This window comes from Algoriphagus formosus, assembly GCF_002807035.1.
Lineage (GTDB): Bacteria > Bacteroidota > Bacteroidia > Cytophagales > Cyclobacteriaceae > Algoriphagus > Algoriphagus formosus.
In genome coordinates this window covers 403700-461370 of sequence record NZ_NIUC01000001.1, presented here as the reverse complement: position 1 = coordinate 461370, position 57671 = coordinate 403700, and the positions used below count along the sequence as shown (strand labels likewise).

General features: G+C 40.5%; 47 protein-coding genes, 2 tRNA genes and 1 riboswitch (2 of these 50 running past the window's edge). Of the genes, 35 read left to right on the top strand and 14 right to left on the bottom strand.

Going from position 1 to position 57671, the window contains the following annotated elements; genetic code table 11:
• From CDH51_RS02095 to CDH51_RS02060, 8 genes are all read left to right on the top strand, one after another.
• A protein-coding gene (locus CDH51_RS02095; protein ID WP_100627032.1) for a GNAT family N-acetyltransferase crosses the window boundary here: on the top strand, window positions 1–225 show its end. 231 nt of this gene lie to the left of the window's left edge; 225 of the gene's 456 nt are visible here — the last part of the coding sequence; its start codon lies beyond the left edge, outside the window; its stop codon occupies window positions 223–225.
• 139 nt (window positions 226–364) lie between these two features.
• Entirely contained in the window at window positions 365–949 is a 585-nt protein-coding gene (locus CDH51_RS02090; protein ID WP_100627031.1) for a hypothetical protein, read from the top strand.
• A gap of 685 nt (window positions 950–1634) precedes the next feature.
• On the top strand, window positions 1635–2366 hold the full coding sequence (locus tag CDH51_RS02085) for a LytR/AlgR family response regulator transcription factor (RefSeq protein WP_100627030.1): 732 nt from the start codon (window positions 1635–1637) through the stop codon (window positions 2364–2366).
• On the top strand, window positions 2359–5343 hold the full coding sequence (locus tag CDH51_RS02080; RefSeq protein WP_100627029.1) for a sensor histidine kinase: 2985 nt from the start codon (window positions 2359–2361) through the stop codon (window positions 5341–5343). The genes CDH51_RS02085 and CDH51_RS02080 overlap by 8 nt, the downstream gene beginning before the upstream one ends.
• A gap of 100 nt (window positions 5344–5443) precedes the next feature.
• Window positions 5444–5881 (top strand): hypothetical protein, encoded by a 438-nt coding sequence (locus tag CDH51_RS02075; RefSeq protein WP_100627028.1) that lies wholly within the window; start codon window positions 5444–5446, stop codon window positions 5879–5881.
• On the top strand, window positions 5856–7295 hold the full coding sequence (locus CDH51_RS02070) for a tetratricopeptide repeat protein (protein WP_100627027.1): 1440 nt from the start codon (window positions 5856–5858) through the stop codon (window positions 7293–7295). Before CDH51_RS02075 ends, CDH51_RS02070 begins: the two co-directional genes overlap by 26 nt.
• The gene (locus CDH51_RS02065; protein WP_157807022.1) at window positions 7292–8122 is read left to right on the top strand and encodes a hypothetical protein; all 831 of its coding nucleotides are present in this window, start codon (window positions 7292–7294) and stop codon (window positions 8120–8122) included. Before CDH51_RS02070 ends, CDH51_RS02065 begins: the two co-directional genes overlap by 4 nt.
• A complete protein-coding gene (locus tag CDH51_RS02060; RefSeq protein ID WP_100627025.1) occupies window positions 8119–8550 on the top strand; it encodes a hypothetical protein in 432 nt (143 codons plus the stop codon). The genes CDH51_RS02065 and CDH51_RS02060 overlap by 4 nt, the downstream gene beginning before the upstream one ends.
• Window positions 8551–9281: 731 nt before the next feature.
• Here the strand turns inward: CDH51_RS02060 and CDH51_RS02050 are convergent.
• Window positions 9282–9893 (bottom strand): hypothetical protein, encoded by a 612-nt coding sequence (locus CDH51_RS02050; RefSeq protein WP_100627022.1) that lies wholly within the window; start codon window positions 9891–9893, stop codon window positions 9282–9284.
• Window positions 9894–10890: 997 nt separating this feature from the next.
• Here CDH51_RS02050 and CDH51_RS02045 point away from each other — a divergent pair.
• Window positions 10891–12102 carry a hypothetical protein gene (locus CDH51_RS02045; protein WP_100627021.1) on the top strand — a complete coding sequence of 404 codons (1212 nt, stop codon included), beginning with the start codon at window positions 10891–10893 and terminating at the stop codon, window positions 12100–12102.
• 574 nt (window positions 12103–12676) lie between these two features.
• On the opposite strand, the gene CDH51_RS02040 is transcribed toward CDH51_RS02045, so the two are convergent.
• Window positions 12677–13840, bottom strand: a complete 1164-nt coding sequence (locus tag CDH51_RS02040) for a hypothetical protein (RefSeq protein WP_100627020.1) — start codon at window positions 13838–13840, stop codon at window positions 12677–12679.
• 267 nt (window positions 13841–14107) lie between these two features.
• Window positions 14108–14704: a DUF4136 domain-containing protein gene (locus CDH51_RS02035; protein WP_100627019.1), complete on the bottom strand. Its 597-nt coding sequence runs from the start codon at window positions 14702–14704 to the stop codon at window positions 14108–14110.
• A gap of 243 nt (window positions 14705–14947) precedes the next feature.
• Between CDH51_RS02035 and CDH51_RS02030 the strand changes: the two genes are divergently transcribed.
• The gene (locus CDH51_RS02030; RefSeq protein ID WP_232724725.1) at window positions 14948–15457 is read left to right on the top strand and encodes a very short patch repair endonuclease; all 510 of its coding nucleotides are present in this window, start codon (window positions 14948–14950) and stop codon (window positions 15455–15457) included.
• 301 nt (window positions 15458–15758) lie between these two features.
• Here the strand turns inward: CDH51_RS02030 and CDH51_RS20010 are convergent, their stop codons facing one another.
• The 3 genes from CDH51_RS20010 to CDH51_RS02020 are packed head-to-tail and all read right to left on the bottom strand — an operon-like array spanning window position 15759 to window position 17227.
• A complete protein-coding gene (locus CDH51_RS20010) occupies window positions 15759–15902 on the bottom strand; it encodes a hypothetical protein (protein ID WP_157807021.1) in 144 nt (47 codons plus the stop codon).
• Window positions 15899–16171 carry a hypothetical protein gene (locus CDH51_RS02025; protein WP_100627018.1) on the bottom strand — a complete coding sequence of 91 codons (273 nt, stop codon included), beginning with the start codon at window positions 16169–16171 and terminating at the stop codon, window positions 15899–15901. Before CDH51_RS02025 ends, CDH51_RS20010 begins: the two co-directional genes overlap by 4 nt.
• Before the next feature lie 18 nt (window positions 16172–16189).
• Window positions 16190–17227: a hypothetical protein gene (locus CDH51_RS02020; RefSeq protein ID WP_100627017.1), complete on the bottom strand. Its 1038-nt coding sequence runs from the start codon at window positions 17225–17227 to the stop codon at window positions 16190–16192.
• A gap of 86 nt (window positions 17228–17313) precedes the next feature.
• Between CDH51_RS02020 and CDH51_RS02015 the strand changes: the two genes are divergently transcribed.
• Entirely contained in the window at window positions 17314–17520 is a 207-nt protein-coding gene (locus tag CDH51_RS02015) for a helix-turn-helix domain-containing protein (protein ID WP_100627015.1), read from the top strand.
• 14 nt (window positions 17521–17534) lie between these two features.
• Here CDH51_RS02015 and CDH51_RS02010 read toward each other — a convergent pair whose 3' ends face one another.
• The 4 genes from CDH51_RS02010 to smc all read right to left on the bottom strand — a co-directional run bounded on the left by CDH51_RS02010 (window position 17535) and on the right by smc (window position 24549).
• A complete protein-coding gene (locus CDH51_RS02010; RefSeq protein WP_100627014.1) occupies window positions 17535–18614 on the bottom strand; it encodes an HpaII family restriction endonuclease in 1080 nt (359 codons plus the stop codon).
• Complete coding sequence (locus tag CDH51_RS02005) at window positions 18611–19669, bottom strand: EVE domain-containing protein (protein WP_100627013.1); 1059 nt, start codon at window positions 19667–19669, stop codon at window positions 18611–18613. Before CDH51_RS02005 ends, CDH51_RS02010 begins: the two co-directional genes overlap by 4 nt.
• Before the next feature lie 3 nt (window positions 19670–19672).
• On the bottom strand, window positions 19673–20938 hold the full coding sequence (locus CDH51_RS02000) for a DNA cytosine methyltransferase (protein WP_100627012.1): 1266 nt from the start codon (window positions 20936–20938) through the stop codon (window positions 19673–19675).
• Between the two features lie 71 nt (window positions 20939–21009).
• Window positions 21010–24549, bottom strand: a complete 3540-nt coding sequence (gene smc / locus CDH51_RS01995; RefSeq protein WP_100627011.1) for a chromosome segregation protein SMC — start codon at window positions 24547–24549, stop codon at window positions 21010–21012.
• A 533-nt stretch (window positions 24550–25082) separates the two neighbouring features.
• Between smc and CDH51_RS01990 the strand changes: the two genes are divergently transcribed.
• From CDH51_RS01990 to CDH51_RS01965, 6 genes are all read left to right on the top strand, one after another.
• The gene (locus tag CDH51_RS01990; protein ID WP_100627010.1) at window positions 25083–29369 is read left to right on the top strand and encodes a PAS domain S-box protein; all 4287 of its coding nucleotides are present in this window, start codon (window positions 25083–25085) and stop codon (window positions 29367–29369) included.
• A gap of 54 nt (window positions 29370–29423) precedes the next feature.
• Entirely contained in the window at window positions 29424–30740 is a 1317-nt protein-coding gene (locus tag CDH51_RS01985) for a hypothetical protein (protein WP_198514246.1), read from the top strand.
• A gap of 75 nt (window positions 30741–30815) precedes the next feature.
• A riboswitch (SAM riboswitch) is annotated at window positions 30816–30915 on the top strand.
• A 65-nt stretch (window positions 30916–30980) separates the two neighbouring features.
• On the top strand, window positions 30981–32036 hold the full coding sequence (locus tag CDH51_RS01980) for a homocysteine S-methyltransferase family protein (protein WP_100627009.1): 1056 nt from the start codon (window positions 30981–30983) through the stop codon (window positions 32034–32036).
• Window positions 32029–34731, top strand: coding sequence for a methionine synthase (gene metH / locus CDH51_RS01975; protein ID WP_100627008.1), 2703 nt, complete (start codon window positions 32029–32031; stop codon window positions 34729–34731). Before CDH51_RS01980 ends, metH begins: the two co-directional genes overlap by 8 nt.
• Window positions 34728–35681, top strand: coding sequence for a methylenetetrahydrofolate reductase [NAD(P)H] (metF, locus tag CDH51_RS01970; protein WP_100627007.1), 954 nt, complete (start codon window positions 34728–34730; stop codon window positions 35679–35681). The genes metH and metF overlap by 4 nt, the downstream gene beginning before the upstream one ends.
• A gap of 58 nt (window positions 35682–35739) precedes the next feature.
• Window positions 35740–36477, top strand: a complete 738-nt coding sequence (locus tag CDH51_RS01965) for an energy transducer TonB (RefSeq protein ID WP_100627006.1) — start codon at window positions 35740–35742, stop codon at window positions 36475–36477.
• A 66-nt stretch (window positions 36478–36543) separates the two neighbouring features.
• On the opposite strand, the gene serA is transcribed toward CDH51_RS01965, so the two are convergent.
• Window positions 36544–38436, bottom strand: a complete 1893-nt coding sequence (gene serA, locus CDH51_RS01960; RefSeq protein ID WP_100627005.1) for a phosphoglycerate dehydrogenase — start codon at window positions 38434–38436, stop codon at window positions 36544–36546.
• A gap of 217 nt (window positions 38437–38653) precedes the next feature.
• Here serA and CDH51_RS01955 point away from each other — a divergent pair, with 217 nt between their 5' ends.
• The 3 genes from CDH51_RS01955 (at window position 38654) to CDH51_RS01945 (ending at window position 39892) form a co-directional block, all read left to right on the top strand.
• Window positions 38654–39223: a DUF4920 domain-containing protein gene (locus tag CDH51_RS01955; protein WP_100627782.1), complete on the top strand. Its 570-nt coding sequence runs from the start codon at window positions 38654–38656 to the stop codon at window positions 39221–39223.
• Window positions 39223–39426, top strand: coding sequence for a hypothetical protein (locus tag CDH51_RS01950; protein ID WP_100627004.1), 204 nt, complete (start codon window positions 39223–39225; stop codon window positions 39424–39426). The genes CDH51_RS01955 and CDH51_RS01950 overlap by 1 nt, the downstream gene beginning before the upstream one ends.
• 88 nt (window positions 39427–39514) lie before the next feature.
• Entirely contained in the window at window positions 39515–39892 is a 378-nt protein-coding gene (locus tag CDH51_RS01945; protein WP_100627003.1) for a DUF983 domain-containing protein, read from the top strand.
• On the opposite strand, the gene CDH51_RS01940 is transcribed toward CDH51_RS01945, so the two are convergent.
• On the bottom strand, window positions 39887–41413 hold the full coding sequence (locus CDH51_RS01940; protein WP_100627002.1) for a BCCT family transporter: 1527 nt from the start codon (window positions 41411–41413) through the stop codon (window positions 39887–39889). The genes CDH51_RS01945 and CDH51_RS01940 overlap by 6 nt on opposite strands.
• Before the next feature lie 86 nt (window positions 41414–41499).
• Between CDH51_RS01940 and CDH51_RS01935 the strand changes: the two genes are divergently transcribed.
• The 11 genes from CDH51_RS01935 (at window position 41500) to CDH51_RS01885 (ending at window position 51777) form a co-directional block, all read left to right on the top strand.
• Entirely contained in the window at window positions 41500–41880 is a 381-nt protein-coding gene (locus tag CDH51_RS01935) for a hypothetical protein (RefSeq protein ID WP_100627001.1), read from the top strand.
• A 103-nt stretch (window positions 41881–41983) separates the two neighbouring features.
• Window positions 41984–42664, top strand: coding sequence for a TetR/AcrR family transcriptional regulator (locus CDH51_RS01930; RefSeq protein WP_026945667.1), 681 nt, complete (start codon window positions 41984–41986; stop codon window positions 42662–42664).
• Window positions 42654–44357, top strand: coding sequence for a peptidase domain-containing ABC transporter (locus CDH51_RS01925; protein ID WP_100627000.1), 1704 nt, complete (start codon window positions 42654–42656; stop codon window positions 44355–44357). The genes CDH51_RS01930 and CDH51_RS01925 overlap by 11 nt, the downstream gene beginning before the upstream one ends.
• 2 nt (window positions 44358–44359) lie before the next feature.
• A complete protein-coding gene (locus tag CDH51_RS01920; protein WP_100626999.1) occupies window positions 44360–45712 on the top strand; it encodes an HlyD family secretion protein in 1353 nt (450 codons plus the stop codon).
• Entirely contained in the window at window positions 45712–47100 is a 1389-nt protein-coding gene (locus CDH51_RS01915) for a TolC family protein (protein ID WP_100626998.1), read from the top strand. The genes CDH51_RS01920 and CDH51_RS01915 overlap by 1 nt, the downstream gene beginning before the upstream one ends.
• Window positions 47101–47113: 13 nt before the next feature.
• A complete protein-coding gene (locus CDH51_RS01910) occupies window positions 47114–47398 on the top strand; it encodes a DUF1330 domain-containing protein (protein ID WP_100626997.1) in 285 nt (94 codons plus the stop codon).
• A 125-nt stretch (window positions 47399–47523) separates the two neighbouring features.
• Complete coding sequence (locus CDH51_RS01905) at window positions 47524–48171, top strand: hypothetical protein (protein ID WP_133391554.1); 648 nt, start codon at window positions 47524–47526, stop codon at window positions 48169–48171.
• A gap of 134 nt (window positions 48172–48305) precedes the next feature.
• Complete coding sequence (locus tag CDH51_RS01900) at window positions 48306–49298, top strand: sugar kinase (RefSeq protein WP_100626995.1); 993 nt, start codon at window positions 48306–48308, stop codon at window positions 49296–49298.
• On the top strand, window positions 49299–49967 hold the full coding sequence (locus tag CDH51_RS01895; RefSeq protein ID WP_100626994.1) for a beta/alpha barrel domain-containing protein: 669 nt from the start codon (window positions 49299–49301) through the stop codon (window positions 49965–49967).
• A gap of 347 nt (window positions 49968–50314) precedes the next feature.
• Window positions 50315–50926 (top strand): TIGR04282 family arsenosugar biosynthesis glycosyltransferase, encoded by a 612-nt coding sequence (locus tag CDH51_RS01890; RefSeq protein ID WP_100626993.1) that lies wholly within the window; start codon window positions 50315–50317, stop codon window positions 50924–50926.
• Window positions 50927–51084: 158 nt separating this feature from the next.
• Window positions 51085–51777, top strand: coding sequence for a TIGR04283 family arsenosugar biosynthesis glycosyltransferase (locus CDH51_RS01885; RefSeq protein ID WP_100626992.1), 693 nt, complete (start codon window positions 51085–51087; stop codon window positions 51775–51777).
• A 39-nt stretch (window positions 51778–51816) separates the two neighbouring features.
• Here the strand turns inward: CDH51_RS01885 and gap are convergent, their stop codons facing one another.
• A complete protein-coding gene (gene gap, locus CDH51_RS01880; protein ID WP_100626991.1) occupies window positions 51817–52824 on the bottom strand; it encodes a type I glyceraldehyde-3-phosphate dehydrogenase in 1008 nt (335 codons plus the stop codon).
• A 194-nt stretch (window positions 52825–53018) separates the two neighbouring features.
• On the opposite strand from gap, the gene CDH51_RS01875 reads away from it, so the two are divergent.
• The 4 genes from CDH51_RS01875 (at window position 53019) to CDH51_RS01860 (ending at window position 57615) form a co-directional block, all read left to right on the top strand.
• Window positions 53019–53090 (top strand) — tRNA-Glu (locus CDH51_RS01875).
• A gap of 34 nt (window positions 53091–53124) precedes the next feature.
• A tRNA-Glu gene (locus tag CDH51_RS01870) sits at window positions 53125–53196 on the top strand.
• Window positions 53197–53359: 163 nt separating this feature from the next.
• A complete protein-coding gene (locus CDH51_RS01865) occupies window positions 53360–56770 on the top strand; it encodes a HEAT repeat domain-containing protein (RefSeq protein WP_100626990.1) in 3411 nt (1136 codons plus the stop codon).
• Entirely contained in the window at window positions 56767–57615 is an 849-nt protein-coding gene (locus CDH51_RS01860) for a PIG-L deacetylase family protein (RefSeq protein WP_100626989.1), read from the top strand. The genes CDH51_RS01865 and CDH51_RS01860 overlap by 4 nt, the downstream gene beginning before the upstream one ends.
• A gap of 51 nt (window positions 57616–57666) precedes the next feature.
• Here CDH51_RS01860 and CDH51_RS01855 read toward each other — a convergent pair whose 3' ends face one another.
• Window positions 57667–57671, bottom strand: the 3' end of a protein-coding gene (locus CDH51_RS01855; protein ID WP_100626988.1) for a TonB-dependent receptor. The gene runs 2962 nt beyond the window's last position; 5 of the gene's 2967 nt are visible here — the last part of the coding sequence; its start codon lies off the right edge, out of view; its stop codon occupies window positions 57667–57669.

The following is a 57671-nucleotide window of genomic DNA, read 5'->3' as shown; positions in this document are numbered from 1 at the left end:
CGGGTAGTTTCTGCTCCGGCTTACCGAGGAAAAGGCCTTGGTAAAAAAGTGATGGAGGAAGCTATCGCTGCCTGTGAAAAGCTCTTTGGCCCTGTCCCCATCCGTTTGGGTGCTCAAACTTATGCCTTGAAGTTTTACCAATCATTAGGTTTCCGAGAGGAAGGTGAGGTTTACGATGAGGATGGGATTGAGCATATCGAGATGGTTTATCAGTTTGCTCCGTGAGAACTCTCATTTGCGAAAGTTTCAAGATTTGTTCAAGGGATACTCTATGCTTCAGGCTCCGTGTTCAACAATGAAAATTCCAGATTTTCATTTTTAATTTTCACGGCGTATTTTCAGAAGTACTTTTGACCGAGAAAATATGATATTTCCTACCTCCTCTAAAAAAGAGTCTACTGACTCGCAACTTACCATTTCCGAATTTCTTCCTTTGGGCTATCTCTATATTTTGATTTTGGGGATTTTGGCTGAGTCACTTTATTATGGACTGATCGGAATCAATTTTCTTAGTTATGCCAGTATTTTGGACGTGCTGCTAGGGCCGATTGCTATTTTGACAGATAAGCCTATCCTTTTGGTTTTTTTAGTCGTAATTGGTTCGGTTTTCTACTATTTGATGGTTGTAAAAGGAAGGAAAAACGCCAAAAACTCCGAACCCAAAAAAGAAGGAATAAACGGTTTGACGGCTTATGGACTCGTTATGGCTGTAATGGTTTTGGCAGCTTTCGTAGGCTATGGATTGGGGAAGGGAATGAAAGAGCGGTCCAATATTGCTGAAAACAAAATTGAGCATAACGTTACTTTACATTTCTTGAATGGAGACAAGAAGGAGGTAAGAAAACTCGGTAATACCAGCACTTTTATTTTTCATATTCAAAAGGATCAAAAGTCCATCAGCATTTCACCCATTTCCAATAATATCAAAGAGATCGAGCAGAGGAAGTGATTGGTAATTTTGTTTAAATGCGAGTGAAGACACTCACGACGGCGTTGAAAAGTGAAAGGAAATACGCCTTCGGCGAAATATAGTCGGCTTCGCCTCCTGAGATATACCTCACTTCGTCCGGCGAAATACTGGTTTTACCGTCACTGCGATCCCGAGAATCGGGAGGCAGGCAGTCTCGTAAATGAAAAGATATACGCCTTCGGCGAAATACAGTCGGCTTCGCCTCCTGAAATATACCTCACTCCGTTCGGTGAAATACTAGTTTTACCGTCACTGCGATCCCGAGAATCGGGAGAAGCCCGCCTCCCGGAGGGCAGGCAGTCTCAAGGAAGAGAAGGGTAAATTATGAGATTGCTTCGGGCCATTAACAGTTCCAGATTGTTTTTGGATTAGGGTGTGGCCCTCGCAATGACGGGGTTAATGCTAGTTTCCTAGGCGGTGATTGGTAATTTTGTTTAAATGCGAGTGAAGATACTCACCTCTGCGGTAACCGTCACTGCGAGTGAAGCGAAGCAGTCTTATATAAATGAAAAACTCAATACGTGAGTGAAGACACTCACGTCGGCGTTGTGATTTGACAATCAAACAAAATTTACCCTCACATTTTCCTAAGCTTCACTCACTTGTACATTGGTGAGGAAATCACCTATTTTTTTTGCATTTTAGATATTTGCTTAACTAATATATGATTAAGACGATTTTAGTGGATGATGAACGCCACGCTTTGGAAACTCTGAAAATGCTTCTGGAAAGACTTTTTCCCAGTCAATTTGAATTCCTATCTCTTTGCAATTCGGTGGATCAGGCTATTCCTGCAATTCAAGAATTAGAACCGGAATTGGTTTTCCTCGATATTCAAATGCCTCAGAAAAATGGGTTTGCCCTATTGGAAGTCCTACCCAACCGGAATTTTGAGGTGATTTTTACTACGGCGCATCAAGAACCCGCGGTGACAGCCTTTAAATATGCTGCGTTTGATTACCTCCTGAAACCGATTGATTCCCTAGAGCTTCAAAAATCAGTGATTCGCTATCAGGAAACCAAAAAAGCCGATCCGATACAGATGCTCCTAGAAAATCTGGGCCATCCACAAGATGGGTTAGAAATGGTGGCTTTTTCGACATCAGAAGGTCTGGAGTTTGTTCAATTTGATGAAATCAAATACCTCAAAGCGGACCGTAATTACACTTACTTGTTCCTTGAGGGAGATCGCAAATTATTGATTTCCAAATCTATCGGTCAAGTGGAATCCAAACTGCCTGAACAACGATTTGTGCGGATACACCAATCTTACACCGTGAATTTGAGCAAAATCCTTCGATACGATAGGGCAGAAAATTACCTGATTCTTCGGAGCGGGGAAAAGCTTTCTGTTTCGCTTCGCAAAAATTCCAATCTAACCAAGCGTTTTGCATAGCAGGGCTGTCTGTTTACTTTTTCTGCTGCTGATCTCCTGGTTTGGATATTCTCAGCAGCTTCCCTCACGGACCTACTCCACGGCGGAAGGACTCCCAAACAATGCCATTCGTTCGCTTTTGCTTGATTCAAGAGGCATTTTATGGATTGGTACCGAAAACGGTATTTCCAAATTCGAAAATGGTCTTTTTCAAAATTTTTATGAAGAAGATGGCTTAGCATTCAATAGCTGCTGGGCCATTGCAGAGGATAAAAATCATCACCTTTGGTTTGGAAGCTACGGTGGTGGATTGACATTTTTCAATGGAAAGGAATTCCGGAAAATCCAGGAAAGTGATGGTTTGGCCGATAATCGCATTCGTCACTTTTATCCTTATCAAAATTCCATGCTGGTCGGTACAGAGGATGGAATAAGCATAATCGATCTTCAAAGCCTAGAGGTATCTACTATTCCGAGTAGCGCCAAGGGAACAGACCTTAATTATACAACAGGTTTTTGGGAAGCGGATGGCAAGCTATTTTACAGTACCTATCGAAGTGGCTCATATGAGATTTTTTGGGAAAATGGATCCCCGAAAACTCGAAAAATCAACGGTTGGCTCCCGATTTATGGGGTTTTTCAGGAAGGGGAAAACCTTCTTTTAGCAGATAAAGGAAGCCTGAAGACTATTTCTCAGGTAGACTTTGAAGCAGGCAAAAGCCCTTCTATTTCTCAGCCCTCTTCGATTTTTTGGAAAAAGGTCTTGGGGCCAAATGAGGAGACTTTTCTTTTGGCCGCAGGTCTCTTCACCAAGGACGGGGGGATTTTCCAATATGAAAAAGGTCAGCTCAAAGACTTAAATGAGCAATTCGGCATTGATTCCAAATATATTCAAGCTGGTGCCTTAGATACCGATCGGGGTCTCTTGTTTTTTGGTTCGCAGGATAAAGGCCTATATCAGGTTCGAATCGACGGAACGCTAAATTATGACCCTTTTGAGGAGCGCGAAGTCATAGGAATTGCCGGTAGGCCTGGCCTATTGGGCTTTTTGCATCCTCAAGGAATAGAACTCAGGCCTTCGAATAGAGAAAGGATCGTAATCAATAATGTCCAATTCAAAGCCGTTCAGCAAAATTATTATCGCCAAAACCCCGAAAAAATTCCTGAACACATGGACGGCTTTTTTGAATTGGAGCCGAGTATCAAGGCGGAAGATTTAGAGTATTACGAGCTTCACTACCGGGATTCCTTTTTCTGGACTAATACGAATTTGGGGGTATTTAAACTTGATGAATCAGGGAATATCAGAACCTACCTTCCCGTCCATTGCTACAGCATGGGCTTTACTCCTGATGGAAAACTATTAGAAACCAACCCCTATGCTGGTGTTCGGATCTATGAAAATCCAGATACCTTTTCCTATACCTATTTCCATCCTGATGAGGCTCACACACCTCTTCAGATCGCCAAGGTGGTGACAGGAAAGGACCGAACCTATCTGGCTTCGGTCTTCCACGGCTTTTACCAGTGGGAGGGAGATGGCTTTCGATCCTATCTGGAAGATGGGATATGGGAGGAGGAAAAATTCAAATCACTGCATCAAATCCAATCCAGTGGAGATATTCTGGTTGGAACTGAGTTCGGGGAATTGTATCGAATCAAGCCTTATCCTGATTTCAAAATTCTAAAGCATTGGGGCAAGGATGAGCTTCAGGGCAGTTCCATTTTGGGAATAGAAACTTATGAAAATGTCATCATTGTCATCACCGAAAAAGGAATTCACCTGCTCGATGGGGATAAAAATAGCTTCTTGGATGATGAACAGGGCTTTTATCAGAAAGTTTTTCATAGCGCTAAGCGAATAGGAGATCAACTCTACCTTGGAACGAATAAGGGTTTTTACCAAGTCGACCTTCCCAGATTTACCAAAAATAAACCTCAAGACATCAGTCTCGGAATCACTGAACTCAAAATCAATCATGAACCAATTTCTAAGGATAATTTCGATTGGTTTGTTTTTCAGGGAAAGCGTTTGGAGTTGAAGTCCGATCAAAATACGCTTTTCATCCGCTTCAAACCCACCGGTGCACTTTACTCGGAGAAATTAACTTATCGATATCGCCTGAAGAAAGATGCCGAATGGACCGAGTACTTTACCGAACCAATCATGGAGCTTCCCTATATGCCTTGGGGTACCTATGATTTGGAGGTGGAAGTTTGGGATTACCACTCAGGCGTCATGCAGCTAACCAATCTGCTTTCATTCCAAATCGACCGACCAATCTACTTAAAGGCATGGTTTATCGGCTTATTAGTTTTTAGTATGGCGGGGATTTTCTTGTTCGTTTATCGGGTTAGAAGTGCAAAGTTTCGAGCCGAAACAAGAATTAATCAACGGCTGACTGAACTGAAGCTAGAAGCCCTTCGATCCCAGATGAACCCTCATTTTACTTTCAATGCGATCAACAGCATTCAGTATTTCATTCTAAAAAACGATCAGAATCAGGCATTGAATTATTTAGGGAAATTTTCGGCCCTGATTCGCCTTACGCTAGATCAAAGCAGTAAATCCCAGATTTCATTGCGAGAAGAACTCGATTATTTGAAGAAATACATTGAGGTAGAAAATATGCGTATGGACGATCGGGTCAACTGGAAGATCGAGGGAAATGCACTGGAGAAGGCTGATGAGATTTTTATTTCCCCCATGCTGATTCAGCCCCTGGTGGAGAATGTGTTTGTTCATGCCTTCCCTGTCGAACACCAAAATCCACGGCTATCTATCCGCTATGAACTGGGAGAGGATTCTCAGCTAATCTGCACAGTTGAGGATAATGGAATCGGAATCAGTCAAAGTAGCAGCTCTCACGAATCAAGGGGAACCCGGCTTATCCGTGAGAAATTGATGCTTCTTCCAGGCTATTCCGAGGACAGTTTGAAGATTAGTTCCGGTTCCTGGGGTACCAAAGTCGAGGTAAGGATTTTTTATTCGTCCTGAAAAAGAGTGCGGATGTACATTGTTGTATTGCAATTAAATATTGAATGAATTATAATTCTTTTATTATTTACATTGAGGAAACTTAAAAAGGAAGAAGAACATGAAGAATGAATTAGAGAATATAGGGAAAGCAGCTATAAAAATATCAGGTTTTTTTGAAAATATCCCTCAAGATTTAATTAAAAATAAACAAGATCTAATAGAGGTAGGCACCTTGGGAAATGAATTGCTTAAAACTTTCAATGAAGGAAAAAAGATAAATATTGAAGAGAAAAGAATAAACCTAATGCTAAAAAAAATGGCCTATGATTATAAAGAAAATAAATATATAATTAAAAAAGTATTTAAAGAAAGGAGTAGTGTTTTAGAACAACATTTTAAAGCGCTAGACCATGCATTGAAAAATGATGATAAAGAGGGGATTTTCTTTGCTTTGAAAGGAGCTTCCGATATAATTTCCAAATCACCATTTGAGGATATTGGAAAAATAAAATTAATATTAAGTAACAAGAATGAAACTTTACACCTTGATTTCTAAGCTAACATTTGTTCGAATATTTTTTTTTCTATCATTTCTAGTTACTTTATTTTCTTGTAGTCAAGAAACAAAAGAGGAAATAGATGATAAAATTAATAAATTAATATTAAAGGCTGATTCCCTTAATTCACTAAGTAGATATGAAGAAGCTATTGAATTAATTGATCAAGTAATTGAGATTAAGGATACAATACCTTATGCTTACATAGTTAAAGGAAACTCGTATTTAGGTTCTGGAAGATTAAAGAAAGCAAAAAAAAATTTTACAATTGCTATTGATAGAGAAGGTGAAAATTCATTTGGATATTTATTAAGAGCAAAAGTGAATATTGCACTGGAGGAATATGATGAATTTGAAAATGATATTAACATTTACTTGAAAAGTTATCCTACAGATACAGTTGGTTTAATTTTAAGATCTGAGTATTTCAAAAAAAATGATAAAAAACTAGCAATCAAAGATTTATTAACCATTTATTCTTTGGATTCAACTTCTCAAGTAGCTATTCGAAACCTAGCAATAAACTATTATGAAATTGGCGATATGGTTAACAGTTTAAATTTTTATTACAAAAATATTGAATTTTTGAAAGGCAATGAAAAAGATACTGTTGATTTTATTCTTGGTAAAATTAATTATCAAATTAATCAAATTGATAGTGCAAAATCCCGTTTTTTGAAGCTTGAGAAAAATAATAAATATTTAGATTCTACATACTATTTTCTTTCGAATATTTTTATTGTTGAAAATGATCTATTAGCAGCTTTAAATTATCTGGATAAAAAAAATTCCATTGCTCCAAATGATTATAATTCTCATTTTAAAAAGGCTTATTTACTTGAAAAAATGGGTAAATCTGATTTTGCTATTTCATCATCATTAACTGGATTAAAAGTTAAATGGGAAAATCTAAACTGGTTTTTAAAGGTTTTGCCATTAAGTCTATTTATTTTATCTATTTCATTCATTTTTTTTATTTATTCTAAAAACTATAAATCAAAGGATTTTGATAGAAAATCAATAAGAAAAGCTTTTTTTATTTATTTTGTACTCCCTTTCGGATTACATAATATTTATTTAAATTTTTATTACAAGTTTTTAGTTCATGTAGGGATAATCTTATTATTTGCTTATTATTTTTATTTCGATTTATATTATATTGGTTTTTATTATGAAGAGGTGAAATTAAATTTGACTAATAACAAGTTTTCATCATTATTTATTAACCTGTTAATTGTTTATTTCTTATTAGATTTTTTGACAATTCCGATTCAAACATTTTTAAGTATTAAAAATGAAAGAAGGATGATGACTAAAGAAACTCTTAATGATCAATTAAACGATTTGGGAGTTATAGTTGAAGATTTAGAAATAAGAAAATTAAACATAGAACAATTGATTAGCCGATTATGAGTTTTTTTAAGAATGTGTTTACATTAGGCGGATATGGTAGAATGGAAAATGAGCTTCAAAAATTTGAAGAAAGAAGGCTCGTATTTCTAACTTTAGTAAAAGAGTTTGAGGGATCTTTAAAATCTCAGAAGGCAGCTTTTAAAATATTAAAAAACCAAAGAAATAAAGCTGAAAAGAATATTTTTTTATTTAAAACAATCCTTTTACTAATTAAAAATAAAATAAAAGATAATCCAGCTGATGTAATTCAGGACGTTATGCAAATTAAAGGAGGTGCAAATGTTCCTACTAAGGTAAGAAGAGCCAAAACTGATATTCCTCAATTTGATTTAAGTAAATTTTCTGAAGATTTTTTTTTAACTACTTCTAAAAATTTGAATATGTTAGGCAAGATTAAAGATCCAAAGAAAGAAGACTTCATTATTACTGCTGTTGCAACTGCAGTTTCTGCAATTACAAATTCTATTGGAGGAATAATTAAGTTAAATCAAGAGGTTAATAATAAACGGAAAGAAATAAATTTCAATACTCAGTTATTGTTTAAAACCGCTTCAGAAATTTCTAATTATTTTCCAATCTTATATAGTGATACTTTAAGGGCCAATGAGATAGCTAGGACGTTGATTAAAGCAAATGAGACTTTTTCGATACAATATTTGGATATAATAAATAATGTTTTTCATGAAAATGAATTTGTTTTATTCAAAAAATTTGTTTTAAATCAAAAATTCCAAATTTCCGATGATGTTGTAGATAAAATTATTTTCCTTGGTTCCATTTGCTCTGAATATAATAAAATAAGTCAAACAAAACTCTATGAATCATGAATTACCTCCGCCCATACTCCCGCACCGAAATAGACAAGGTCTTTAACCAAGTGAAAGCTGCGATGCATGCTGAAGCAATAACCCGTGGAAATGGTAGAGCTATTTATAAGGATTGCTATACCGGCAAGACACTTTATGGAGGTGATCCTTATGACTACGAGCATATCTTTCCGTCCGAATTGCTGCACTCCAAATACAAGCATTTGCTATCCGATGCAGATATTGCCTTGGTCGTCAATTGCCCAGATAATGTGGCAGTAACCACGAGGGTAATCAATCAGTCGAAAGGAAAGCATGATCCTGAATATTGGCTTGGCCAAGCACACCACGTAAGAAACAATGACATCGATCTTCCCTATGCACTCGCTAATGTAAAGCGAGCGAAAGCAGGAATCGAACGTATGGTGGCCAAACTAAGTGTAAAATAAGCTTTTAGAATTTTCTTCAATCAACTCATTTGCCATGTCCACCTTCTACTGTGAATACTGCGGAACAAAATTTCCCCTAATTGCTAACCTTACCGCTGTGCCTTGTTACCGCCATCCCAATGGCCCAAATAGGGGTAAGCACAAGCTCTATGAGGGCAGCCTCAAATCGCAGTACACCTGCAAATACTGCGGTGCCACGAATAACAGCATTGCCAACCTAACCTCCGTTCCTTGTCCGCGACATCCGAATGGAAATTTGAAAGGCTATCATGCTCCAACATTATAAATGTTTCCTAGTAATTTTGAAAAGCTGATTTTGTTATGAAATCGGCTTTTTTTCTAGCTGATGATTTTCCATTTAGCATGATGGTTCTGAAATAAATCTATTTATTTCTCTTTTTTGTTTAATTAATGGTATTTTGGAAGGTTTAGATGTTAAAAAATCATCTCTTAATAAAAATATAAAGCCTGCAAATATTAACTCAAAGCCCACGCTTATTCAACCCTAGTCTTTCAAACCTTTTTCAGTGATATATTTATTTTATTTCTCGGGAAATTGATCTCGGTGTTAAGCGATTTTTAGTAACCGGTTTTTCTTCAGGGGTGATGGAAAAACCGGTTTTTTCATGGAAGATGAATTAGCCAGGTCGGTTTTGTTCATCCTTAATATTTTTTGATTCAATCAATCTCAGAGGCGAGGCAGCTTGCAGAGAATCAAAGCCTTTTTGTATTTATCGAAATATCTGATAACCAATGCTAGTTCCTAAAAAAGGTTGGAAATCTTCCCCTGAAAGATTGTAGGATAAATTGATTTGTATCCTGCCCAAATAAGCTCCAAACCGTAGACCGGGACCGAGGTTGCTAACCCATCTTTGCGTATCCTTCCAATTTCCAGGTTCACGAGAAGTGATAATAAAACGATTATGAGTATACAAATTCAAGCTGAGCCCAGTATAAAACTGCCTTAATCCTCCCTTTGGGCCATATTTTGCTTTTCCAATTCGGAAGTCACCAAAAAGGTAATTGTTTAAGACATAATTAGCTCCTTCGCGGCAGGAGGGCATACCCGGATAGCGTGGGTGCTCCTCGGTGCAACCACCTGGATAAACCGCAACCCCATAAGCCAAAGCCATAGGTTCAAAGCGATACCCAACCACAAATCGCTCATTTACTATCAATCGGGGTTCAAAAAACAATCCAACTCCGGTCATGGTGTTAAATTTCATATTGGACTTATTATACACTAGCCCAGCCGTAAGCGAAAAACTTTTGTCTTCCTTTTGCTGGGCAAAGGTAGTAGCAGCAATCATCAAAAAACTGATTAAAAGTAGCCGTGTTTTCATCGTATTTGTCCTCTTTTTCAAACTTAGCACCATTAAAGTAATCTCAAAAACGTGAAATAGGACACTCACGTTGGCGTTGACCGTCACTGTGATCCCGAGAATCGGGAGAAGCAGTCCCGAGGAAGAGAAGGGTAATTTATGAGATTGCTTCGGGCCATTAACAGTTCCAGATTGTTTTTTTATCAGGGTGTGGCCCTCGCAATGGCGGGTCTAATGCTAGTTTCCTAGGTATTCATAGCTTTCTCTATAACATGAGTGAAGACACTCACATCGAAGATATGAAAAGAAATACGCCTTCGGCGAAATACAGTCGGCTACGCCTCCTGAAATATAACTCACTTCGTTCGGTGAGATACTGGTTTTACCGTCACTGCGAGTGAAGCGAAGCAGTCTCAAGGGGATAGAAAGTTAAAACATGAGTGAAGACACTTACATCGGTTTTAATCGTCACTGCGAGTGAAGCGAAGCAGTCCCAAAATGAAGATGATTGACTTAAGAGATTGCTTCGGGCCATCCAAAATAAGAATAGCTTTTGGCTTTTGTTTCCGGCCCTCGCAATGACGGGTCTAATTCTAGTTTTCTAGGCATTCATAGCTTTCTCTAAAACATGAGTGAAGACACTCACGTCGGCAGTATGAAAAGAAATACGCCTTCGGCGAAATATAGTAGGCTTCGCCTCCTGAAATATACCTCACTTCGTTCGGAGAAATACTGGTTTTAACGTCACTGCGAGTGAAGCGAAGCAGTCTTATAAATGAAAAACTCAATACATGAGTGAAGACACTCACGGAGGCATTAGTGATTCTAGTCTTTGACTTGAACCAGATAAGAACTTGAACAAATAAAGAAGCCAAGTATGATGGCAAAGTGAGCAGGATATCTCAGAACCATGAACTTAGAACCTAGAACTTTACATCCTCAGCTATCCCTATGGTGATTTTAATGCTTTTTTGCGATAGGTCTAGTCTGTAATGGCGCTATATGCGTAATTAGCGATATGAAGAATTACGCCTACCTTTTGCTGATTTTGCTTGTCAGTTGTCAATTGGGAGAAGAGAAGCTTTGGCAACCCGAGAAAATTGATTTTCCGGGACCTGCTATTGCCTCATTGCCTGTCCTTTCGGCTTCAGAAGACCGCCTCTTGCTTTCCTTTGTTTCCCCACTATCTGATTCTACCCATGCCCTCTATTTTTCCGAATTTAAAGAAGAGGCTTTTACCTCACCACAACTCATTACAGAAGGAAAGGATTGGTTTGTAAACTGGGCGGATTTTCCCACTATCGTTGATAATCAGGGCAATCTCCTTTCCCACACCCTTCAAAAGTCATCGCCGGCTACTTTTTCCTATGACGTTCAACTTCAAGCGCTTCCAAAATCAGAAAGCAGATGGCAAAACAACCTACCCTTGCATCAGGATAGTACTTTGACGGAGCATGGGTTTGTAAGTTCCATCGCCTATTCCGATAGCAGCTATTTGGTGACTTGGCTGGATGGGAGAAATACTTCCGGGGAAGGACATGATCATTCTGCCCATTCTGGCGCCATGACATTACGAGTATCAGAGGTGAATCTTCAAGGGAAAGTGATTTGGGATGAACTCTTGGACGCAAGAACCTGCGATTGCTGTCAGACCACAGCTACTATGACTGCTGAGGGGCCCATTATTCTATACCGCAACCGCTCTGATCGGGAGATTCGGGATATAGCTATCACCCGTTTGGTCAATGGCAAATGGACGGAGCCGCGAGTCATTCATCCGGATGGATGGGAAATCATGGGCTGCCCAGTTAATGGTCCCAGAGTCGATGCAAGGAATGAAACTGTCCTCGCTGCTTGGTTTACTGATGCAGATCAGTCTTCAGCTGTGAAAGTAGCCTTTTCAAGCAATAGTGGTGCGGACTTTTCCCAAGCCCAAACAATCAGTACTGGAGATGCTTTGGGTAGGGTGGATGTGACTTTGTTGAATGATGAAGAAGGTTTGATCTCTTGGATGGAGATGAAAGAGGATGCTACTTACTTGATGGTTCAAAAGGTAAATCAGGAGGGAAATCTTTTTCCTGCTTATCAAATTGCCGTTATGAACCCAAGCCGAAAAAGTGGTTTTCCTCAGATGGAGCGTTTCGGCGATTGGATCTATTTTGCCTGGACGGAGATGGAGGAATCAGATACTCGGATCGCTTTGGCTAGGGTTGGGGTGGATAATTTTTGATTGGGAGGAATTAGCTTGGTATTGGATAAAACGTCAGTGAAGACTTCACATCGAAGATATGAAAAGAAATACGCCTTCGGCGAAATATAGTCGGCTTCGCCTCCTGAGATATACCTCACTTCGTTCGGTGAGATACTGCTTTTACCGTCACTGCGAGTGAAGCGAAGAAGTCCCAAGGAAGAGAGGGGTAAATTATGAGATTGCTTCGGGCCATTAACAGTTCCAGATTGTTTTTTTGATTAGGGAGTGGCCCTCGCAATGACGGGGCTAATGCTAGTTTCATAGGTGTTCATAGCTTTCTCTAAAACGTGAGTGGAGACACTCACGTCGGCAGTATGAAAAGAAATACGCCTTCGGCGAAATATAGTCGGCTTCGCCTCCTGAGATATACCTCACTTCGTTCGAGGATATACTGGTTTTACCGTGAGTGAAGACACTCACATCGGCGATAAACGTCACTGCGAGTGAAGCAAAGCAGTCTTAAGGGGATAGAAAGTTAAAACATAAGTGAAGTCTCTTACCCTTGGCATTAGACTAGATAAGGGTGCAACTCAGGGTATTTAATAACCCAGAATTAAAGATCTATTTCGTTTTCGAGGCGCTCAATAATTTCATCGGAAAGCTTCCAGGGGTAATCTTTCAATATCCTTTCATAGACTTCTTTCCATTTGGGAGAATTTTTGTCCCTCAAGGTTTCCCGTTCTGCTTTGAGCAGTCTATTGATATCATAGACACTATGAAAACCCGGGTAAGCTATCTCAGCGGCATTCAAGGTTTCGATCACCTGATCTATTTCTCGGTCAAAAAGATATTCAAAAGCGGTTCTCTCCAGATTTTTGGCTTTTTGGTACTTGGATACCGTGCTTTTACTTCCACCAATTTGTAAAAGGATATCATTTCCATAATCATCCCGAATATCCTCTGGTCTTGGATTGGGAATAGTTGTAGGGGGATTGGTCAACAAACTATCACCACCTGTGGGGAATCTTTCCGGGCCTGTCTCCGGATTTGAATCCGGGATTTGAGCTATGGGCCTTCTTTTCCTTGAAGTACTATCTGGCTTGATGGCCATGACCTGCGGAAAAAGCTCCGTGTCCTCATCATAGATCTTGGATTTGATGGTGGCCAAAGCTTGCATGGCATTCTGAATGGTGGTTTGGTTGATTTCTGATGGTAAGGGGAGGAGGGTAGTCACTTCCCGGGATTTGATCCCAACCACTTCGATCATCATGGTTCCTTTGATAGTACCTTGCTTTGCGGCCAAACCGATAGAAGAGAGATCTCCGATATTGATTCCGGATTCATTGGCAGTCAAAAGGGTGATCAATCGCAGTCCTACACCCACCCGGCGGAAACCAATAAAGGAACCATCTGTGCGAACCTCAGCCAAGGTGGCGAATTTCATATAGTCCATGGTCACCTTGTAGCTGGAGTTTTTGGTAGAAACCGTCACCGGCAAATAGGATATTCCACCTTCTGAATTCACCTGACCGATACTGACCAATACGGTTTCATTATTCAGAAATTGAAAAATCTCATCGCTATTCATCAGTTTGATGTCCTTGGTGTAGAGGTCGCCATCCCTGGCAAGCAAGATCTCATCATTGTATTCAATGGGATCGATGGGGATAAATCCCCGAAAGTTGGAATAGGTCTTGGCATCCGTCAATAAATTCTCATGTGACCTGCAGGCGGATATAAAGCAGATCAAAGCAAAAACAACAATAAATCTAGTCATGGTCTTTTGGGGGCGGGGTGGGTAAAAAGTGCCTTTTATTTCTCTTTAAAATCAATCTTTAATTTTGAATGAGATTCAATATAGAAAAATTATCCGATTGACAGATTCTGTAAAGCAAACAAGGTTTATTATTTGAAGGGAAGTAGGAAGGAAAATGATTTCAGGCTTTCTTGAGTTTTTGTTTGAGGAAGCAAACTCTGGACTATAAAACATAAAAAAGGCGATGCTTAACACATCGCCTTCTTTCGGTAAATTGCTTATCACTTACTATTCACCGAATGGGTCAAAGTTCCAGTCATTGAAGATGGATATTACTTTTGCTTCCAGATTACTGATATTCTTCATATCAGATGCTTCAAATGCACCGGAAGCAAATCCTTGCCATACCTGATTACCGGTTTGAGCATCAATGAAATTTACTATCACAGTTCCTGCTTTCACAGGTACCATTTTGGTACTAATCGAACGTGGACCAAAGCCTAAATAATCTTGACCATTGGTCATTGTGTACGTTCTTAATTCAGTTGGCTTTTCTAAAATCTGGAAATTGACCAGCATATCTGGGTTTTGCATGTCGTGTACAAAGCCTCTGGCATCCATTTGCGTATCAATCGCATCTTTCACGTGCGCATTGGCTGTTTCGTTATTGTACACAAGCACCATACTTCCATCGACCAATACATGATCATCTGGAATTATTTCCTTGTTAAATACCCAGTCGTAACTTTCATAGTCAGACAAGTCTTTACTCTCTCTGACATCGGTATAGGTCTTTTGCGCTAGCGTAAATGATGTAGCGAAAAAGAATACCGCTGCTAAACTGAATAATGATTTGTATAAATAGTTGTTCTTAAAGTAGTTCATAATATTAAGGTTTTTGTTTGTGGTTTATCTACTACTATTAACGCCTTATATATATAAAGGTTGTCTTTTTTGTTTATTGTTAATTTATATTATTTTGTATATACTTATTGATACTAAATATATTTTAATTAGATTTTTATAATAACATTATATTTTATATTAATAGATATGTCCAAATAATATTTTTTTTAAAAAAATATCGAAAAGGTATTATTAACAGTAGATAAAGGATCTGTATGTGCTTTGGAAAAAGGAATTAAAAAATACCTAGATTTGGGAATGGGGGAGAAGGAGTACAGACGTCCAAAGATAGCCGTGCCGGAGTTTTCGGAGGCTAATGGATTCTACACGACTCCTAAGCGATCTTTCAATATGTCCAAAATCAGGTCGAAAGGCACTAAACCTGAAAAGCTACTCAAGAAAGCTCTTTGGCATGCAGGAATACGACATAAATCTCCCAAAAAGAAACTCCTAGGCAATCCAGATATTAGCCTCAAAAAATACAAGCTGGTCATTTTTGTAGATGGTGCTTTCTGGCATGGCTATGATTGGGAAAACCGGAAACATGCCATCAAATCCAATCGGGAATTCTGGATCGCCAAAATAGAACGAAATATGCAAAGAGACGAGGAAGTCAATGCCTATTACAAAGCCAAAGACTGGAGGGTTTTAAGGTTTTGGGATTTTGAGGTCAAAGGCGAGTTGGGGAGTTGTTTGAAAAGCATTATTGATTATATACCTCCAAATTGCTGAACTTTTGAATATCAATTTTTGCTCATCGCAAAGTCTTTTATTTACCTGCCAACGGAAGGCTAGTTTATCCAAACTGAAAATTTTTAGTTGCTCCCGCAGATCCCCGCAGAAAAAGACGCAGATGTTCGCAGATTAATTCACAATAAGAATTGAAAGATCAGCGTAAATCAGCGCAACCAATCCGCGTAAATCAGCGTGCTATTTTTTCTCGCGAAAAGTTGGTTTAGCAGAAGTCTTCGAAGCTCGCTTTATAGAATTGAGCTAAACTCAATTAATTTACTTATTCAAAACCACTCTTCTATCACCATTGAGGTTTAGTTGAGACAATGATTTCATTGTCTAATTCGGCAATTAATAGTGTGCCTTCAAATTGGATTTTTTTAGCTCCTTTCTTTTTGGCTTTTTTAAGCTCTTTGATCAAATTTTTGATTTTTAAGTCTTTCATGGTTTTGGTGTTTTTATATTGAGATATTTGAATAAGTAATCAGAACCTAATTGATAAATATCAACTTGGTGAGCTTCACAGACCTGAAAAGCTTGCTCTATTAATTTGTTTCTGAGCAATGCTTCTTGAGCGGTATAAGTTGGCTGCATAGTCTCTTGGTCGATATAATTTTGAAAATCCTCATCAGGATGAAAATTCAATCTTTCTTTGAATAGAAGATGATGGAAGAAAGATTTGACATCTTCAAGGTTTTGAATGGAAACAATCATTAGATTTTAAATTGATTATTAAAACAAGACAGTTAAAAAGCCCTGATGGGTATTTCCAGAGGTATCCAGGAGGCTTACTTCTACATTTGTTATCACTTGCTTACTCTTCTTAGTTAAATTGACCAACTGCTTTTCTGGGGAAACCGCAGTGATTTTTCCAGATACCTGGCTTCCTGAATTTGAGATTATGGTTCCTTCAAATCCAACCAGGTCTGAGTTATCGACTTCTGCGATTTCCAGGTCATTCAAATTCACTTTTGAAATCGGCGGAAAGGACCAGCCAGTTTTTAAAGCTTTGATATCTGCCTTGGCTGGAATTTCTCCATCATAGTCGAAAATTTCTATCAAGAGATAAAGCTGGTTCGGATCTTCATCAGGATAAGGCGTATGGAATCGGACTATTTGACCAATTTCACTCGGGTAATTAATCGTTTTCTCTAGGGGTTTGTAGTTTATTTGCTTTAAATGCTCAAACAATTTAAATCGGATGTCTTCTATCAATTTAAAATGTTCATTGCACAATAAACCGCCCTTGATTTCATGAAATGGGAGTTTATAACATTGAGCAAAGTGGCTGAGAGATTGTATGGCAGATTCAGAATAGGAAGTGGAACCTCCAAGAAGCCTAGCCTTCTTAAAAACCAATTTCTCGCCTAGGTATTCATGGGTTATAAGTCCTTCATCGTAGTAATTCTGAATAATGGGGAGTTGGTCTTCCGTTCCTAGAGAAATAAAGAGCTCCTCGCTTATGGGATCAATATCATTGTAATTTTGATTTATCCATGCCATCAGTTTAATGGCTGACTCGACAGCAGCTTCCTCAGTCGGATGCCATTCCTGCCAATCCAGATTTTCAAAGTCGTATCTTCCCAAAATTCCTTTGAGTTGACTTAGGCAAATGAAATGAGGTTCTGAAGGATTATTCGTAGGCTGGGCCATGATGGAAACCAAGAGTTCTTTATCAAAGCCAAGAAATTCGATGTATTCATTTTCTTCATCAATTTCAGCCAATATCCAGTTTTTGGGTAGGGTAGGAGGCAGGTAATTGCTGAACATGGTTTTTTTGTTAATATCGTTGTCAAATCGAACGATAATAAGATAAGGAAAAAACAAAATGTTTACAATAGTAAACAAAATATTTTATGGATATCAAAGAAAAATTTGGGCAAAGGCTTCGAGTTCTGAGAAAGGATAAAGGTCTTTCTCAGGAAGAACTGGCAGAAAAGTCAGGCCTTAACAGACCCTATATCTCCGCCATTGAACAAGGAAAGCGGAATGTGTCTTTGGAGGTGATGGAGAAGTTGGCAGAAGCAATGTCATTGAACATTAAATCTCTAATTGATTTTTAAGGCCTTTCTTGACTTTATTTCAAAAACCTAATTTGCAAATTCAGTTTAAAGAACTGTCTTCCATCTTCTTTATAAATAATTCCAAAATTATGTCTTGTACTACTAGCTGTTTCAAGTTTAGTGTTATTGAGCAAGTAGTCTTCAAACTCATTTCGGTTATAAATATGGTAGCACAATATTTCTCCATCCTCTTTTACAACTAAATAGCCACCTGTTGCATCAAGTTCTCCTGACCAAACTCTTGATGGCATCATTCCCAAAGCGACGTCAGTCAAGAACCGTTTTATTTTGTAGGAGTAAAATGGATGATTTGTTTCAAGGTTGAAGTTTAGGGGATTTAATTTTGAAATCTCATTTACTAGATCAACCGTTTTTGAGTTTCCAGATGTAAAAAAGAGGCAAACTATTTCAGCAAGTATTTTCGGCAAGGCACTATCAATAAGAGTTAGATTATTGCCAAATATTGAGCTTTCTGTTTTTCTAAAGCTTAATGAGCCCGAAAGATCTTTGATTTTTTCTATCCTGTCCTTGATTTTGCTTCTTGAGCCAATTTTATTTATTTCCTCAATCTGAATATCTGATAAAACAGTCCCCTCAATCTCGTAGACAAAATTGGTTGTTTTACCTGCATTTAATAGGGTTGATGCACTACCAAGTTGGGATTTAATACTAAATCCTAGTTCAGGAGTTGTTCCTGTCCGTTGGTCGTGAATTACAATCTTGATGTCACTTTTTATAGAAGAGCTGGCTTTCAGGGAATGGCAATTAAATGAATTGATGAATTTCTCTATTTCGGGAATTGAAAAAGTAGCTGAAGTTGTTTCTTTCAGTTTCGAAAGGAGTAAAGTTGCTTTCTCTTGAAATTTCGAAATTGGAATTCTAAACTCTTCATTAAATCCTTTTATGATTACTAAATCACTGTCATAAGCGAATTCATATGTTCCGTATGATTCGTCTCGAAGTATTTTGACTACAGGGAAAATTAGGCTTTCAATCTTCTTTAAATCACTGTCTCCTGCAAAAAGCTTTTTGTCAGCTAATGTTTTTAAGAGAGTATATATTTCACTCCATTCTCCTTTATTTCCTTTTATCATATAATTTTTTCTAAAAATACTTCTCCGTGATCATTGGTTTCATACTGGATTAAACTTATAATATTTTCTTTTTCAACGGTTTTTCTTTTAGTTAAATAGTCAATTAACTCTGGAGTAAAATCTGTGGAAATATAAACTCCTTCATAGCTATTTACAGGTAAAAATTTACTTGCTGCAAAAGATTTCAAATAACCAATTAATTGAGAAATCTCATCAATACCAATCTTTTTATCTTTTTTTAATTCAAAAAATGAGTAATAATATATTCTGTCATTATGTTTAAAAGTTGCTAAAATATCACTTCTAAATTGCATTGATTTAAATACAGGCGCTTCTAGGATTAATTCATTAAAGTTTTCTAACCCAAGTTTTTTTCTAACATTGTTTTTTTCATATAATACGTTATACACAATGTACGCATGTATAACATCCTCAAGTATAGCTTTTCCTCTATTTGATGGAATTTTGTTAAAGAGTATTTCTGTCGGAATATTGTAAGAATATAAATCTTCAGGATCGAAATCGATTGCTTCTATTTTTGAAGTTCTTAAATTTCTCGTTCTTTTTGAGGGAAATTCATTTGGGTTGGTTTTAGGGTTATATTTATAAAATAAATGGATTATTTCCTGAAATTCTGAGTCAAATAATTGTCTTATTCCCCTATATGATGAGTTAACATCTCTTGATAGGCTAATTAATGAATCAATTTTCCCAGTTTCAATTAGGCTATAAAATTCAAATGAAGGGACACAGTTTGGGAAATGAAGTTTTTTTCTGAAGTTAAATCTAAATGGGTAAGACTCTTCATCATCCTTAAATAGGTTATCAAAACATATATATGGTTTACTTGTGACTTCAAATACTCCATGAAATTGAGATCGGGGGTTCTTTTCATAAAGTAATATGAGGTCTCCAGGTTTTACTGCATACAGATCCTTGATTTTTCCCCAAATCGTACCTCTATTTTCTGTAGGATTACCAACATTTCCATAAACTCCTTTATCGATTGAAGTTTTAACCACTTTCTCATTTGTAATACAAATATGAAAACCCATTTATTATTCAAAATCTAATTTCTTAATTATTTCTTCAGCAGTTGCCTTTATTGCTGGAACTGCCACAGAATTTCCAAATTGTTTATATGCAGAAGCATCTGCAACAGGTATTATAAACTCATCAGGGAACCCTTGGAGTCTAGCCCATTCTCTAGGAGTCATTTTACGAATTCCTTTTCGATTTACTTCTCCTTTAATGTGGGTAATCGGAGTAAAGTCTTCCAATCTGTCGTCATATACCAAGTTTCTTTCCCTTCCCATTCCTCCACATACTACAGCGTTTGCAGTTCCATCATCTGGAATAATTTCGAACCCAAACCCGTTTCCTTTACTTTCATGACGTTGCTTGTGTTCTTGAAGTGTTTTAAGGTATTGAGTTGATAAATAGTATTTTACAGAAACTGGTTCTTTCTCTTTGACATCCTCAAATGCTACAACCTCTTCAATAGGTTCTGGATATTCAAAATCATTTATCCCCAAACCTGATCTAAATCCTACAATAAAAATTCGTTCTCTATTCTGTGGAACTCCAAAATCTTTAGCATTGATTATTTGTGGATCTGGAACATAATATCCAAGATCTTCCCTCAGGACGTTCAAAATAGTGGCTAAGGTTTTTCCACGGTCATGATTCCTAAGTCCTTTTACATTTTCAAGGAAAAAGGCTTTAGGTCTCTTTCTTCTGATTATTTCAGCTACATCAAAAAATAGTGTACCCCTGGTATCCTCAAACCCACCTCTTTTTCCAGCTATTGAAAATGCTTGACAAGGAAATCCAGCACAAAGAATATCAAAATCATCAGGGATATAGCTTTTGGTTTCCTCTTTTGTAATGTCGCCAAAAGGAATTTCCCCGAAATTTGCCCTGTAGGTTCTTTTAGCTTGTTCATCCCACTCGCTGGTAAAAACACATTTCCCACCTAAACTTTGTAAGGCTAGTCTAAAACCACCAATTCCTGCAAATAAATCAATAAACTTAAACTTTGGATCTAATGGAGCTTTGAAAGGTACTTCATCCTGAAAATCGAAGAGTAGTCCTTGTAGAGCGTTTTCTGCTGCTTCTAACCCAACTTTATCACTTTCTTTATTTTCTAGAAATCTTTTTACCTCATTTAATGCTTCTTCCTTGTAAAAAGTGGATTCAGGAGTTTCAGAATTGTGTAAATAATGAGTTAAAGCTGCTTCTCCATAATCTAATGGCTGAACAGTTCTGACTTTAAATTTTTTACCTAATATTTCTTCTATTGTTATACTTTCTTTCAGCTTCATATCTTCTTTTTCCTCAAACTTATATTAATCTAAAATCAGATTTCTTCTTTTGACAATAATTGACACTTTTCCTACGCCAACTCCCTTAAGTCCACCGGAACCACTCGACTGACCCCAGCTTCGATCATGGTAATCCCATAGATAATATCCGTGCTGGCCATGGTGCGCTTATTATGCGTCACAATTATAAACTGGCTCTCCTCACTAAACTTCTGAATAATCTGGTTGAACTTGTCAATATTGGCATCATCCAGCGGGGCGTCCACCTCATCGAAAATACAGAAAGGTGCCGGCTTCAGCAGGTAGATGGAGAAGAGTAGGGAAGTGGCGGTCAGGGTCTTTTCCCCACCGGAAAGTTGGTTGATGGTCAGCGGACGCTTGCCCTTGGGTTTGGCCATAATCTCGATGCTGGACTCTAGGGGATTATCCGGATCGGTGAGCTTGATATCGCAGTCATCCTGCTCGGTAAAGAGGGAGCGGAAGACCTTGACGAAGTTCTCCTTGATCTTGTCGAAGGCATCAAGGAAGGTCTCCTTGGCGACCTGATCGATCTCGGAAATCGTGGTGAGCAGTGATTCCTTGGCCTTGACCAGATCTTCCTTCTGTCCTTGGATAAAGTTATGCCGCTCCTTGATCTCATCGTAAGCTTCCATGGCCATGGGATTGATAGGACCGATTTTCTCCAGCTTTTCTTTTTGCTTTTGCACCAAGGCTCTCAGATCCTCCTCTGCAAAATCCAAAAATTCTTCATCCAAGGCGGGATTTTCCTCCATCAGTTGATCCAGATCCAGTTCGAACTCCACACTTAGACGTTCCTTCATGGAAGTCATCTTCAGCTTGATCTCATTGATGCTTTGCTGTAGCTCCTGCAGTAGAAGGTCATGGCTTTCCTTGGATTTCTGAAGACTTCGGATCTTTTGGTCGGTTTCATCGATCAGACCGCGGCTGCTGTAGTAATCCTTTTCTGCCTCGGTCACTCCACCTTCGATTCCTTCCTTTTCGGCATACAGCTCGATCAGTTCCTCATCCTTCACCTCATTGTTTTCGAGCAGGCTCTTGATTTCGGTATCGAGTTGGGAAAGCTCCGCTTGGGATTTCTCGATTCGCTCCTTGGAGGATTCGTAGGCATTTTGCTTAAACTCAATTTCCTGATCCAGGCTATTGACCCGGTTGAGCTGCTGATGGTAGAGAATATTTTCCTGATTGTAGGCCTGAGACTTTTCGGAGAGTACTTGGGATTCCTGCTCCACTTCCTCGGTGAGGATCTCCAGGTCCTGTCCCAAGGATTCAAATTCCCCCCGCTCTTCGATCAGGGTGGGTTGGATCTCGGTCAGGCTCTCCTCCAATTCGGCGATGCGATCCAGAATATCCTCCCGCTTATTGGCATTGGAGGAAAGCAGCTCGGCGAGTTGCTCCTTTTTCGTGCGAACGGATACGTAAGACTGATTCAGCTCATTGATTTGAGCCTGCTTTTCTTCCAGTTCTTTTTTGAAGGAAATCTCCTTCAGTTTGGAGAGCTCGGACAGGTTCTTGTCCAGGTTGGCCCGGGTGGCAGAGACCTTTTTATTCAGTTCCTTGATCTCCTTGTCCAGCTTTTCCAGATTTTTGGCCCGACCGATTCGCTTTCCTTCGAAAAGCCCCACCGAACCTCCGGAAATGGAGAACTTACGCTTGGTGTACTTGCCGCTTTCTGAGATAAAGACGGCTTCGCTATCCTCCGGAAAATCCTTGTAATCACCCTGAACGATGTAGACATTGTCCAGAATGAAATTGATCAATCGGCTGTACTTGACATCAAATTCGATGATCTCAGTGGCTGCGATGGCATTGGAGAAAAGCTTGGTTGCGCTGGACTTAAATCGCTCAAAGTGCTCTAGAACAAAGAAATTAGCCTTTCCTCGGGATGCATCCGACAGCAACTGAATGGCGGCGATGGCCTGAGCCTCCGTATCCACCACGTAGTAATTCATATATCCCTCTAGGTAGTTTTCGATGGTCACCCGGTACTTCTCATCCGTCGTCAGCAAGTCAGAGAGTAGGGGCACATCCTTGGCCCAAGAGGAGTTTTTCTTTAGAAATTTGATGGCCTCCGGAAAACCTTCCAAATTTTCGACCAGGGATTTGGTCAGGTTGTATTCGTTTTGCTTGGAGTCCAGTTTCCGCGAAGTCGTAGTCAACTCCTCCCGAATCATCTCGATCAGGCGGTTGGACTCCTCGATCTTCTGATCATGGTCCTCCTGCTTGTTTTTGAGGAGTTCAAATTGCTTGTTTTCCCGACTGAGTTCCCCTGCAAGATCCATCATTCTGGCTTCGAAGTCCACGAGGGAAGCTTCCTGACTGAAATCATCCGAGGATGTCCGCTCCAATTCCTGCTTGAGGGTAGAGAGTTGAATCTGTTTGATTTCCAGATCCTTGTTGAGTTGGTATACTCGCTCCTTCAGCTGTTCGTACTGGGTTTGTAGGCTTTTTTGCTTTTGCTGCTTTTCAGTTTGAATAAGCTTTTGGGAATCGTAAGCTTCCCGAAGTTCGGAGACGATGAGTTCTTTCTCGGCGAGGATTTTATCGGCAGATTCCTTTTCCTGCTGTAGTGAACGAATGGAGAAACCGGCCCGGTCGTTGGATTTGCGGTCGGCATCGATTTGCTCCCGCAGTTTTTGGGAACGGTCCTCCAAAAATCGGAGACGCTCGTTTTTGATTTTCTTTTCCGACTCGAAGGAGCGGATTTTATTGACATGCTCATTGAGTGTCTTTTGCCGGGAGGCTAGAAGCTTTTCCTTGCTGACCAGTTCGGCTTTCAGCTCCGCCAAAAGGGCTTCCTGATCCGCTATTTGGGTCTGGATCTCCAGTTTGCGATCGGATTCATCCTGGATTTTTCGATTGGCATCGAGTAAAGACTGCGTTTGCTTTTCGATGCTTTTTTTGGCCAGATTGATGGATGCTGCCTTGTAATCCTTTTTGATCTCAAAGTATTTGGCAGCCTGCTTGGCTTGCTTTTCCAGAGATTTGAGGTTTTTCTCGATTTCGTAGAGCAAGTCTTCCACCCGGTCCAGGTCGGCATCGGTATCCTCGAGTTTGCGGAGGGTTTCCTTTTTACGGGTTTTGAATTTGGAGATTCCAGCAGCTTCCTCGAAGAGTTCCCGTCGGGAGTTGTTCTTGTCATTCAGCAACTCGTCGATCATTTTTAGCTCAATGATGGCATAGGAATTTGAGTTGATTCCCGTGTCCATAAAGAGATTGGTGATGTCTTTGAGTCGGCAAGTAACCCCGTTGATTTGGTATTCGCTTTCCCCGGAGCGGTAGTAGCGACGGGTGATGGTGACGTGAGTGTACTCGGTAGGGAGGAGGTTTTTGGTGTTTTCGAAAGTCAGGGAAACCTCGGCCAGGTTGGAGGGTTTTCGGTTTTTGGTACCGTTGAAGATGACATTTTCCATCTTATCGGAGCGAAGCATACGGGTTTTTTGCTCACCCAATACCCAACGAATGGCATCTACCACATTGGACTTTCCACAGCCATTGGGTCCGACTACGCCGGTGATACCCTTATCAAAGTTGATGACCATGCGATCGCCAAAACTTTTGAACCCTTTGATTTCCAGTTTACTAAGTAGCATCAAAAAAACTCCTTACGATTAAGCTTTCAAAATAGGTGGAAAGGATGGAATTGGCAAAAAAAATCAAATTCTGTTGTGTGAAGGAATAGGTTGGAATTTTACCAAAAAGGGCTGGGTTAAATATTTACCACAGAGGACACAGAGGAAGTGTGAGTGGTAAGTAGTAAATAGTGAGTAGTAAGTGGTGATTTATTGTACTAAGTACGAAGTACCAAGTATCGAGTACCAAGATTTTTTCAATGAATGGTTGGCTACAATAGCGCAAGTCTCCTGACTTGTGCTGACCATAATACAGTCTCCCGACTGTTTCTCTTTAACCACTTGCAGTCAGGAGACTGCATTTTGTTGGGTCCAAGCCTGCCTGACGGTAGGCAGGCTTGGACCAATTACGGGGCCCTTCGTGGTTAATTTAATTTTAAAGGTTATCCTGACCTCTTTTTGACGGATGTCAAGGTATTTTGAATCCAAAACTTGTGTTATAAACGTACTTTTTCAGATATTGGCAAGTGATCAGACAAGAGGCAACTTTTTGAATGGGTGATTTCAAACAATTTGATATTTCAGATTTCCTGAATGAGATTCAGGAACCTTTATTTTTATTTGATTCCGAGGAAATCATATTCTGGAATCGTTATTCTACAGAGACTTTCTCTAATCTTCCGGAAGATTATAAGTCCTGGATTCAGCAGGAGGAACTCTTAGCTCAATTGGCAAAATTCTTTGAATCAGGTGAAGTTCCTGAAAGCCGGTGGTTTAAGTCTTTGCAAACCCAAGAAGGCCAAATGCAGCGATTTGAGTGGTCTTTTACCAATTTGCCTTCCACTTACACTTCCAGATTCTTAATCGCCAAAGCAAACCCTATTCGCTATTTTGGAGCGAATACGGAGGAAAACTTTTTGTTGGATAGCAATTCAAAAGCGATGGAAGAGCTCAGCTACATGCAGAGTATTCTAAACAACAGCCATGATTTGATTGCAATCCTGGATGAGCACGGGAATTATAAATTTATTTCTCCCTCGGTGAGTGAGAAGTTGGGTTTTCCCGTGGATGCTATTGTGGGTAAAAACTTCAAGGATTTTGTTGAAGCCGGAGTCATTGAGCTGGTTAAGGGTAATTTCAAAGAGGCGCTTCACTCTCAGGATGAAGTGGCTGTTGATTTTTGGATCAATCGAGCTTCCGGTGAGCGGATTTATCTGGAAAGCTTTGCCAAAAACCTCCTTCACCACCCAGAGATCAAGGGAATTCTATTTTCCAGTAGGGATATTACGGATTTCATTTCCATGGACCGTTCGCTTCAGCAGCGCTATGAAATCGAAAATCTGATCAATCAAGTAAGTTCCCAACTGATCAATTCTAAGCTGAATAATCCCGAGAAGGAGTTTCAGTTGGTTTTGGAAAAGTTTGGACAGTTTTTGAAAGCTGAAAACGGCAAAATTTGGATCATCAACCCGGATAGTGATGAGTATATTTTACTGAACAGCTGGAAAAAGAATCAGGAGGCCAAAAGCCTTTCCATGAAGGTAGAGGAGGAGATTAGAGGTAGGAAAAACCGGCTCGAAAAAGGGATGGTGAAGCTACATCTTGAATCTCAGGAAGTCGGGGAAAACGCTGCGCTGTTGCTTATCCCCATGATTTTGGTCAATAAGCTTCGTGGAGTGATAGCCTTTGAGATTACGATCAAGAAGCTGGAATTTGAAGAAAAGCAACTTCAGATTTTCCGGCAATTGGGCGATATACTGGCTGCCGCATATTCTGGAAGTATTCTTGCAAAGCAAATTGAACGAAATGCCAGCCTTCTTGCCACTACGGAGCGATTGGCCAAATCCGGTTCCTGGAGGTACAGTACCCAAAAGGAATTGTTTTATATATCTGGAGGTTTGGCGCATTTGTTTGGTTTGGGGGATCAGCCTTTGACGGCGGAATTCACTACTTTGATTTATAAAATCGATAAGTCCACCCGCGCTGAATTTGTCAAAAAGCTCAAAAGGAGCATAAATGAAAAAAGTCAGGAATCGGGAGAATTTACGGTAAGAAGTGAATCTGGTGAGACTGTTTTCATTGAGTTTGAAATCGAAAGTCAGGAAAACTTCCTCAATAAGGGGGTAGAAGTAACCGGTTTCTGTACGGACGTTACTCATAAGCGAGCGACAGTAGAAAATCTTAAGCTTCAGTCACAAATTCTAGCTCAAGTCAGTGATCCCATTGTGGTGATCAATCTGGAAAGGGAGGTCATTTACCTCAATGAAGCAGCAATTCAGCTTTGCTGTCCCATTACTGCAGCTTCCTTCAAAGGATCAGTGGATGATCTATTGCAAGGAAATCAACGGCTTTCGGAAGTGATTCAAAAAATGGAAGAAAAGACTTCCTGGAGAGGGGAGTTGGATTTCCAAACGAAGCACACCAAACTTTCTCCTTTTGATGTATCTATTCAGGTGATCTATTCGCCCAACAAGGAAAAAATTGGATTCAGCCTCGTGCTTAGAAATCTGAGCGAAAAGCGAGAAAGTGAAAGACAGGCTACGCAAGCACGAATGATAGCTGAAAATAGCCCTGCCGTTCTCTTTCAAGTGGACCCCAATGCCAATTATCAGATTGAATACATCTCCGAAAATATTCAGCAATTTGGCTATGATAGTTCCGAATTAATTGCTCGTAAAGCTTCCTTTTTGGAATTGGTACATCCTGATGATCAGGACTATATTACCTCTTTAAAGGAAAAAGGAAAGTCAAATTCTGGAATCCGTTCATTTTCAGAGGAATATAGAATCATTTCAGCATCCGGAAAAACCATTTGGGTAGAAGATAAAACCTCCGATGTCATGGATGCAGAGGGGAATATCACCTTGCATCAGGGGATCTTCCAAGACATCACAGAGCGTAAAAATTTCGAACAGTTTAAAGAAGAAAAAGACAAGCAGTATCGCATGCTTGCCTCAAATATTCCCGGAACCAATATTTTCCTCCTGGATAGAGATAGGAGATATATTTTGGCAGAGGGGACCAACTTCGATTTTTGGGGATTATCCCGCTCGGATTTTGAGGGTAAGTTGCTCTCTGAGATCTCGCTTACCGAACAGGCCACGGTAAATCTTGTTCTTGATCAAGTCTATAATAATCAGGAGGTCGTCGAAACAGAATTTGAATATAGGGGCAGAAAATACCATCGAACCATCCGTCCTATCCTTGAAGGAGGAAAAGTAGAATATGCGCTGAGCATCATTCGAGATGTCAATGAAGAGTTTTTGGCTAAAAAGAAACTAGAGGAGTCAGAGGAAAAGTACAGGACCTTGGTGGAAGAGTCCACGGAGATTATTTTTTCCCTGACAGATTCATTTATCATCAATTATATCTCTCCGAATATCAAGCAGTATTTGGGCTATGAGGTCGAGGAGGTTTTGGGCAAAAGTATTTTTGAATTTCTACATTCAGAGGACTATCAGACATTTCAGGGGATGCTTTCCGAGTCCAAGGACTTCCTGGCCGAACATCAGTTCTTGGAATTCCGCCTTCCGCATAAAAATGGCGAGGTTCGAATCTTCAACTCAAACGGTAGGACGATCCTCGATAAGGATGGGAAATCACGATTGTATACTGGTGTAGTCAGAGATATTTCTAAGCTAAAGCAGGCTCAAGCCGAGCTTCTCAAGGCTAAGGAAAATGCAGAAGAAGCATCGCGGATAAAATCCCAATTCTTGTCTGTGATGAGCCATGAAATCCGAACTCCAATGAATGCGGTGATTGGACTTTCCCACTTTTTGATGGAGGATGACCCTAGGCCTGATCAGCTCGAAAATCTCAAGACCTTACAGTTTTCCGCAGAAAGCTTGATGGCACTGATCAATGATATTTTGGATTACAATAAGATTGATTCGGGTAAGGTAGAACTGGAATTGCTTCCGCTTGACCTTCGCAATCTATTGCATAGAATTATCCACTCTCACAGCTTCCAAGCACATGAGAAAGGCTTGAAGATCTCCTGTGAGATTGATGAATCCATACCGCAATTAGTGATTGGTGACCAAATCCGACTGGGTCAAATCATCAACAACCTGGTGAGTAATGCCATCAAGTTTACAGAAAAGGGTTCGGTCAAAATCAGTCTTCAAGAAAAAGAGCGGGATCCAAAAGTGGGAAGCCGGATTTTATTCCGCTTTGAGGATACCGGGATTGGAATTCCTCAAGAGAAAATCGGGAATATTTTTGAAGCTTTCACCCAGGCATCTTCCGAAACAACCCGGAAATATGGAGGGACTGGACTGGGTTTGGCGATTGTCAAACGTTTAGTAGAAATGTACGGTGGGGAGATTCATTACACTCCTAATCCATCGGGAGGTAGTGTATTTGAATTCGAGATTGCTCTTCAGGTAAAAGAGAAAAAAGAAGATAGGTCAACTAGTCCAGGTTTTACTTCGCTAAGAAGTTTAGAAAACTATTCGATCTTGGTGGCAGAGGACAATATGGTCAATCAGTTGTTGATTAAGAAGTTTTTGAATAAGTGGAATACAGGTCATTTGGAATTGGCTAATGATGGGCAGCAAGCCCTAGAATTATTCGAGAAGGGAGATTTTGATTTGATACTTTTGGATTTACAAATGCCGGTTTTGGATGGATTTTCTGTAGCAAGAGCCATCAGAAGTCACTCAGATGCCAAAAAATCACAGATTCCTATTTTAGCACTGACTGCAACTTCACTGGAGGAAATTAAGGAAGAGTTGAGCAAAATTGGCTTTGATGATTACGTTCCAAAACCATTTACGCCGGATCTTTTGTACGAAAAAATCTCAAAATTTGAGAGAAAAAGGAAACCTGCTTCTGATTAGCATGCATTTTGCCTTCAAAGGATTTACCTTCGTCTTTAGAAAAAGTCCCAATCTATGCGCAATTTTTTCAGAAGCTCCATTCTGATTCTATTGGTTTTTCAGCCGTTTTTGATTCTTGCCCAAGGCTTGGTGTCCAAGCGAACCAGCCTCTATGCCGTGATCGGTACCAGTGGTGCTGAACTCAATCAATTTAACCGGATGCTTAGCGATCGGGGGCTGTCCCCACTTCGAAATCGCTACCATACGCTTGGGCTTGGCTATCAAAACAGACTGAATGATTTTGTCTTTGGAGCCGAGCTTTATCACAACCGAAGTAATCAATCGGACTTAGACGGCTATAGATTAGGGCATCGATCTTCCCGTTTTTTGCTGAATGTCGGCTATGCCTTTACCGAAGAATCAAGATTTCAGCTCATTCACTACATGTCTTTGGGAGTTGGTTTTTTGAACTTTCAGATGCTTAAAGAAACTCAAGCTCAAAACCTCCCGGATTTTCTTGCCAATCCAGAGCGGGGATTTATCCTGAGAGAAAATGACATTCAGCGAGGAACGATGCGCTATGGTGACTTTTTGACCGAAATCGGCTTTCAACTCAGTTATGATTTTGATCTTCCCGGGAGAAAAGAAGCCTTGGCTGTGATTGCGAAATTAGGATATGCCTTTAGTCCAATTGAGGGAAAATGGACGATGAGTGGGATGTCATTCCAAAATGCGCAAAGTGGTGCCTTTCTAAGAGTGGGAGCGGGCCTGACCATTCCAGACCGTAATTTTTTTTACAAAGATGCCAGCATGAGCTTTCAGTTGGTATCAGGGATTCATTTCACCAAACCCAACACATTTAATTCACAGCTTGTTGAAGCAGGATTAGAACCATTGGAAGGCATGCCAAGAAATCTGGGCTTGAAGATCACTGGCGAAAATGAAAAGCTGCTCTATGGGGTGGAAGTCTTCAATTTGGCCATGGATGGAGACGCTAATTCTTTGAAATCCCATTCACTGAACAGTCTTCGGATTTATGCAAATGGCGGTTGGAAATTAATTGAGTACCGGAATATGGCCATTCATGGCATGGGAGGTATTGGCTACGGGAATATTCGCTACACTCTGTCCACGGATGAAAAGCCCGACTTTCCAGAGCTTTTTCAGCAGCGGGATTATGATGGGTATTTGAAAAACAGTGGCTTGATGGCTAAACCCGAGCTTTCTTTTGAATATGCCTACCCAATCACCAAGCGAAAGTTGATTGATTTGGTATTTACCACCTCAATAGGTTATGAATTGGCCTTGGCAAATTATCGACTGGCGGAATTGGATATGGCGGGCTTTATGACTGCGCCTTATGTGTCATTTGGCTTTGGTATTCGTCCTTGATGCGGCCTTGATACTTAGTTTTTAATTAAAGCTATGCTAACTAGTATTTTTTCCAAATAGGACTTACATTTGGGATGCTTATCGAGAAAGACTGAGGGAAGGGCCCTACGACGTCTTAGCAACCTGAAAACAAGGTGCTAATTCCCATTCCGGAATCGCCGGAAGAAGATGAGCGGAAAAATTTACCACCCGTATTTTTCTCCGTGTTTTGCTCGATAAGCTTTTTGAACAAAAAAATCTATGCAAAACAGAACGGAATTACTCCTTCAAGCAATTAAAAACAGAATCCTAATCCTAGATGGCGCCATGGGAACCATGATTCAGCGCTACAAATTGGAGGAGGAAGATTTTCGAACGCCTGAGTTGGCGAATCACCCCAAAGCTTTGAAGGGAAATAATGACTTACTGTCTCTTAGCCGTCCGGATATCATCAAAGCAATCCACGCTGAATATCTGGAAGCTGGAGCAGATATTGTCGAAACGAATACCTTTTCGGGAACATCGATCGCACAGGAAGATTATCAGCTTTCACATTTGGCTTATGAAATTAATTTTCAGTCAGCCAAACTTGCTAGAGAGGTTGCAGAAGAATTTACCAAGAAGAATCCTGATAAACCCCGTTTCGTTGCAGGTGCCATGGGGCCGACCAACCGAACCGCGTCGATTTCTCCTGATGTAAATGACCCGGGTTATCGAGCCATTACTTTTGATCAGTTGGCAGAAGCCTATGCAGAGCAGGTGAGAGGCCTTTTGGATGGTGGAGCAGATATTTTATTGGTTGAGACCATATTTGATACGCTGAATGCCAAAGCTGCGCTTTATGCCATTCAGGAGGTATTTGAAGAAAGAGGAATTCCTTTGGATCCAAAAGAAGGAGGAATTCCAATTATGATTTCAGGTACGATTACCGATGCTTCCGGGAGAACACTTTCGGGACAGACTACAGAGGCTTTCCTGATTTCTATTTCTCACGTGCCTTTGCTTTCTGTCGGTTTGAATTGTGCACTTGGAGCAAAAGAACTCAGACCTTATCTGAAAGTACTTTCTCAGAAAGCTCCTTTTTATGTATCCGCCTATCCCAATGCGGGACTACCCAATGAGTTTGGAGCCTATGATCAAGGCGCAGAGGAAATGGCCAGTCAGGTAGGAGAGTTCCTTCAGGAAGGAATGCTCAATATCCTGGGAGGTTGCTGCGGAACAACTCCCGATCACATCCGGGCCATGGCCACCTTAGCTGCCAAATATCAACCTAGAAAAGTCGAAGAGGAATTAGAAGAGGAGGAAAACAATGCCTAAGCAAGACTATTTGAAATTATCCGGACTAGAGCCGCTAGTCTTTTCACCCAATATTAACTTCGTCAATGTTGGTGAGCGAACCAACGTCACAGGCTCGAAGAAATTTGCCCGTCTGATCTTGAATGGACAATACGATGAAGCGCTTGAAGTAGCCCTTGATCAGGTTCGTGGTGGTGCGCAAATCCTCGATGTCTGTATGGATGAAGGGATGCTTGATGGCGAGGCAGCCATGGTGAAATTCCTAAATCTTATTGCTTCTGAGCCTGAAATCAGCCGGATTCCAATCATGATCGATAGCTCTAAGTGGAGCATCATTTTGGCTGGATTGAAATGCGTGCAGGGTAAGGGCATCGTCAATTCCATCTCCCTGAAAAACGGGGAAGAGGAGTTTATCCAGCAAGCAAAAACCATCAAGAAGTTTGGAGCTGCCGTCGTTGTAATGGCTTTTGACGAGGATGGTCAAGCCGATACCTTCGAGCGAAGAATTGAAATCTGCGAGCGTAGCTACAGAATTCTAGTCGATCGCGTCAAATTCAATCCACAGGATATCATTTTTGATCCGAATATATTTCCTGTTGCCACAGGAATGGAGGAACACAGGAAAAATGCCTTGGACTTCTTTTTGGCGACGAAATGGATAAAAGAAAACCTTCCCGGAGCCAAAGTCAGTGGTGGAGTCAGCAATGTGTCCTTTTCTTTCCGTGGAAACAATCCCGTCCGGGAAGCCATGCATGCAGCATTTCTTTATCATGCCATTCACCATGGAATGGACTTGGGAATTGTTAATCCTACCATGCTGGAAGTGTATGACGATATTCCTAAAGACCTGCTTGAGCGGGTGGAAGATGTACTTTTTGACCGAAGGTCAGATGCTACAGAGCGGCTTTTGGATTTCGCAGAGACAGTCAAGTCTTCCGGTAAGAAAGAGGCTGTGAATGAGGCTTGGCGCTCTGACCCTGTTGGGAAAAGGATAGAACATGCCTTGGTGAAGGGGATTTTGGATTACATCGTAGAAGATACCGAAGCAGCGCGTCAGGAACTTGTCAATCCGCTGAAAGTGATTGAAGGTCCTTTGATGGATGGAATGAATGTGGTCGGGGACTTATTCGGAGAAGGTAAAATGTTCCTTCCGCAGGTGGTCAAATCAGCCCGTGTGATGAAAAAGGCTGTCGCTTATCTCGAACCTTTTATGCCTTTGCCGGAAGAAGGTCAAGAGGAATCCTCTTTGAAAAAGATTCTTTTGGCGACCGTAAAAGGCGATGTGCATGATATCGGAAAGAATATCGTGGGTGTGGTTTTGGCCTGCAATAGCTATCAAATCATCGATCTAGGCGTCATGGTAGATGCCCAAAAGATCATTGATGAAGCGGTAAAAAATAAGGTGGATATCATCGGATTGAGTGGTCTGATTACGCCTTCCTTGGACGAAATGGTCAATGTAGCTTCTGAAATGGAGCGACAAGGATTGAAAATCCCGCTTCTGATCGGTGGGGCTACGACCTCAAGAATTCATACAGCTGTAAAAATTGACCCGGTCTATTCCGGTACGGTGGTACATGTCACCGATGCGAGTAAATCTGTGCCAATTGCTGGAGAAGCTATTTCCGAGGAGACCAAAGAAGTCTATCATCGACAGATCAAGGAAACATATCGACAATTGCGTGAAGAGCATGAAGCCAAGCAATCTGTGAAGCAATTGATTTCCTACGAGGAAGCGAAGGCTAATCCAGTGGCTATTGATTGGGCTGACTATGAGCCTGTCAAGCCAAAGGTACTAGGCAAAACCGTTTTGGAGGATTTAGATCTGTCTATTCTGAGAAAATACATTGACTGGACCCCATTCTTCAGTACTTGGATGCTCAGTGGTCGATTTCCCAAAATTCTTGAAGACCCTATTGTGGGAACAGAAGCCAAGAAACTCTATGCTGATGCTCAAGCCATGCTGGATCAGATTATTTCTGAAAAATGGCTTTCTGCTAAGGCTGTTTTTAGCTTATTGCCAGTCAGGCGAGAAGGAGATGATGCGACCGCATTTGATCCCAAGGATGAAAGTTTGACTTTGGGTCAATTCCACTTTTTGCGTCAGCAAGGGAAAAAAGGAAGAGGCGTTCCGAACCGCTCATTGGCAGATTATTTACACCCGGAAAAGCAAGATTACTTGGGATGTTTTGCGGTGACGGCAGGTTTGGGAATGGAATCAAAACTTGCTGAATTTCAGGAAGCTGGAGATGATTACAATGATATTTTGTTAAAGGCTTTGGCTGATCGTCTAGCTGAGGCAGCTGCAGAATATGTACACGAGCTAGTTCGAAAAGATTATTGGGGCTATGCCAATGAAGAACATTTGGATAATGATTCCTTGATCCGTGAGGAATATTTGGGAATCAGACCTGCTCCAGGCTATCCTGCTTGTCCGGAGCATTCCGAGAAGGAAACAATTTCCCGTCTTTTGGATTTAGAACGAAGCATTGGAATCACCTTGACTTCCAGCTATGCCATGTATCCGACCAGCTCGGTTTCAGGATTTTATTTTGCCCATCCAGATTCCAAGTATTTTGGCTTGGGAAAAATTGCTGAAGATCAAGTGGCATCCTATGCAGAACGAAAAGGAATCACCCAAGAGCAAGCTGAGCGCTTACTTTCACCCAATTTGGCCTACACGCCATCCACATTATTAGTGAATCAAACTGTATGAAGATTACCGATCACCTGAAAAACGCGAAATCCACGCTGTTTTCTTTTGAAATCCTTCCTCCTTTGAAGGGACAAAGCTTGAAAGAATTATTGGAGGGTATTGAGCCCTTGATGGAGTTTAAGCCTCCTTTCGTAGACGTGACTTACCATCGGGAAGAGTATATCTATAAAAAGCATCCCAATGGTCTTTTGGAGAAAGTAAGTACCAAGAAGCGGCCGGGGACAGTAGGAATTTGCGCAGCGATCATGAATCGATTTCATGTGGATGCGGTTCCTCACTTGCTTTGTGGGGGATTTTCAAAGGAAGAAACAGAAAATGCCCTTATAGATCTGAATTTCATTGGTGTGGAAAATGTCCTTGCCTTGCGTGGGGATGCTCCGAAGACTGAGGGTAAGTTTATCCCAGAGAAAAATGGGCATCATTTTGCCAGTGAATTGGTAGATCAAATCATTCGCATGAATCAGGGGAAATACCTGCATGAGGAGACTGAAACGAGTTTCCATACGAATTTTTGCGTGGGTGTAGCAGGTTATCCTGAAAAGCATTTTGAGGCTCCGAGCATGAAGTTTGACCTCAAGTACCTGAAGGAAAAAGTAGATCGGGGAGCTGAATATATCGTGACCCAGATGTTTTTTGACAATGAAAAATTCTTTGAGTTTGAGCGAAATGTTCGTGCTGCGGGTATTGATGTTCCAATCATTCCTGGCTTGAAGCCAATCACCACGCTATCGCAGATTACCATGCTTCCACGAACCTTCTTTTTGGATCTCCCTGATGCCTTGACAGATGAGTTGCTGAAGTGCAAAACGAATGCAGAGGTGAAGGAAATAGGAATCGAATGGGCTATTCAGCAGAGCAAGGAACTGGTCAAAGCGGGAGTTCCTAGCCTTCATTTTTACACGATGAGTAAGGCTGAAGCGACCTATAAAATTGCGAAGGAAGTTTTTTGATTTTGAAGAATTCCTTTCATATTAGTTGAAGTTTACAAAAAGAATATTTCAACTTTAAATGAAAAGTATTTTCTCCCTATTGATTATTTGTCTGATATCTTTTCCAGGAAAGGCTCAGGTTTTAGAGTATTTGAATGAATTTTCCGTTCCAATCATCAATACAAAAAAATATGAGCCCTCTTTTTTTAGAATCACTTCCGGAGATAGTCTTAAGCTTTCCGTAAAAACCTACTCGCTAGATACTACCCTTCGTTACGAAAAGCGCTCAACTCGTTTTGATTTAAACCAAGAATTCTCCAATACGGAGATTTGGTATTTTGAATCCGGAAAACGAAAAAAAGTATTGCAGTTTGATGCTAATACTTCAAAAGCCTATCAGGTAGATTATTACGAGTCTGGAGCAGTTAAAAGTAAAGTAGAGCAGCATGCGGGTGAAATACATTCGGAAGAATATTTCTCGGAAGATGGTGATTCGATATCAAAGCCAGTTATCATAGATGCAGATTTTATAGGGGGAATTGATGCTTGGAATGAGTATATATGGGAAAATTTAGGGTATCCCGTATCAGCCAGAAGAATGGGGAAGTCAGGGGTTGTATTGGTGGCGTTTACCGTAACCACTACTGGGGAAATGAAAGACGTAGAGGTTGTCAATCCGGAGGAAGTTTTCGAGCCACTAGCGAAAGAAGCACTTCGTGTGGTGATGAACTATTCAGGTAAATTTTCTCCCAAAACTATTGACGGGGTAGCTGTACCTAGTCAGATCATTATGCCAGTAAGGTTTCAATTAAATTGATTTCAAAAAAACTCCCCCAAATCAAAAGTGAAATGAGGGAGAAAAATAAAGCTTTGGAGCTCGGACTTAATACAAAATCCTAAATCGAATCGTACCCGGTATGGCTTTGAGTGCCTGAATAGCTTCCTCGGTGTAAGCCTTATCGATATCGGTGATTACGTATCCGATTTTCTCATTGGTCTTGAGGTATTGCCCCACGATATTGATTTCATAATCCGCCAAAATACGATTGATCTTCGCTAGTACACCAGGTTCGTTTTGGTGAACGTGAATGAGTCTATGCGCATTTTGAAGGAATGGAAGTTGGATATTGGGGAAATTGACCGAATTGAAGGTATTTCCCGTATTGATATACTCCATGATTTTACCGGGCACAAAGCGGGCGATGTTTTCTTGTGCTTCCAAGGTGCTTCCACCGATGTGAGGAGTCAAAATGGTATTGGGTAATCCAATCAATTCGGATACAAAAGGTTCACTGTTATTTTTTGGTTCTTCCGGGAATACATCCACTGCGCAGCCAGCTAGGTGACCGCTTTCAAGCGCCTCTTTTAAGGCTGGGATTTCTACCACATGTCCACGGCTCAGATTCACCAAAACCGCTCCTTTTTTCATCATTTTGATCTTTTCGGCATCGATCAAACACTTATTTTCTTTGCGTCCATCTACATGAAGTGAAATGATATCACAAGTCTGAAGCAATTCTTCTAGTGAATCAATCTTGGTGGCATTACCCAAAGCCAGTTTTTCTACAATGTCATAGTAAAAGACATTGAGCCCCATATTTTCTGCCAAAACCGACAATTGAGCACCGATATTTCCATAGCCAACAATTCCCAGTTTTTTACCTCGGATTTCAAAGGATCCCGTGGCAGATTTATCCCATTTTCCCTGATGCATGGACACCGACTTATCGAAGAAGTTTCGCATCAAGAAAATAATCTCTGCGATCGCCATTTCTACGACGGATCGGGTATTGCTGAAAGGAGCATTGAAAACGGCGATTCCTTTTTCCTGACAGGTTTCTAGATCTATCTGATTGGTACCGATACAAAAAGCTCCGATAGAAATCAGCCGATTGGCATTTTCCAGAACGCGCTTGGTAACATTGGTCTTTGAGCGGATACCTAGGATGGATACATTTTTGATTTTTTCGCAGAGTTCATCTTCGCTCAAAGCCGAACTCACCACTTCCACTTGGTAGCCTTCTTCCCGAAGGAGTTCAACACCGATAGGATGGACATTTTCGAGTAGAAGAACCTTGATTCGGCTTTTGGGATAGGAGAATTTCGTATTCAATTTGTTGATGTAAAGGATTTCGTCGAAACTGGGTGCCACATGGTCTGCTTTGGAGGTGACCTTAGGACGGTGGACATTCTCAGTGAATGCATAGAATTTATTGGCTAGACCTGAGGCTTTGATTTCATAATCGGTATATCCGTCACCAATCACATAAATATCTCCCGATAGATTCAGGTTTTTGATGGTTTCAGCCTTTCCGTTGTTTTTAGAGAGGGGATTGTCTCGATTGAAATCCACAATCTGCCCATTTTCATCATAGACAAACTCATTGGCAAAGACATTTTCCTTGTTGATTCCATAGTCTGCTACGATGGGGATAATAAAATCCTTGAAGCCATTGGAAATGATAAAAATGTCTTCGGCGTTTTCCTGAAGAAACTCGCGGTTTCTCTCAAATGACTTGGATACTTTCTTTTTCAGAGCCTTGATCAGATCACCGATTTGCTGACGGTTGGCTTTCAAAATGTCTAGACGCTGCTCCAAACTTTCCCTGAAATTAACTGATCCTTCCATGCCTCGATCAGTTATATCCTTGATAGCTTGAAGCTTATCATTGGAATTTGGGTCCCCTGCAAGCGAGATTTCCCCTAAAATATCCAGGGCTTCCACTTGAGTAAACGTACTGTCAAAATCGATGATGAATTTTTTGGTCTGTGGCATGTGCTGGTTTTTTCTTAAATCTTGGGTAAAATTAAGAGATTGTCAAAAAATGAGAATGTTTATTACCGAAAATGTTCCAAAACATTTTTGCAGTCATCAATTTTGCAATCAATTAGCAATCTAAAGGTCATTCTTTCTGCTGATAGTGACTATTGATACAAAAATTATTTCACTAGCTCAGGAATAGGCTGTATTTTTGAAAAAAATCAATCAAAACATGATGAAAAAATCATTGCTTGTAAGCATTCTAGCCGTTTCAGTTTCTTTTTATTCTTGTCAGAAAAGTGAAAACTCAGAATCCCATCATGATTCTGAAGGGCATCACGGTGAGGAAATGCATCATGAAGCTGAGGAATCTGCTGAAGCTGTCATTGGTGTGGCAGAGGTAGTTCCTGGTATGTATGGTGCAGCTATCGCTGAATCAGATGCTATTGCTCTTGCTGACTTAGTACCGGTGGTAGAAGAAAAAGGAACTTATGAAGGAAAAATCATAGGAGAGATCAAGGAGGTTTGTACCAAAAAAGGTTGCTGGTTGACCATGGACTTGCCAAATGGCGAAAGTATGCGCGTTACTTTCAAAGATTATGGCTTCTTTGTTCCAACTAATTCCCAGGGTTTCCCAATTGTACTGGAAGGTGTAGCCACCTTTACAGAGACCGATGTGGAGACGCTCAAGCATTTTGCAGAAGATCAGGGAAAGAGTCAGGAAGAGATCGACGCAATCGTAGCTCCTAAGAAAGAGATCACTTTCGAAGCTATTGGAGTCGTAATCATGGACAAAGCCTGATGCCCATAGCTTTGGATAATCTTCGTGTTGGAAGACGATATCTGCTTATCAATCAAGGTGAAGTCCGTCAACTCGAGATTATGGCCCGATTAAATGGGGATAATTTTAAAGTGAAGGATTTAGATACTCTTGAACTTTACACCATTGAAGAATTGCTTCGTTGGGGTAAGGGAAAGGATTACGATATTGAAGAAATAAGATAATTCAACTCAGCTCCACTTTTCTTTTGTGTGGTAAGTCACATTTCGGAAAAGTGGAGTATTTATTTTTGCGCAAAATTTAGAATAATACATGTCAAAAGGAATTGGTGGAGCCATTTTAGGAGGGAAATGCCCGCGATGTAGAGAGGGAAATCTTTTTCCGGTACCGATGTTCAGTTACCGAAAATTGACCACCATTAATAAAAAGTGTTCTGTTTGTGATGCAAACTTCCAGCCAGAGCCAAGCTTCTATGATGGGGCCATGTATATTAGTTATGCTTTTTCGGTAGCATTATTTATTACGGTATTTGTTGCTGTCACTGTTTTGGTCGAAAAACCGACTATCTGGACTTATTTAGGGACTATTGTAGTCTTGAATTCACTTTTGATGCCTCTGATGCTTCGCTATTCCAAGGTGCTATACCTCTATGGACTAGGAAAGCTAAAATACCGAGGAGACCAATCATAGGAATTTATTGGGCTTTAGGCTCAGAATAAAAAGGCTGATACTTGCCAGTGAAAGGAAGAAAAAGGCCGGTAAACCACCTATTACGGAAAGAATCCGGACTCCTTCTATTCCGGAGTAATTGATCATTACCCAAGAAATCAAGCCAAGCAAAACTCCCCAGAAAATCTTCAGGCCCGAGTTTACTTGGAATTCATCTTCGACCTTTCCTTTCATGCTAAGGCTAGCCATAGCTTCTGTACTGGAGTCTGCGGCCGTCACATAGGAGATAAACATTCCTATCCCAAAAAAGATGGAAAATGCCTTGAGATGCCCTAAATCTCCAAAAACCTGATAAATAATGGATTCGGGACCTAAGCTTTGCAAAGCGGTTCGGTAAGATTCGGGATCGTTCGCGGCTAGTTCCAGAGTAGTTCCACCAAAGATCCCCATCCAAGCCACACAAAAAGAAGCCGGAAGGAATAGGTTGACTAAGATAAATTCCCTGACCGTTCGACCAATAGCGATCTTTCCAAGAAACAAGGCTGTAATGGGCGCCCAAGCCATCCAAACGGCTAAATTAAAAGTGGTCCAATCAAAAGTCCATTGAGCTCCTTTTCCTGATAGTTGTAGACTCAGATCCGGAAACCAAGAAGCATAGGTCTTCAAGCCAGGCAGAATGTGGGAGAGAGGTTGCAAGTCCCATGAGATATAGATAAAGAGCAGCGCAAAAAGAGCAAAAAACCATAGATTAAAAAGTGATAACCTGCGAATACCTCTATCTATCCCTGTACTGGCAGACACCACGAATGTGGCTACAATTAGACCCATTACCAATAGCGTCAGCCACTGAAAATTAGCCTCAGGAAAGCTGCCTCTTAAAGCACTTGCCAAACTTAAAATGCCCGCTCCCAAAGAAGCAGCCATACCCGTGACAAGGGCAAAAAGGCTTACCATATCTACAAGCTTTGAACCTATGCTATTGGATTGGACTGGATAAAGGGGGACAAGCATTAAGCTTAATCGAAAGCGATTCTTCTTCGCATAATAGATCAATCCAAACAAAAGTGCAGGTACAGCATAGATAGAATACGGAGTAATACCCCAATGAAAGTATAAAGCGCCTAAAGCGAAGATTTTGCTTTTTTCACTGCCTGATTCACTGTTAAGATATTTGGGAGGAGAAAGAAAATGTGAAAGCGGCTCGGCACTTCCCCAGAATAATATTCCAACGGCGATAGTGGTACAAAGGACAATGGCAAACCAGGAAAAGAAATGAAGTCTAGGTTTTGCTTTCGGTCCACCGATTTTATAATTCCCCAAAGGAGAAAAGAGCACCCAAAAAATCAGGGCAACCATGATAAGCGATAAATAGCTGATGGGAAGCGAGAAATTATGTAGTATCCAAGCCTGAATTTCCTTGATTTCACCCAGAAAAACATCCGGGTAAAAAGTGCTCAAGCCCAATGCAAAAACCAATAATAAAACTGGTGGCCAGAATACTGATTTTCTGACGGGAAGATATTTTTTTAACCAATCGGGCATGAAGGATCAATCCAATTTTTGCAGTAGCTTGCAAGAAAGGGTTAATTTTGGCTAAGGCAAATTCTTTTCAACCTCAATAGCTAATCATGCAATCAAAAATATATAAGGCAGGTTTTTATCTCTTGGTGGTTTTTTACGGAGTAGGAGGGATCAATCATTTTATCAACCCAGAATTTTACATTCCATTAATTCCTGATTATTTAGGAGATAAAAGTCTTATCAATACGCTGGCTGGATTGGCAGAACTTATTTTAGCTGGAGGATTACTGATTCGCAAAACTCGCAAACTTGCCATTTACGGAATCCTTTTAATGTTGATAGCTTTTATTCCAAGTCATGTCTATTTCATTCAGATTGGAGGTTGTATTCCAGATGGTCTCTGTGCTCCGGCATGGGTGGGCTGGGTAAGACTAGTGATTATACATCCTCTTTTGATGCTTTGGGCATGGATTTACCGTGACTTTTGATAGTGTTAATTCGCCTTTTGTAAATATTACTAACAAAAATCGAACTTTTACTAAACCAAATCGAAGTAAGCCTCGTTACAACGGCTGAAACAACAATCAGCAAATGGAGGCGATACTCAGTAAAATGAAGGTTGAGGTCAATCCCAACCTTTATCAAAAAGAGCCCTTCAGCTCCAGTTTAGGTGTATCAATCGTGCAGGAAAGTGCCAGATTGATTCAGGAGTTGGGTTTGGAGAATTTTACATTCAAGAAGTTATCCCAGGAAATCGGGAGTACAGAAGCGGCCATTTATCGCTATTTCGAAAATAAGCACAAGCTTCTTTTGTATCTCACCGCTTGGTATTGGGGCTGGATGGAGCATAATCTAGTATTTGGTACCGCAAATCTGAATGATCCGGCAGAGCGTCTTTCTGTGGCTATAAGACTTCTTTCCGATGGTCCCATATTTCAAAAGAATGACTACCTTAATCCCGTTAGTCTTCGAGAAATTGTCATCAATGAATCTTTGAAAGGTTTTTTGACAAAGGAAGTGGATAATGAACACGAAGCGGGCGTATTTGCTCAAGTATATAAGTTTGGTGAGCGTATAGCGGATATTATTTCAGAACTCAATCCTGATTATAAATTCCCAAAAACCCTAGTTTATACTGTCCTAGAGTCAAGTTTACTTCAAAATTTTAATTCAAAGCATCTCCCTGGGATGACTGAAAATTCCTTCAATAAACTAGAGCGTTATAAGTTTTTCCATCAATTGGTCGTAAAAACCATTCAAAATGACAACTAATTCAGGCATCACACCTATTGGCCGGTTCTTCAGCCTTCTGAAAGAGGAGAAAAGCCAAGTATATTCGATTTATTTCTATGCGATCCTCAACGGATTGATCACACTGACACTTCCACTGGGAATTCAGGCGATTTTGAACTTCATTTTGGGAGGGAGAATATCGACATCCTGGGTGATATTGGTCATTATCGTGGCTGCAGGCGTTGCTTTTGGTGGTTTTCTTCAGATTTCCCAATTGCAAATCACGGAAAAACTTCAGCAGCGTGTATTTAGTAAATCTGGGCTTTCGTTGGCCTACAGACTTCCAAGAGTAAGGCCCGAGGCGGTGCAGGGGGATTATGCTCCTGAGATAGTCAACCGGTTTTTTGATACAGTCAATTTGCAAAAAGGACTTTCCAAAATTCTAATTGATTTCTCCACAGCCCTTCTTCAGGTTATTTTTGGTTTGCTGCTTTTATCATTTTACCATCCGACCTTTATCATTTTCGGATTGGTGTTGATCGCACTGCTAATCCTGATCTTTTATTTCACTGGACCTCAGGGAATGGAGACTGCACTTAAGGAGTCCACTTATAAGTATAAAACAGCTTATTGGTTGGAAGAGATAGGGCGTACCATGAACTCCTTCAAATTGGTAGGAAATACCCGCTTACCCATTCTTCGTGCTGATAAATTGCTTCAACATTATGTGGATTTCCGGTCCAAGCACTTCGGGGTTTTGATATTCCAATACAAAATCATGATTGCCTTCAAGGTTTTGATTGTGACGAGTTTGTTGGTAGCGGGCAGTTTGCTTTTGATCGAAGAGCAAATCAGTATCGGTCAATTCGTAGCAGCCGAGGTGATCATTATCCTAGTGGTAAACTCGGTAGAAAAGCTGATACTTTCGCTAGAAACGGTTTATGATACTTTGGTGGCTACCGAGAAACTTGGACATGTCATGGACCTGGAACTCGAAGATTCAAAAGGAAATGAAAAGGTGATTCAGGCATTCGAATCTGGATTGATGTTTGGGATGGATAAAGTGGTTTTTCAGCCTAAAAACTCCATTGAACCGACCTTAAAGAATGTGTCACTTCAAATCAAATCCGGTGAGAAGGTAGCTGTGACAGGAGAAAGCGGTAGTGGTAAAAGCGCCTTGCTGATGATTTTGTCAGGACTTTATGAAAATTATGAAGGCACTGTGACTGTCAATGATCTTTCGCTGGAAATGATCAATAAAGAGAAGTATCGGTCTATGGTAGGGGATTTTCTTGAAATGGAACAGATCTTTCATGGGACCATTTTAGAAAACATTACCGTTGGTAGAGAGTATGATCAAAATCAATTGACTGAAATATTGGAACTAACTGGATTGAAATCATCTATCTATCAATTGCCAGATGACCTGAATACCGAACTGCAACCGGAGGGAAAAGGGCTTTCCAAGCGAATGATGCAAAGTATCTTGCTTTGCCGAGCTCTTCTTGGGAAACCAAAAGCGATGGTCATGGAAAATGCGCTTGGATATTTGACTGATGAGGTCAAAGAACGAGTTACCGAGTACTTATTAAAGGGTGATTGGACATTGATAGCGGTGACCCAAGATGATGCGATCCTTCAAAGAATGGATGAAGTAATCCTTATGGACAGAGGTAGTGTAATCTACCAAGGAGATTATTCTGGATACGTTCAATTGAAAAAAGGAAATTAACCATGCTTAATATATCTAAAGTAAGAATCAAAGAATCGATTCCATTCAGTGGAGCAAAGAGTTTGGTCATGACCTTGCCACTGAAAGAAAGTCAAAAGCGAATCAGAATCCTGACAAGTGTCATGATGGTGTTCTTTCTGATCCTTTTTATCCCATGGACTCAGAATATTCGAAGCAAAGGCTATGTAACAGCACTGAGACCTGATCAAAGACCGCAAACGATTCATTCTGTCATCGCAGGCCGAATAGAAAAGTGGTATGTGACTGAAGGTGCCTTTGTGGCAAAGGGAGATACCATTTTGACGATTTCTGAGATCAAAGATGAGTACTTTGACTCATTGCTTTTGCCCAGGACTCAAATGCAGGTAAATGCAAAAAGTCAATCAGCAGTATCTTATCGGGATAAGGTAAATGCCTTGGAGATGCAGATTGAGGCAATGAAAAAGAATAATGTGCTGAAACTACAGCAAGCTGAGAATAAACTTCGGATGTCGGAGCTGAAGGTAGAGTCAGATAGTATCAAATTCCAACAAGCCAAGATCAACTTTGAGATTGGAAAAGAGCGACTTGACCGATGGGAATCTTTATACAAAGAAGGTCTGCGCTCCCTTACTGATTTGGAATCCAGGAGACTGAGCTTTCAAGATGTACGAGCAAAAGTGGTCGCTGCAGAAAACGATTACCTGAGCAGTCAGAATGAATTGATTACTGCTCAGATTGAACTGGATGCAATTCGGACAGAATTTCAGGATAAGCTCGCCAAAGCTGAATCCGAAAAATTCACAGCGATGTCATCACAATTTGATGCTGAAGCGACAGTTACCAAGCTTCAGAATCAGTATTCCAATTATGAGGCCCGGACTAATTTCCGACATATTCTTGCTCCTCAGGATGGCTTTTTGGCAAGAGCCATTCAAGTTGGTCTTGGCGAGACGATCAAAGAAGGGGATGCGATTTTGAATATCGTACCCGCTAATGCTGAATTGGCAGTGGAAATGTATGTGCAGCCTGTTGATCTACCTCTAATTAAAGTTGGAAATAAGGTTCGGTTTATTTTTGACGGTTGGCCAGCAATTGTATTTTCAGGATGGCCACAAATTTCTAATGGTACCTTTGGTGGAGTAGTTACGGCGATTGATCAGTTTGCTGGTAATAGTAATCAGTACAGAGTGGTGGTCGTACAGGATCCGGAGGAGGAGCCTTGGCCAGAAATGCTACGAATTGGTTCGGGAGCAGATGGTATTGCCTTGTTGAACGATGTTCCTGTTTGGTATGAAATCTGGCGACAGCTCAATGGCTTCCCGGCTGACTACTATACCCAAGAACAAAAAGATGCAATCGCGAAAGAGAAATAATGAAAAAACTGATTCTTTTATCCTTACTGTTTATTTTCTTTCAGACTGCTTGGAGCCAAGAAATGGATACCCTTCGATTGGAGAGTTTCCTAGATTGGGTTAGATCTTATCATCCCGTAGCTCGTCAAGCGGATATTACCCTTGAGATGGGGGCTATGGAGGTTCGAACTGCAAGAGGTGCTTTTGACCCTTTGCTATTCGGTAATTTGGATCAAAAGACTTTCAAGGATACAGAGTACTACGATCGTCGAGAAGCTGGGATTACTGTTCCGACATTAGCAGGAGTAGAGCTCATGGGGACTTTTGAGCAGAATACCGGCCAATTTCTTGACCCTGAAGCAACCGTACCTTCCGGTGGCCTCTTTGCTGCTGGTGCTGCTGTAAACTTAGGACAAGGGCTTATTCTCGATGAAAGAAGAGCCATGCTTAGACAAGCGAAGCTTTATCAGCAATCGACAGAAGCTGAGCGGATAGCTATTCTGAATGAGCTGTATTTAGGAGGTGTGGAGATGTATTGGAAATGGTCAGAGAGCTATGCCAATATGAAGGCTTTTGAAGAGGCAGTTCGATTAACTGAAATCCGATATGGTGCAGTAAAGTTAAGCTTTGAGCAAGGAGACGTAGCCGCCATTGATACAGTAGAAGCTTACACACAGCTCTTGAGTCGGCAGTATAGATTACAGGGATTGCAGAATCAATTCTTTGTCGATACGCAGATGCTCAGTGCTTTCCTTTGGAATGAAGAAGAGCAACCTATGCTCCTAAATCCATCAGTTGTACCTCAGCCACTTGTGGAGAATGATCAATACGCGATCGATCCTGCAGAACTTCGGGAAAACATCAGCATCCATCCGGATCTTCGTATTGCTGATTTTGAATTGGCAAGTTTGGATGTAGATCGACAGCTAAAAGGTCAGTCTCTACTGCCTGTGGTAAAATTAAAGTATAACTTTCTGGTAGAAGAACTTGGTGGTTTTGAGCAATCTCCATTCTTTGAGAATAACTATAAGTTCGGTGTATCGGTCTACACGCCCATTCTATGGAGAAAAGCCAGAGGATCCCTGGGACTTGCGAAAGCTAAGATTGACTTCAAACAAAACTCCAGGGATTTGAAAGAACTACAGCTACGAACCAAACTGGAAGGAGAAATCAATTCTTGGAATGTGATCAATCAGCAAGTAAGTACCTTGAGAGAAAATGTATTCAACTTAGAGCGCTTACTGAATGCCGAACTCCGTAGATTTGAAATGGGTGAGAGTAGCTTGTTCCTGGTAAACGCACGGGAAGTGTCTGTTTTTGATGCTAAAATTACCTTGAATGGTTTGGCTGCCAAGCGAAAAATATCCTACGCGAAAGTTCGCTATGCTGCTGGATTTGGATTTGAATAAACTTTATTAAACTATGCCTGCATACATTATAGTTCAAGTGGATATTTCTGACCCACAGCAATATGAAGCTTATAAAAAACTTACCCCTGATACTGTCAAAGCTTTCGGGGGGAAATTTGTACTTCGAGGTAATCCAGTAGAAGCATTGGAAGGGAGTTGGGATCATGACCGCTTGGTAATGTTGGAGTTTGCAGATAAAGAAACTGCAAGGAAATGGTATTATTCCAAGGAGTATCAAGCTGCTAAAGAAATTAGGGAATCTGCCGCAAAAGCAAAATTTTTTCTTGTGGAAAGTTGAATATTTGGCATTTTTATTGGTTTAATGTGCAATAATCTGATTCTGAAATAGAAAATTTCATATTCAGTTTATCTGTTTTATTTAAAAAATCACCAAATTATTCAATCACCCTAAAAAAAATCAAAATGAAAAAGATCCATTTGACAGGAAAATTAATGGCATTATTATGTCTAATTTTCATCGCTTCTTCCTGTATGTCAGGACTTGAGGAAGTGGAAGAAGTGCAGGTTACCGAATTGCCAGAGGAGGAAATCTCTGAAATCCCAGAGTCTGAAAACCTCCGAAAGGGACGTACATTTAAGTATATAGAGGCATTCTCAAATCAAATCACGCCATATGTTGTTCCCAATGAAAACCCTAATATTCCTGTGGATCAATTGACTTTCTTGCCGGGTACAGGCAAAGGTATAGCACGTTTCATGGGAAGAGCGACCTCTTATATTAATCAATTGGCCACCAGTGAAACAACATCTATTGGTGCTCCCGTAACTCAGTTTTACGGCGAAGAATTGGCAAAATTAGGATTGAAAAAAATCCCTGATGAAGTGAGTTCAGTAACTGTTGACAGAAAAGGAAATGCGATATTTTTCAAGAATCTGGAGAATATAGCTACACCAATCAATGAAACATTGACCGTTTTTGTTGCCGAAGTAGAAATCGTCGGAGGGACAGGTAGATTTCGAGGCGCATCGGGAGAAGGAATTGTAGAGGGTAGGTTTAACCCCACAAATGGAAAGGGTAGTTCAATAGTGAAAGCCTCTTTAAGGTTCTAAACTTCCAAACGAATTCATATTTGAAAGCCTTCTCATTTTGGGAAGGCTTTTTTATTGGAATCGGTTTCGCAAGATTATGATGGCAAGATTGGAATTAGCAGTTTAAAGGCCTATTTTTCTTTTTTCCAATGTCTATGAAAAAAGTACTGACTTTAGGTGAAATAATGCTTCGCTTGAGTCCGCCTGATAATCAGCGATTACCACAAGCGAACTCATTTAATTTGGTGTTTGGAGGATCTGAGGCTAATGTGGCAGCGGGTTTGGCCAATTTTGGAATAGAGGTAGGACATGTCACTGCTTTTCCTGAACATGATTTAGGTAAGGCTGCAGTATCCCATCTCAGAAAAAATGGAATCGATACCACTTTTGTCAAATTTCTTCCTGGAAGATTGGGAGTATATTTTTTAGAGCAAGGTTCTGGGCTTAGAAGCTCCAAAATCGTCTACGACCGTGCAAATAGTAGTTTCTCAAGCTATGATGGGAGTGATGAAAATTGGGAGGAGATACTCAAAGAATTTGGTTGGGTACATTGGTCAGGTATTACTCCGGCACTTTCTCAAGAATCTGCCGATCTTACTATGAGGATTTTGGAAGCCGCTAGAAAATGTTCAATACCAGTGTCAGGCGATCTTAATTATCGATCTAATCTTTGGAAATATGGAAAGAGTCCGGATCAAATCATGCCTCGATTGATGGAACTTACGACTCATATAATTGGTGGAACCCGTGATTTCAATCAGTGCTTAAATGAAAATTTTCAGTCATTAAAGGAGGCGATGCCTTTTGCATTTCAGCATTTTCAAAACCTCCAAATGATAGTGAATACCCAACGAATCGTACATTCTGCTTCTCATAATACTCTATCAGCAAATGCCTACACTAAAGATTCATCAATAAGTACGGAATCAATTGAAATTCAATATATTATAGATCGAGTTGGAACGGGAGATGCATTTGCCAGTGGCCTAATATTTGGATTAATAAATAGGAAGTCTATCCAAGAATCCTTGGACTTTGGATTGGGTGCAGCCGTTTTAAAACATAGCATTCCAGGAGATGTATTGATTGGATCTGAGGAGGAAATAAAGGAAATTCTGGAGGGCAAATCCGGAGCAATCAAACGATAAATGAGAAATCAAGAAAGTGAGTTCATCAGGAAAATGGATAAAGCTGGGGTAATGCCCATATTTTATCACCCAGATGAAAGCGTATGTCTGAAGCTTTTGGAAACTGCCTATGAGGGTGGTATCCGAGTGATCGAATTAGTAAATAGAGGGGATAAAGCGACCCATGTTTTTCCAGCGTTGAAAAGGCTTGCCGAGTCCCTTCCTGGACTTTCCTTGGGAGTAGGAACTATCTATCATCCTTGGCAAGCCGAAGAGTTTATTGATATGGGAGCAGAGTTCATTGTCGCTCCAGTTATGAACGCGAAGTTAGGTGACTATTGCCGCAAAGTAGATGTGCCGTGGGTACCTGGATGCGGGACGGTTACGGAAGTTTTTCAAGCTACAGAACTTGGAGCGGAATTGGTAAAGATCTATCCAGCAAATATTCTAGGACCTGATTTTGTGCCAGCTATTCATGCTGTTCTGCCTAAAGTTGAAATCATTCCGACAGGAGGGGTAGAACCTAATTTGGGAAGTATCAAGCCTTGGTTTGATGCAGGTGTCCTTTGCGTAGGCATGGGATCCCAATTAATGAGGAAAGATTGGATCGCAAATGGTGAATTTTCAAAGATTTCATCTTCTATCAGCTCGGTATTTAATTGGATTCACGATATAAAGGCTAATCAATGAGTGGTTTTTGAATCCAATCTCAATACCTCAATTGAAATAAATAAAAAAGCTGGATAGCTTAGTTTTATGAATTGAAAGTCAATTCAAAACGAGCTTTGACTTAAGTTCAATTCTGCTTTTCCAAATCGTAAAATATTAATTTGGGTAATCTCCAATCCTTTTCAAGCTTTCTAAAAAACCAAAAAACTTAATGACATCGTAATTAAAATTATGAAAACGCTTTTTAATCCTGGTGACCTAACTAAAACTCGAAAATATCAGAAGTCATTTTCCAATGAATTATTCAAAAGCTTTCGCTTGTTATACTACAAAAATATGCGATTTAGCTGCGGAGGAGGGGTTGCTTAATGGAAAAGTCTGCAATTATCATCTTCCAGAAAAATGCTGAATTAGGCAAGGTGAAAACCCGGCTAGCCAAGGACCTTGGGAATCATATGGCACTAGAAATTTATGACAGACTTTGTGAATTCACTCATAGGATTTGTAGTCAGGTGGCAGTCGATAAGTTTCTCTATTATTCCAATTTTGTTCCTGAGGATAAGCCACGGTATGGATCATATCATTTCAAAGTTCAGACTGGAATTGGACTGGGCGAGCGAATGTCAAACGCCTTTTCAGATTTGTTTTCTGCTGGTTATCAAAAGGTTTTGATAATTGGGACAGATTGTGCAGAGATAAATCCCGAATTGTTTTTGGAGGCTTTCGAGGCACTAAATCATCAGGATGTGGTGATAGGTCCGGCCGAAGATGGAGGGTATTATCTGCTCGGTATGAGTCAGTATTTTCCCCAACTTTTCCATGATGTAAATTGGAGTACTTCTGAGGTAATTGACCAGACTAAATCCAATATCAAATCGATTGGAATATCTTATACTGAGTTAGCCGTTCGGTCGGATATTGATACCCTTGAAGATTGGCAAAAGATGAAAAGCTTTATCGATGAATTGGAGGGAAAATAAATTTGATAATGATTTGAAAGAATGGGGGGATTCTGAAAAGCAAGTGAAATTTCATACAGAAAAGTATAACAGAGCTTTTTATAGAATGAACCAACCAAGGTTGAGATTCAAGCTTCAATTTTAAACTCTGTAATTGAAAAAATAATCCTCTTGCTTTCATGAAACTTTCTGTCATCATTCCGACCCTAAATGAAGAAGAAAATCTGAAAGTTTTGATCCCTTTTTTGAAAAAAGAGCTGGCAGAGGAAAACCACGAAATCATCATCGTGGATGCTAATAGTGGGGATTTCAGTGAGGAGATTTGCTTAAAACATGCAGTAACTTTCATCCGAGTTGAAAGGTCTAGTAGGGCCGTTCAGATGAATAGGGGGGCTATGTTGGCAACTGGCGATGCACTCTATTTTGTTCATGCCGACACCCGTCCTAGGGCTGGTTTTTTTGAAGATATCGAGAAGGCGATAGCCAATGGGAAGTCAGCAGGCTGTTATCGATACCGTTTTGATTCTAATCATCCACTCTTGAAAATTAATTCATGGTTTACCCGTTTCAATGGGATTTTATCAGGAGGAGGTGATCAAACGCTTTTTATCAAGAAAGAAATATTTCAAGAAATGGGTGGCTTCAATGAGCAGTTTTGTATCATGGAAGATTTTGAATTGGTAAAAAGACTAAAAAGCAAGTATCAATTTTATATTATTCCGAAGTCCATCAGAGTTTCTGCAAGGAAATATGAAAACAATAGTTGGCTAAGGGTTCAATGGGCCAATTTGATCGCGTTCAAAGACTTTTTGCAAAACAGAGATCCAATGGAAATCCGTGAGAAATACTATCGCAAACTAAAGCACAGCTAGCGATCGGGCCAGTTAAAAATGTATTCCCAAATTTCTTCCTTACTTTTTTTCGAAAATAATTTCAATTAAGTCTACGAGTCGATTGGAGTATCCGGCTTCATTATCATACCAACCTACTAGCTTGACCATATTTCCCTTGCTTGAGGTCAGTTCTTTGTCAATGATGCAGGAGTGAGGATTCCCGATGATATCCATGGAAACGATCGGATCACTTTCTACTTGAAGAATCCCTTTAAATTGGTTTTTTGAAGCATTTTCAAAAGCTTGATTAATTTCTTCTACACTCGCTTCCTTTTTAATTTCGACGATCAAATCTGTCAGAGAACCGTTGGGCACAGGTACCCGCATAGCAGAAGCTTCTATTCTTCCATTTAAACCTGGGAGGACTCTGTCCAAAGCTTTTCCAGCATTGGTAGTAGTCGGAATAATAGAATAAGCCGCTGCTCTTGCTCTTCTAAGGTCCCGGTGCGGCGCATCATGAAGGTTCTGATCATTGGTGTAGGAGTGAACCGTAGATGCGTAGCCTTTCACCAATCCAAAGTTTTGATCGAGAATTTGTACCATTGGGGCAAGGCAATTGGTAGTACAGGAGGCATTACTGATGATTTTTTCTTCACCTGTCAAAATGCTCTCGTTTACTCCCAAAACAATCATTTTGATGCTTTCGTCAGGAGAAGGAGCGGATATCAAAACTTTCTTTGCGCCAGCGTCCAGGTGAAGCGCTGCAGATTCTCTTGATGTAAATCTCCCGGTACACTCGATCACCAAATCGATATCCATTTCACCCCAAGGCAACAATTCCGGTTTGGATTGCTCTAAAAGCCGGATTTTATTGCCTTCAGAGATTAAAAAATTCCCTTCAAGACTGATTTTCCTATCAAACTTCCTATGGATAGAATCATATTTCAGCAGGTGCAAGATGGATTCATTATTGGCTAAATCATTGATAGCCACCAGCTCAATATTGTCTTTATCCATCAAGAGCTTGGTGGTGTATCTCCCTATTCTTCCAAATCCATTGATAGCAACTCTAATTTTCTTGTTCATTGGGTATATTCTGACTTTTTCTTTGTTCTTCAAAATTAGGCATTCTCAGCACTTTTTTAGGGTAAAATTTTTTAGCCTAATGATCAGGGCTTTATAAGAAATTATCAGATTTTTTTTAGGGCACTTTGTTATTCTAAAAACAGACTTCTATATTTGCACAACCTTTTAAAAAGAGGGCTTGATAATCCCAAAATGGTCCGTTCGTCTAGGGGTTAGGACGCATCCCTTTCACGGATGAAACACGGGTTCGATTCCCGTACGGACTACAAGCAAGCCCTCTATTTTTTTTGCCATAGATATGGTCCGTTCGTCTAGGGGTTAGGACGCATCCCTTTCACGGATGAAACACGGGTTCGATTCCCGTACGGACTACTTAGTTCTCAATCACCCGAGACATTTACACTTTTTATTTTATGGTTGTTAGTGGTTAAAGATGACAAATCCCGGTCGATGATCGGGGTTTTGTTTTTTATGGCTGGAAAAGAATTACTTTATCTTTTTGCTATTTTGGGTTTGCAAACCATAAACCTGAAATATGTACCCCACAAAATTCCTAAAGACGCTTTCAATTTCACTGATTGGAAGCTTTATCCTATTTGCTTGTCAAAAAAATGAGCCTGTCGATTTAAGGATCAAATCACTTTCCAAAGAAGAAATCCAAAGTCAAGTAGCTGCTGCCAAAACACAGGTGAGTCCTAACCTGAAAGAAGGCTTGAAGTTAGATGTTTGGGCAGTTGATTCATTGATTTTTGATCCAATCTCCATTCATATCACTGATGATGGCTCGCTTTATTACACCCGAACCAATAGACAGAAAAATTCTGAATTTGATATTCGTGGTCATCAGGATTGGGAAATTCGCTCCATCAGTCTTCAAAATATTGAGGATAAGCGAAAGTTTCTACACGAAGAACTTTCTCCTGAGCGAAGCGAAATCAATTCCTGGTTGGAAGACCTAAATGGCGATGGCTCTCACGATTGGAGGGATATGACAGTAGAAAAGGAGCAGATTTTTCGGGTTGACGATACGGATCAGGATGGGTATGCTGATCAATACCAGATGATCGTTGAGGATTTCAATGATGAGGTTACGGACGTAGCCGGAGCTGTGATGAAAGGGGAGGATGCCCTCTTTGTTGGAGTGGGCCCTGATATGTGGCGTATGATGGACACCAATGGAGATGGGATCATGGACGAAAAAGAATCTATTTCCCATGGTTATGCTATACATATTGGTTTTGGTGCACATGGCATGTCAGGCTTGGAAATGGGGCCTGATGGTAGGGTTTATTGGGGTATTGGAGACATTGGCTTCAATGGAAAAGGTCCTGATGGGAAAGAGTGGAAATATCCAAATAGAGGAGTAATTGCGAGAGCAAATCCGGATGGTTCTGATTTTGAAATCTATGCCATGGGGGTTAGAAATACGCATGAATTTGTCTTTGACGAACATACCAATCTGATTTCTGTAGATAATGATGGCGATCATGCCGGTGAAAAGGAGCGATTGGTCTACATCACCAATGGGAGTGATACCGGATGGCGAATCAATTGGCAATTCGGTAAATACCGAGACCCAGACAATAATCGCTATAAGGTTTGGATGGACGAACGATTTTTTACCCCTCCTTGGGAGAAACAAGCCGCTTTCATTACTCCTCCAATAGCCAACTATGTCTCTGGTCCGACAGGAATGGTTTATAACCCGGGAGCTGGTCTAGGTCCAAGGTGGAAGGATCACTTTTTCGTTGTGGAGTTTGTAGGCAATGCCGCTAACTCCGGGATACATGCCTTTACTTTAGAACCAAAAGGAGCAACTTTTGAACTGAAGTCAACTGAGCGAATTGCTTCGGGAGTATTACCTACGGGAATGGATTTTGGACCGGATGGAGCACTGTATTTTGCTGATTGGATCGATGGATGGGGAACCAAAAATTATGGTCGAATTTGGAAGCTTGAAGATGAAAGTGCAGATAACTGGGAACTTCAACAGCAAACCAAACAGGAACTTCAGGCGGATTACAAAACTATTGCCGAGGATGAGCTCAAATCGAAGCTTTATCATGAAGATCTGCGCGTAAGGCGCAAAGCACAATTTGAATTGGCCAAGCGTGGTATGGATGGGGCTGCTATTTTTGAGCAGGTATTAGCTGATAAGAGCAATCAATTAGCTAGAATTCATGCCATTGTTGGATTAAGTCAACTGGCAAGATTGGATGATCGAAAATATGCAGACGAAATAGTCCCATACCTTCAAGATGAGGATGCAGAAATCCGTGCTCAAGCTGCCAAATGGCTTGGAGATATTCGGTATGATCAAGTCAGCACTCAACTAATTCAAAACCTTCATGATGAAAATGCCCGGGTTAGATTTTTTGCCGCCGAAGCTTTAGGAAGAGCGGGTCACAAGGAGGCTTTTGACGGCCTAGTCAATCTTTTGGAAGCCAATAATGATGAAGATGCTTACATTCGTCACGCTGCGAGTCTGGCACTTGCTAGGATCAACGAGGAGGAGAAAATCACCCAACTTTATACTAATCCATCAAAGGCGGTCAGAATGGGAGCAGTGATTGCATTAAGAAGGCTTGAAAGCCCAGGACTTTCCAAATTCTTAGCTGATTCTGAAGAATTGATTGTAGCAGAAGCGGCGAGAGCTATTCATGATGATTTTTCTGTCGAAGCCTCATTACCTGATTTGGCGGCTTTAATCACCACCACAAAATCTGACTTTGAACCATTGGTTCGAAGGATCATCAGTGCCAACCAACGATTGGGAGGAGAGCAGCAATTAAATGATTTATTAGCCTATGTCAGTCGAAATGATATCCCTCAAGCGATGAAAAGTGAGGCTATAGCTGCTTTAGGTACTTGGTCCAAACCTTCCTTAGTAGACCGTGTGGATGGAAGGTATCGAGGAGAAGTGGAAAGAGATCCTACTTTGCTACGAGAAAAGGCCAGACCGGTCTTCTTATCATTACTTACAAGCAATCAGGCAGATGCTCGTTTGGAGGCTGTAAAGGCAATAGGGAAAGCTGGAGTAAGGGATGCTTCTTCATCGCTTTTAAGTTTGGTCAAAAGCTCTTCTGATTCAGATATGAAAGTTGCTGCCCTCCAAGCACTAGATCGGCTGCAAACTGATGATCTTGCAGAGGCCATTCCGATTGCGATGAAGGACTCTAATCAAGCGGTAAGAGTAGCTGGGCTTTCCTTGCTTTCGCAATCAGCACTTCCCTTGGATCAGAAGCAGCAACTACTCTTGACCATCATCAGAAATCAATCCAATGAGGAAAAACGCCAAGCATTATTAACGCTTTCTACCTTGGAGAATAGCGCTTCTTTTGAAGGCTGGGAGACTATCCTTGCAGATTTTAAAGCCGATAGAATCTCCTCTCCAATTTGGGTAGAGTTGGAAGAAGCTATAGATAAAACGGGTTCAGAAACTCTAATCTCACAATTTCAGCAATTACTTAAAGAAAAAGCCGGAGATGACAATTGGAGGTTATTCCAAGGCGCTTTGGCAGAAGGAAATGTACGGGAAGGCCGAACCATTTTCTTCCAAAATCAAGCAGCTCAATGTATTCGATGCCATGCATATGATGATATGGGAGGAAACGCAGGTCCCAGATTAAATGGAATTGCTCGTCAACTTTCCCGAGAGGAACTTCTAATAGCCCTCGTGGAGCCGAGTGCCCGACTTGCTCCGGGTTATGGCTTTGTGACATTGGAACTTGAGAACGGAGAAACAGTAAGCGGAACCCTTCAAAATGACTCGGCAGAAGGAGTTTCAATCAAAAATGGACAAGGTGAAATAAAAAGCTATTCCAATGCTGAGATAAAAGAGAAAAAATTAGCTCCATCAAGCATGCCTTCTATGGCAGAAATGCTCAATAAACGCGAAATAAGAGATTTGGTGAGCTTTCTATCAACGCTAAATCGAGTTGAATGAAGACTGTTTTAAAGTTGGGGCTACCGATAGGGGTTTTTCTATTGCTAGCCCCTTTTTTATTGATTTTCATTGGAAACCATTTGCTTCATGATTCAGGTATTCCAGAAAAAGCACAATTTATTCCTGCGAAAAACAAACAAGTGATTCTGGCTTTTTTTCCTCATCCAGATGATGAAATTACTGTGGCAGGCACACTACATCAATTAGCAAGTGAAGGTCATGCTGTACACTTGGTTTGCCTGACTAGAGGAGAAGCAGGAAATACTTTTGGCAAACTTGAAAAAAGCGAGCTTGCAGAAATACGGAGCAAGGAACTTCAAAATTCGGCAGACTTAATTGGAGTCAAATTGCATCTTTTAAAATATCCTGATAGTGGATTGAAGAATCTGGGTTTGGACAGTTTGATCAATATTGCCAATCATTGGATCAATGAATTGAATCCTGATATTCTGATCTCTTATGATTCAAAAGTCGGTCTTTATGGTCATGATGACCATCGATTGACTGGCAAGGCAATGGAGAATTTATATTTGTCAAGAAAGAATGAAAGCGGGTTTTCTCCTTCAGCACTTTATCAAGTAACCCTTTGCTCTAAGCAAATTGATATCGCGTTGAAGCTTTCAGATGGTTTTCAAAAAAATTACCCAAAAGATGAGGGAAAAGGTCTTCCTGAGCCTGATTTTTCAATTAATACCCAAAAGGAATTCTCAACGGTATTGAAGGCAATGTATGCACATGAAAGTCAAAAAGACGTTTTAAAGGACCTTATGCCTTATCATGATAAAGTTCCTGTCTGGATTTACTCGAGAGTTTTCGGGAGAGAATATTTCCGCCAGGTAAAATAAGAAAGGCTATCAATTTTGATAGCCTTTCTTTGGTTGGTGGTTGTTTGGTTATTAAT

Excerpts from the sequence above, each read along its gene's own strand:
- CDH51_RS02015 (WP_100627015.1), top strand. The coding sequence starts at position 17,314 with ATGGATATCAAAGAAAAATTTGGGCAAAGGCTTCGAGTTCTGAGAAAG.
- CDH51_RS02020 (WP_100627017.1), bottom strand. The coding sequence starts at position 17,227 with ATGTTCAGCAATTACCTGCCTCCTACCCTACCCAAAAACTGGATATTG.
- CDH51_RS02060 (WP_100627025.1), top strand. The coding sequence starts at position 8,119 with ATGAATTACCTCCGCCCATACTCCCGCACCGAAATAGACAAGGTCTTT.
- CDH51_RS02075 (WP_100627028.1), top strand. The coding sequence starts at position 5,444 with ATGAAGAATGAATTAGAGAATATAGGGAAAGCAGCTATAAAAATATCA.
- CDH51_RS01930 (WP_026945667.1), top strand. The coding sequence starts at position 41,984 with ATGGAGGCGATACTCAGTAAAATGAAGGTTGAGGTCAATCCCAACCTT.
- CDH51_RS01985 (WP_198514246.1), top strand. The coding sequence starts at position 29,424 with ATGCGCAATTTTTTCAGAAGCTCCATTCTGATTCTATTGGTTTTTCAG.
- CDH51_RS01955 (WP_100627782.1), top strand. The coding sequence starts at position 38,654 with ATGATGAAAAAATCATTGCTTGTAAGCATTCTAGCCGTTTCAGTTTCT.
- CDH51_RS02065 (WP_157807022.1), top strand. The coding sequence starts at position 7,292 with ATGAGTTTTTTTAAGAATGTGTTTACATTAGGCGGATATGGTAGAATG.
- smc (WP_100627011.1), bottom strand. The coding sequence starts at position 24,549 with ATGCTACTTAGTAAACTGGAAATCAAAGGGTTCAAAAGTTTTGGCGAT.
- CDH51_RS01885 (WP_100626992.1), top strand. The coding sequence starts at position 51,085 with ATGAAACTTTCTGTCATCATTCCGACCCTAAATGAAGAAGAAAATCTG.
- CDH51_RS02005 (WP_100627013.1), bottom strand. The coding sequence starts at position 19,669 with ATGGGTTTTCATATTTGTATTACAAATGAGAAAGTGGTTAAAACTTCA.
- serA (WP_100627005.1), bottom strand. The coding sequence starts at position 38,436 with ATGCCACAGACCAAAAAATTCATCATCGATTTTGACAGTACGTTTACT.
- CDH51_RS01910 (WP_100626997.1), top strand. The coding sequence starts at position 47,114 with ATGCCTGCATACATTATAGTTCAAGTGGATATTTCTGACCCACAGCAA.
- CDH51_RS01915 (WP_100626998.1), top strand. The coding sequence starts at position 45,712 with ATGAAAAAACTGATTCTTTTATCCTTACTGTTTATTTTCTTTCAGACT.
- CDH51_RS02000 (WP_100627012.1), bottom strand. The coding sequence starts at position 20,938 with ATGAAGCTGAAAGAAAGTATAACAATAGAAGAAATATTAGGTAAAAAA.
- CDH51_RS02025 (WP_100627018.1), bottom strand. The coding sequence starts at position 16,171 with ATGATTGTTTCCATTCAAAACCTTGAAGATGTCAAATCTTTCTTCCAT.
- CDH51_RS01990 (WP_100627010.1), top strand. The coding sequence starts at position 25,083 with ATGGGTGATTTCAAACAATTTGATATTTCAGATTTCCTGAATGAGATT.
- CDH51_RS02040 (WP_100627020.1), bottom strand. The coding sequence starts at position 13,840 with ATGACTAGATTTATTGTTGTTTTTGCTTTGATCTGCTTTATATCCGCC.
- CDH51_RS01980 (WP_100627009.1), top strand. The coding sequence starts at position 30,981 with ATGCAAAACAGAACGGAATTACTCCTTCAAGCAATTAAAAACAGAATC.
- CDH51_RS02070 (WP_100627027.1), top strand. The coding sequence starts at position 5,856 with ATGAAACTTTACACCTTGATTTCTAAGCTAACATTTGTTCGAATATTT.
- CDH51_RS02045 (WP_100627021.1), top strand. The coding sequence starts at position 10,891 with ATGAAGAATTACGCCTACCTTTTGCTGATTTTGCTTGTCAGTTGTCAA.
- CDH51_RS01950 (WP_100627004.1), top strand. The coding sequence starts at position 39,223 with ATGCCCATAGCTTTGGATAATCTTCGTGTTGGAAGACGATATCTGCTT.
- CDH51_RS02090 (WP_100627031.1), top strand. The coding sequence starts at position 365 with ATGATATTTCCTACCTCCTCTAAAAAAGAGTCTACTGACTCGCAACTT.
- CDH51_RS01920 (WP_100626999.1), top strand. The coding sequence starts at position 44,360 with ATGCTTAATATATCTAAAGTAAGAATCAAAGAATCGATTCCATTCAGT.
- CDH51_RS01905 (WP_133391554.1), top strand. The coding sequence starts at position 47,524 with ATGAAAAAGATCCATTTGACAGGAAAATTAATGGCATTATTATGTCTA.
- CDH51_RS02035 (WP_100627019.1), bottom strand. The coding sequence starts at position 14,704 with ATGAACTACTTTAAGAACAACTATTTATACAAATCATTATTCAGTTTA.
- gap (WP_100626991.1), bottom strand. The coding sequence starts at position 52,824 with ATGAACAAGAAAATTAGAGTTGCTATCAATGGATTTGGAAGAATAGGG.
- CDH51_RS01860 (WP_100626989.1), top strand. The coding sequence starts at position 56,767 with ATGAAGACTGTTTTAAAGTTGGGGCTACCGATAGGGGTTTTTCTATTG.
- CDH51_RS01965 (WP_100627006.1), top strand. The coding sequence starts at position 35,740 with ATGAAAAGTATTTTCTCCCTATTGATTATTTGTCTGATATCTTTTCCA.
- metF (WP_100627007.1), top strand. The coding sequence starts at position 34,728 with ATGAAGATTACCGATCACCTGAAAAACGCGAAATCCACGCTGTTTTCT.
- CDH51_RS01890 (WP_100626993.1), top strand. The coding sequence starts at position 50,315 with ATGGAAAAGTCTGCAATTATCATCTTCCAGAAAAATGCTGAATTAGGC.
- CDH51_RS01945 (WP_100627003.1), top strand. The coding sequence starts at position 39,515 with ATGTCAAAAGGAATTGGTGGAGCCATTTTAGGAGGGAAATGCCCGCGA.
- metH (WP_100627008.1), top strand. The coding sequence starts at position 32,029 with ATGCCTAAGCAAGACTATTTGAAATTATCCGGACTAGAGCCGCTAGTC.
- CDH51_RS01900 (WP_100626995.1), top strand. The coding sequence starts at position 48,306 with ATGAAAAAAGTACTGACTTTAGGTGAAATAATGCTTCGCTTGAGTCCG.
- CDH51_RS01940 (WP_100627002.1), bottom strand. The coding sequence starts at position 41,413 with ATGCCCGATTGGTTAAAAAAATATCTTCCCGTCAGAAAATCAGTATTC.
- CDH51_RS20010 (WP_157807021.1), bottom strand. The coding sequence starts at position 15,902 with ATGAAAGACTTAAAAATCAAAAATTTGATCAAAGAGCTTAAAAAAGCC.
- CDH51_RS02010 (WP_100627014.1), bottom strand. The coding sequence starts at position 18,614 with ATGATAAAAGGAAATAAAGGAGAATGGAGTGAAATATATACTCTCTTA.
- CDH51_RS01865 (WP_100626990.1), top strand. The coding sequence starts at position 53,360 with ATGTACCCCACAAAATTCCTAAAGACGCTTTCAATTTCACTGATTGGA.
- CDH51_RS01895 (WP_100626994.1), top strand. The coding sequence starts at position 49,299 with ATGAGAAATCAAGAAAGTGAGTTCATCAGGAAAATGGATAAAGCTGGG.
- CDH51_RS01925 (WP_100627000.1), top strand. The coding sequence starts at position 42,654 with ATGACAACTAATTCAGGCATCACACCTATTGGCCGGTTCTTCAGCCTT.
- CDH51_RS01935 (WP_100627001.1), top strand. The coding sequence starts at position 41,500 with ATGCAATCAAAAATATATAAGGCAGGTTTTTATCTCTTGGTGGTTTTT.
- CDH51_RS02050 (WP_100627022.1), bottom strand. The coding sequence starts at position 9,893 with ATGAAAACACGGCTACTTTTAATCAGTTTTTTGATGATTGCTGCTACT.
- CDH51_RS02085 (WP_100627030.1), top strand. The coding sequence starts at position 1,635 with ATGATTAAGACGATTTTAGTGGATGATGAACGCCACGCTTTGGAAACT.